This is a genomic window from Herminiimonas sp. GW821-FHT09C12, from assembly GCF_059416385.1.
The window spans coordinates 1,497,178-1,554,848 of sequence record NZ_JBWKPC010000001.1 but is presented as its reverse complement, the minus strand read 5'-3'; the positions used below and the strand labels follow the sequence as shown (position 1 = coordinate 1,554,848).

At 52.0% G+C, this 57,671-nt stretch carries 53 protein-coding genes and 1 other RNA gene (2 of these 54 only partly in view); 19 read left to right on the top strand and 35 right to left on the bottom strand.

Annotated elements, in window-relative coordinates; translation table 11 throughout:
- The 3 genes from AC07N2_RS07435 to rnpB form a co-directional block, all read right to left on the bottom strand.
- On the bottom strand, nt 1-40 hold the 5' end (the start) of the coding sequence (locus AC07N2_RS07435) for a DUF3096 domain-containing protein (protein ID WP_494777668.1). 113 nt of this gene lie to the left of the window's left edge; only the first 40 of its 153 coding nucleotides appear in the window; it begins with the start codon at nt 38-40; its stop codon lies beyond the left edge, outside the window.
- A gap of 202 nt (nt 41-242) precedes the next feature.
- Complete coding sequence (locus AC07N2_RS07430) at nt 243-797, bottom strand: fasciclin domain-containing protein (protein WP_494777667.1); 555 nt, start codon at nt 795-797, stop codon at nt 243-245.
- Between the two features lie 195 nt (nt 798-992).
- Nucleotides 993-1,315: RNase P RNA component class A (gene rnpB / locus AC07N2_RS07425), an RNA gene on the bottom strand.
- Between the two features lie 118 nt (nt 1,316-1,433).
- On the opposite strand from rnpB, the gene AC07N2_RS07420 reads away from it, so the two are divergent.
- The 4 genes from AC07N2_RS07420 (at nt 1,434) to AC07N2_RS07405 (ending at nt 5,576) form a co-directional block, all read left to right on the top strand.
- On the top strand, nt 1,434-2,849 hold the full coding sequence (locus tag AC07N2_RS07420; protein WP_494777666.1) for an aminotransferase-like domain-containing protein: 1,416 nt from the start codon (nt 1,434-1,436) through the stop codon (nt 2,847-2,849).
- Between the two features lie 215 nt (nt 2,850-3,064).
- Complete coding sequence (locus tag AC07N2_RS07415) at nt 3,065-3,799, top strand: c-type cytochrome (RefSeq protein WP_494777665.1); 735 nt, start codon at nt 3,065-3,067, stop codon at nt 3,797-3,799.
- Between the two features lie 24 nt (nt 3,800-3,823).
- Nucleotides 3,824-5,110 carry a c-type cytochrome gene (locus AC07N2_RS07410; RefSeq protein WP_494777664.1) on the top strand — a complete coding sequence of 429 codons (1,287 nt, stop codon included), beginning with the start codon at nt 3,824-3,826 and terminating at the stop codon, nt 5,108-5,110.
- Nucleotides 5,111-5,126: 16 nt separating this feature from the next.
- Complete coding sequence (locus tag AC07N2_RS07405; protein ID WP_494777663.1) at nt 5,127-5,576, top strand: NINE protein; 450 nt, start codon at nt 5,127-5,129, stop codon at nt 5,574-5,576.
- 11 nt (nt 5,577-5,587) lie between these two features.
- On the opposite strand, the gene AC07N2_RS07400 is transcribed toward AC07N2_RS07405, so the two are convergent.
- Together AC07N2_RS07400 and AC07N2_RS07395 are read right to left on the bottom strand one after the other, a co-directional pair.
- Nucleotides 5,588-6,313 (bottom strand): LrgB family protein, encoded by a 726-nt coding sequence (locus tag AC07N2_RS07400; protein WP_494777662.1) that lies wholly within the window; start codon nt 6,311-6,313, stop codon nt 5,588-5,590.
- The gene (locus AC07N2_RS07395) at nt 6,310-6,654 is read right to left on the bottom strand and encodes a CidA/LrgA family protein (RefSeq protein ID WP_494777661.1); all 345 of its coding nucleotides are present in this window, start codon (nt 6,652-6,654) and stop codon (nt 6,310-6,312) included. Before AC07N2_RS07395 ends, AC07N2_RS07400 begins: the two co-directional genes overlap by 4 nt.
- 314 nt (nt 6,655-6,968) lie before the next feature.
- Here AC07N2_RS07395 and atzF point away from each other — a divergent pair, with 314 nt between their 5' ends.
- From atzF to AC07N2_RS07375, 4 genes are all read left to right on the top strand, one after another.
- Nucleotides 6,969-8,765: an allophanate hydrolase gene (gene atzF / locus AC07N2_RS07390; RefSeq protein WP_494777660.1), complete on the top strand. Its 1,797-nt coding sequence runs from the start codon at nt 6,969-6,971 to the stop codon at nt 8,763-8,765.
- Nucleotides 8,766-8,791: 26 nt separating this feature from the next.
- Nucleotides 8,792-9,499 carry a GntR family transcriptional regulator gene (locus tag AC07N2_RS07385; protein ID WP_494777659.1) on the top strand — a complete coding sequence of 236 codons (708 nt, stop codon included), beginning with the start codon at nt 8,792-8,794 and terminating at the stop codon, nt 9,497-9,499.
- A gap of 409 nt (nt 9,500-9,908) precedes the next feature.
- A complete protein-coding gene (gene frc / locus AC07N2_RS07380) occupies nt 9,909-11,159 on the top strand; it encodes a formyl-CoA transferase (RefSeq protein WP_494777658.1) in 1,251 nt (416 codons plus the stop codon).
- Between the two features lie 164 nt (nt 11,160-11,323).
- Nucleotides 11,324-12,307 carry a GlxA family transcriptional regulator gene (locus AC07N2_RS07375; protein ID WP_494777657.1) on the top strand — a complete coding sequence of 328 codons (984 nt, stop codon included), beginning with the start codon at nt 11,324-11,326 and terminating at the stop codon, nt 12,305-12,307.
- Nucleotides 12,308-12,323: 16 nt separating this feature from the next.
- On the opposite strand, the gene AC07N2_RS07370 is transcribed toward AC07N2_RS07375, so the two are convergent.
- The 9 genes from AC07N2_RS07370 to AC07N2_RS07330 form a co-directional block, all read right to left on the bottom strand.
- Entirely contained in the window at nt 12,324-13,145 is an 822-nt protein-coding gene (locus AC07N2_RS07370) for an alpha/beta hydrolase (protein ID WP_494777656.1), read from the bottom strand.
- Nucleotides 13,146-13,239: 94 nt separating this feature from the next.
- Entirely contained in the window at nt 13,240-14,037 is a 798-nt protein-coding gene (locus AC07N2_RS07365) for an ABC transporter ATP-binding protein (RefSeq protein WP_494777655.1), read from the bottom strand.
- On the bottom strand, nt 14,030-14,860 hold the full coding sequence (locus AC07N2_RS07360; RefSeq protein ID WP_231949358.1) for an ABC transporter permease: 831 nt from the start codon (nt 14,858-14,860) through the stop codon (nt 14,030-14,032). Before AC07N2_RS07360 ends, AC07N2_RS07365 begins: the two co-directional genes overlap by 8 nt.
- A gap of 35 nt (nt 14,861-14,895) precedes the next feature.
- Nucleotides 14,896-15,843, bottom strand: coding sequence for an ABC transporter substrate-binding protein (locus AC07N2_RS07355; RefSeq protein WP_494777654.1), 948 nt, complete (start codon nt 15,841-15,843; stop codon nt 14,896-14,898).
- 414 nt (nt 15,844-16,257) lie between these two features.
- Nucleotides 16,258-17,436 carry a porin gene (locus tag AC07N2_RS07350; protein ID WP_494777653.1) on the bottom strand — a complete coding sequence of 393 codons (1,179 nt, stop codon included), beginning with the start codon at nt 17,434-17,436 and terminating at the stop codon, nt 16,258-16,260.
- Between the two features lie 589 nt (nt 17,437-18,025).
- Complete coding sequence (locus tag AC07N2_RS07345) at nt 18,026-19,222, bottom strand: acetyl-CoA C-acyltransferase (RefSeq protein ID WP_494777652.1); 1,197 nt, start codon at nt 19,220-19,222, stop codon at nt 18,026-18,028.
- A gap of 13 nt (nt 19,223-19,235) precedes the next feature.
- Nucleotides 19,236-21,623, bottom strand: a complete 2,388-nt coding sequence (locus tag AC07N2_RS07340; protein WP_494777651.1) for a 3-hydroxyacyl-CoA dehydrogenase/enoyl-CoA hydratase family protein — start codon at nt 21,621-21,623, stop codon at nt 19,236-19,238.
- Between the two features lie 63 nt (nt 21,624-21,686).
- Nucleotides 21,687-23,477, bottom strand: a complete 1,791-nt coding sequence (locus AC07N2_RS07335) for an acyl-CoA dehydrogenase C-terminal domain-containing protein (RefSeq protein ID WP_076593308.1) — start codon at nt 23,475-23,477, stop codon at nt 21,687-21,689.
- Between the two features lie 81 nt (nt 23,478-23,558).
- A complete protein-coding gene (locus tag AC07N2_RS07330; RefSeq protein WP_494777650.1) occupies nt 23,559-23,939 on the bottom strand; it encodes an RNA-binding S4 domain-containing protein in 381 nt (126 codons plus the stop codon).
- Between the two features lie 211 nt (nt 23,940-24,150).
- Here AC07N2_RS07330 and AC07N2_RS07325 point away from each other — a divergent pair, with 211 nt between their 5' ends.
- Both AC07N2_RS07325 and AC07N2_RS07320 read left to right on the top strand, forming a co-directional pair.
- Nucleotides 24,151-24,726, top strand: coding sequence for a sigma-70 family RNA polymerase sigma factor (locus tag AC07N2_RS07325; RefSeq protein ID WP_494777649.1), 576 nt, complete (start codon nt 24,151-24,153; stop codon nt 24,724-24,726).
- Complete coding sequence (locus AC07N2_RS07320; protein WP_494777648.1) at nt 24,723-25,457, top strand: anti-sigma factor; 735 nt, start codon at nt 24,723-24,725, stop codon at nt 25,455-25,457. Before AC07N2_RS07325 ends, AC07N2_RS07320 begins: the two co-directional genes overlap by 4 nt.
- 118 nt (nt 25,458-25,575) lie before the next feature.
- Here the strand turns inward: AC07N2_RS07320 and AC07N2_RS07315 are convergent, their stop codons facing one another.
- From AC07N2_RS07315 to AC07N2_RS07215, 21 genes are all read right to left on the bottom strand, one after another.
- On the bottom strand, nt 25,576-26,970 hold the full coding sequence (locus AC07N2_RS07315; RefSeq protein WP_494777647.1) for an MFS transporter: 1,395 nt from the start codon (nt 26,968-26,970) through the stop codon (nt 25,576-25,578).
- Nucleotides 26,971-27,190: 220 nt separating this feature from the next.
- On the bottom strand, nt 27,191-28,357 hold the full coding sequence (locus AC07N2_RS07310) for a phospholipase D-like domain-containing protein (protein ID WP_494777646.1): 1,167 nt from the start codon (nt 28,355-28,357) through the stop codon (nt 27,191-27,193).
- Between the two features lie 129 nt (nt 28,358-28,486).
- The gene (locus AC07N2_RS07305) at nt 28,487-29,281 is read right to left on the bottom strand and encodes an endonuclease/exonuclease/phosphatase family protein (RefSeq protein WP_494777645.1); all 795 of its coding nucleotides are present in this window, start codon (nt 29,279-29,281) and stop codon (nt 28,487-28,489) included.
- A 67-nt stretch (nt 29,282-29,348) separates the two neighbouring features.
- On the bottom strand, nt 29,349-29,861 hold the full coding sequence (nudB, locus tag AC07N2_RS07300) for a dihydroneopterin triphosphate diphosphatase (protein ID WP_494777644.1): 513 nt from the start codon (nt 29,859-29,861) through the stop codon (nt 29,349-29,351).
- 95 nt (nt 29,862-29,956) lie between these two features.
- Nucleotides 29,957-31,762: an aspartate--tRNA ligase gene (gene aspS, locus AC07N2_RS07295; protein WP_494777643.1), complete on the bottom strand. Its 1,806-nt coding sequence runs from the start codon at nt 31,760-31,762 to the stop codon at nt 29,957-29,959.
- A gap of 57 nt (nt 31,763-31,819) precedes the next feature.
- On the bottom strand, nt 31,820-32,467 hold the full coding sequence (locus tag AC07N2_RS07290) for a DUF502 domain-containing protein (protein ID WP_494777642.1): 648 nt from the start codon (nt 32,465-32,467) through the stop codon (nt 31,820-31,822).
- Nucleotides 32,468-32,517: 50 nt separating this feature from the next.
- Nucleotides 32,518-32,841, bottom strand: a complete 324-nt coding sequence (locus tag AC07N2_RS07285) for an FmdB family zinc ribbon protein (protein ID WP_494777641.1) — start codon at nt 32,839-32,841, stop codon at nt 32,518-32,520.
- Nucleotides 32,842-32,948: 107 nt separating this feature from the next.
- Complete coding sequence (locus AC07N2_RS07280) at nt 32,949-33,233, bottom strand: putative quinol monooxygenase (RefSeq protein ID WP_494777640.1); 285 nt, start codon at nt 33,231-33,233, stop codon at nt 32,949-32,951.
- Nucleotides 33,234-33,278: 45 nt separating this feature from the next.
- Complete coding sequence (locus AC07N2_RS07275) at nt 33,279-34,340, bottom strand: polyamine ABC transporter substrate-binding protein (protein ID WP_494777639.1); 1,062 nt, start codon at nt 34,338-34,340, stop codon at nt 33,279-33,281.
- Between the two features lie 20 nt (nt 34,341-34,360).
- Complete coding sequence (locus AC07N2_RS07270) at nt 34,361-35,137, bottom strand: ABC transporter permease (RefSeq protein WP_494777638.1); 777 nt, start codon at nt 35,135-35,137, stop codon at nt 34,361-34,363.
- Nucleotides 35,130-36,056, bottom strand: coding sequence for an ABC transporter permease (locus AC07N2_RS07265; protein ID WP_494777637.1), 927 nt, complete (start codon nt 36,054-36,056; stop codon nt 35,130-35,132). Before AC07N2_RS07265 ends, AC07N2_RS07270 begins: the two co-directional genes overlap by 8 nt.
- Nucleotides 36,049-37,149: an ABC transporter ATP-binding protein gene (locus AC07N2_RS07260; protein ID WP_494777636.1), complete on the bottom strand. Its 1,101-nt coding sequence runs from the start codon at nt 37,147-37,149 to the stop codon at nt 36,049-36,051. The genes AC07N2_RS07265 and AC07N2_RS07260 overlap by 8 nt, the downstream gene beginning before the upstream one ends.
- Before the next feature lie 272 nt (nt 37,150-37,421).
- Nucleotides 37,422-37,865, bottom strand: coding sequence for a hypothetical protein (locus AC07N2_RS07255; protein WP_494777635.1), 444 nt, complete (start codon nt 37,863-37,865; stop codon nt 37,422-37,424).
- A 177-nt stretch (nt 37,866-38,042) separates the two neighbouring features.
- Nucleotides 38,043-39,605, bottom strand: a complete 1,563-nt coding sequence (ubiB, locus tag AC07N2_RS07250) for a ubiquinone biosynthesis regulatory protein kinase UbiB (RefSeq protein ID WP_494777634.1) — start codon at nt 39,603-39,605, stop codon at nt 38,043-38,045.
- Nucleotides 39,602-40,192, bottom strand: a complete 591-nt coding sequence (locus AC07N2_RS07245; protein ID WP_494777633.1) for a ubiquinone biosynthesis accessory factor UbiJ — start codon at nt 40,190-40,192, stop codon at nt 39,602-39,604. The genes ubiB and AC07N2_RS07245 overlap by 4 nt, the downstream gene beginning before the upstream one ends.
- A gap of 146 nt (nt 40,193-40,338) precedes the next feature.
- Nucleotides 40,339-41,280 (bottom strand): Tim44 domain-containing protein, encoded by a 942-nt coding sequence (locus AC07N2_RS07240; RefSeq protein WP_494777632.1) that lies wholly within the window; start codon nt 41,278-41,280, stop codon nt 40,339-40,341.
- Between the two features lie 12 nt (nt 41,281-41,292).
- On the bottom strand, nt 41,293-42,027 hold the full coding sequence (gene ubiE, locus AC07N2_RS07235) for a bifunctional demethylmenaquinone methyltransferase/2-methoxy-6-polyprenyl-1,4-benzoquinol methylase UbiE (RefSeq protein ID WP_494777631.1): 735 nt from the start codon (nt 42,025-42,027) through the stop codon (nt 41,293-41,295).
- A 110-nt stretch (nt 42,028-42,137) separates the two neighbouring features.
- Complete coding sequence (locus AC07N2_RS07230; protein WP_076593289.1) at nt 42,138-42,575, bottom strand: gamma-butyrobetaine hydroxylase family protein; 438 nt, start codon at nt 42,573-42,575, stop codon at nt 42,138-42,140.
- Nucleotides 42,576-42,658: 83 nt separating this feature from the next.
- Nucleotides 42,659-43,087, bottom strand: coding sequence for an HIT family protein (locus tag AC07N2_RS07225; RefSeq protein ID WP_494777630.1), 429 nt, complete (start codon nt 43,085-43,087; stop codon nt 42,659-42,661).
- Nucleotides 43,088-43,089: 2 nt separating this feature from the next.
- Complete coding sequence (locus AC07N2_RS07220) at nt 43,090-47,088, bottom strand: DUF3683 domain-containing protein (RefSeq protein WP_494777629.1); 3,999 nt, start codon at nt 47,086-47,088, stop codon at nt 43,090-43,092.
- A 144-nt stretch (nt 47,089-47,232) separates the two neighbouring features.
- The gene (locus AC07N2_RS07215; RefSeq protein ID WP_494777628.1) at nt 47,233-47,721 is read right to left on the bottom strand and encodes a YqaA family protein; all 489 of its coding nucleotides are present in this window, start codon (nt 47,719-47,721) and stop codon (nt 47,233-47,235) included.
- 178 nt (nt 47,722-47,899) lie between these two features.
- On the opposite strand from AC07N2_RS07215, the gene ilvA reads away from it, so the two are divergent.
- The 9 genes from ilvA to AC07N2_RS07170 form a co-directional block, all read left to right on the top strand.
- A complete protein-coding gene (gene ilvA / locus AC07N2_RS07210; RefSeq protein ID WP_494777627.1) occupies nt 47,900-49,423 on the top strand; it encodes a threonine ammonia-lyase, biosynthetic in 1,524 nt (507 codons plus the stop codon).
- Between the two features lie 11 nt (nt 49,424-49,434).
- Entirely contained in the window at nt 49,435-50,274 is an 840-nt protein-coding gene (queF, locus tag AC07N2_RS07205; protein ID WP_494777626.1) for an NADPH-dependent 7-cyano-7-deazaguanine reductase QueF, read from the top strand.
- A gap of 319 nt (nt 50,275-50,593) precedes the next feature.
- Nucleotides 50,594-50,857: a phosphopantetheine-binding protein gene (locus tag AC07N2_RS07200; protein ID WP_494777625.1), complete on the top strand. Its 264-nt coding sequence runs from the start codon at nt 50,594-50,596 to the stop codon at nt 50,855-50,857.
- A gap of 25 nt (nt 50,858-50,882) precedes the next feature.
- Entirely contained in the window at nt 50,883-51,410 is a 528-nt protein-coding gene (locus AC07N2_RS07195) for a COG4648 family protein (RefSeq protein ID WP_494777624.1), read from the top strand.
- Nucleotides 51,362-53,059: an ApeI family dehydratase gene (locus tag AC07N2_RS07190; RefSeq protein ID WP_494777623.1), complete on the top strand. Its 1,698-nt coding sequence runs from the start codon at nt 51,362-51,364 to the stop codon at nt 53,057-53,059. The genes AC07N2_RS07195 and AC07N2_RS07190 overlap by 49 nt, the downstream gene beginning before the upstream one ends.
- The gene (locus AC07N2_RS07185; RefSeq protein WP_494777622.1) at nt 53,052-53,936 is read left to right on the top strand and encodes a lysophospholipid acyltransferase family protein; all 885 of its coding nucleotides are present in this window, start codon (nt 53,052-53,054) and stop codon (nt 53,934-53,936) included. The genes AC07N2_RS07190 and AC07N2_RS07185 overlap by 8 nt, the downstream gene beginning before the upstream one ends.
- 6 nt (nt 53,937-53,942) lie before the next feature.
- Nucleotides 53,943-54,518, top strand: a complete 576-nt coding sequence (locus AC07N2_RS07180; protein WP_494777621.1) for a LolA-related protein — start codon at nt 53,943-53,945, stop codon at nt 54,516-54,518.
- A complete protein-coding gene (locus AC07N2_RS07175) occupies nt 54,511-56,841 on the top strand; it encodes an MMPL family transporter (RefSeq protein WP_494777620.1) in 2,331 nt (776 codons plus the stop codon). Before AC07N2_RS07180 ends, AC07N2_RS07175 begins: the two co-directional genes overlap by 8 nt.
- Nucleotides 56,842-56,887: 46 nt before the next feature.
- Nucleotides 56,888-57,671, top strand: partial view of a beta-ketoacyl-[acyl-carrier-protein] synthase family protein gene (locus AC07N2_RS07170; protein ID WP_494777619.1) — the 5' portion only. It continues 398 nt past the right edge of the window; 784 of the gene's 1,182 nt are visible here — the first part of the coding sequence; it begins with the start codon at nt 56,888-56,890; its stop codon lies off the right edge, out of view.

Sequence of the window (57,671 nt, the reverse complement as noted above, 5' to 3'; positions counted from 1 at the left end):
TCAGAGCGAGAAGTGGACCAAGTGTAATGTGCAGATTCATTGCAAACTCCTGTGTGGAATGACGATAAAAGATAGATCGTGCCGTATGCAAGCTAGTTCACGCAAGCAGCATTTCTCCATACAACACAGATAGTCACCCGCACACGTGATGCCAATCATCGCGCCAATAAAAAACGCGCGAGCCCAAAACTCGCGCGTTGCACAACTGTGATGACAGTCGTTCGCCCATCAAACATCGCCTATTACTTAGGAATCAACACCGTATCGATCACGTTGATCACACCATTCGACTGATAAACGTCATAGGTGCTAATGCTGGCGGTGTTACCGCTGTCATCTTTCACATTGATATTGTGTTTGCCATTCATCACAAAGGTCAGTTTTGCGCCATTGGCAGTTGCCAATTGTGCTGTGCCTTTGTGTTTTTTGATTTCTTTTTCCAGTGCGACGAAGTCATATTTGCCTGGCACAACGTGATAGGTCAGGATTTTTGTCAGTGTTGCCTTGTTTTCTGGCTTGACCAAGGTGTCTACTGTGCCTGCAGGCAATTTACCAAAGGCCGCATTCGTTGGTGCGAATACAGTAAACGGACCTTTTCCCTTCAATGTATCCACCAAACCAGCGGCTTTAACTGCAGCAACCAAAGTCGTGTGATCTGCAGAGTTAACAGCATTGTCGACAATATCCTTGCTAGGCAACATGCTTTGACCGCCAACCATCACAGCATCGGCAGCATAAGCAAATGATACGGATGCGAGTGAGGCAGAGAGAAGCAAGGCGTAAGAGAGTTTGCGCATGATCGTTCCTTTCGGTACAGGCTATTTGCAAGATTGCGTAGAGATATACGGCAGGCCTGTTGGAACAGATTCAATTATTTGAATGACGAGCGTGTTTGCAAAAATACCTGTCTGAGCAGCAACATCACAGCGATGCGAATAAGCCGTGCAAAAAGAAAAAGCGGCGCGACAGATAGTCGCACCGCTTTAGAAAGAAGTTGAAGCAAGCCGATAGGCCGGATTCTGTTACGACGAATAAGCAAGCCCATTCGTTATGACAACCATTCCTCTAGGCCGTGAATTACTCCACGGCTCAAGCTTCCTACCCGCACGCTCCGCGAGCAACGTCAACGCGTGCCTATTTGGAATTGCTCCGAGTGGAGGTTACCGCGTTTCACCGTAACTTAATACGCTCGTCTCTGTGGCCCTATTCCTCGCCTCACGGCGGACGGCCGTTAACCGTCACCCTGCTCTATGGAGTCCGGACCTTCCTCCCGCCATCACCGAAATGACAGCCAGCGGTTGTCTTGGCTTACTTCAGGCGTCATTGTAGTCCACCACGCAGTAGGAAGCGCGAATAATGTTTTATCATGCGCGTGCGCGATAGCAATATTTCACAAGTTTTGCCCCACTTCCCCGTACGCAGAGATCCATTACATGAAATTGTATGAAACGCTCGCCGCCGAACTCGCGCAATCCATACAGGATGGCGTCTTGCGTTTAGGCGATCGTCTGCCTTCAGTGCGACAAGCCAGCATCAGCCGCAATGTCAGTCCGTCTACTGTCTTCCAGGCTTATTACCTGCTGGAAGCACGCGGCCTGATACGCGCACGCGAACGCTCCGGTTATTACGTTGCTGGCGGTGCGCAGAAGCTGCCGCCGGAACCGGAACAGGCATCACAACCGAATGAAGCCTCATCGCCGGTCGATATCAGCGAGCGCGTGTTTGAAGTACTGGAGTCAGCCAAGATGCGCGACGTCGTGCCACTAGGCTCGGCCTTTCCCAGTCCTTTGCTGTTCCCTATGGCACGACTCGCACGCGCGATGGCATCCAGCGTGCAGCAACTCGACCCGTGGAGCGCCGTTGACGATCTGACGCCAGGAAATCCAGAATTACGTCGCCAGATCGCCTTGCGTTATTTGACCGAAGGCCTGCATATACATACAGATGAAATCGTCATCACCAACGGTGCGCTGGATGCACTGAATCTGTGCCTGACCGCAGTAACGCGTCCCGGCGATGCGGTGCTGGTCGAGTCGCCAACTTTTTATGCGGCGCTGCAATCGCTGGAACGCAATGGCTTGCATGCAATAGAAGTACCGACGCATCCGCGTGAAGGCATAGACCTCGCCGCACTGGCACGTGCCATCGAGCGTCATCAGCCAAAAGCCTGCTGGCTGATGACGACTTTCCAGAATCCGCTCGGCAGCCTGATGCCGGATGAAAAGAAACGCGATCTGGTCGCACTCCTCGCACAGCATGAGATACCGCTGATAGAAGACGATGTGTACGGTGAGCTGTATTTCGGCGACAAACGCCCTATGCCAGCCAAAGCCTTTGATACCAAAGGTCTGGTCATGCACTGTTCATCTTTCTCTAAATGTCTGGCGCCTGGTTATCGCGTCGGCTGGGCAGCTCCGGGGCGTTATACACGCGCCGTCGCACGCCACAAACTGACGACTACCTTGGCCGCTTCCGCTCCGGCACAAGCCGCACTCGCTGCCTATCTGAAAAAAGGCGGCTACGACCGCCACTTGCGCCAATTACGTCACACGCTGTCGGTGCAGCAAACACTATTCATGGAAGCGATTGCGCGTCACTTCCCGGTCGGCACGCAGGCAACACGACCTAAAGGTGGTTATTTTCTGTGGGTGGAATTGCCGCATAAAGTGAATGCACTGGAATTACATAGGCAAGCGCTGGCACTAGGCATCAGCATCGCGCCGGGACCGATTTTTTCTGCGCATCACGGTTTTACCAATTGCATCCGGTTGAATTACGGCCACATCTGGGATGCACGCATGGACGCCGCGCTGGCAACGCTGGGGCAACTGGCAAAGCAGATGGCTTGAAAAAATTTCATGCCTGCATTGTCTTTTTAACCATCGCAATGCTGCTTTCATCTTCACTTCTGCAAACTGCTCCGGTTTTTTCTCCGCCTTCTGATGCTGGCTAAACCGGCGCTTCGCCCTTACCCTTGCAGTATCATGTAGAACTTCCGACAAGTTACAGAGCTGACATCTCTGTACATTGACGCCAACCGGCGTTTGCCAAGAGACCTATAAAAATGAGTGCATTGCACACTATGCGCAGTAACTGTTTTCGTTTCGTCCGACTTCTCGCCGTCAGTTGCCTGGCACTCACTGCCGGCATCTCCAGTGCTGCCGACGAAGGCAAGGTTCCCGATACCATCGCTCAACGCGTCGCCGCTTGCGTGGTCTGCCACGGCAAGGAAGGCCGCGCCGGCAGCGATGGCTATTACCCGCGCATAGCAGGCAAACCGGCCGGCTATCTATATAACCAGTTAATCAACTTCCGCGACGGCAAGCGCACTTATCCAGTCATGACCGCGATGCTGGAAAACATGTCGGACACCTATCTGCGCGAGATCGCGCAATACTTCTCTGATCAGCATCCGCCATATCCGGAACCACAAGCGACTCAGTCAAATCCAGCCGAACTGGAACGTGGTCGCTTGCTGGTGCATAACGGTGACAAGGAAAAAGGGATTCCCGCCTGCGTCGCCTGCCATAGCGCAAAGATGACCGGCACCGCACCGGCGATTCCCGGCCTGATCGGCTTGCCACGTGATTACCTGCTGGGACAAATCGGCGCCTGGAAAATCGGCACCCGTCACGCTGCCAAACCGGACTGCATGGCCGATATCGTGAAGAAAATGAGCGCAGCAGATATCACCGCCGCCGCATCATGGTTATCCGAACAGCGCGTACCGGCTGATGCGACACCTGCTCCCGCCATCACGACGAAACTTCCTCTGGAGTGCGGCAATCTCGCACCTTAAAAAGAAAAACGAAGACGCATACCCATGAAACGACAATACTTATCGCGCCTATTCGCACTCGTGCTGGCCGTCATCGCTATCTTCGTCGCCTGGCTGTTTCTGGCAAACAGAAATCCTGATATCGATCAGCCATCGATACCGCCAGCCGATCCTGCGCAGCAACTGAAGCAAGGCGAATATCTGGCACGCGTCGGCAATTGCATGAGCTGCCACACCTCGCGCGGCGGCGAGTCATATGCGGGCGGACGCGCCGTGCCTACGCCTTTCGGCAATATCTACACATCCAATCTGACGCCAGATGCAGAAACCGGCCTCGGCAAATGGACGAACGGCGACTTCTGGCAAGCCATGCACAACGGCAAATCGAAAGACGGCAGCCTGTTGTATCCAGCCTTCCCATACACAAATTACACCAAGGTAACACGCGCCGATTCAGACGCAATCTTCGCCTATCTGCAAACGCTACCGGCAGTCAGCCAAAAGAATCGCGCGCCGGACTTGCGCTTCCCTTACGACAACCGCGCATCACTCTATGTATGGCGCGCGCTGTACTTCCGCCCGGGTCTATACGTCAATGACGACAAGCAATCGATGGAATGGAATCGTGGCGCGTATATGACGCAAGGTCTCGGTCATTGCAGTGCCTGTCACTCGCCACGCGATACGCTGGGCGGTACAGATTTGAAAGCGGAATTGGGCGGCGGCATGATCCCGATGTTGAATTGGTACGCACCACCATTGAATAGCGATGCAGAATCCAGTCTCGGCAATTGGGAAACCGAACATCTTGCTGCGCTCTTGCAAACCGGCGTCGCACCACGCCGCTCAGTCAGCGGCCCGATGGCAGAAGTCGTCTTCAACAGCTTGCAATATGCGACGCATGAAGACATCCATGCAATGGCTGTTTATCTGAAGTCCTTGCCGCAACAAATTGCTGCGCCAGTCGCAACGGCAGAAAGCGTCAGTGACAACACCAAGAAAAACATGATCACAGCAGGAGCGAAGCTGTACGAGAATCAATGCGCCAGCTGCCATCAGGCATCCGGCCAAGGTGTGCCATCGATTTACCCTGCTCTGGCCAACAGTCGTGCCATCACAACACCAATCGCAACCAATGCTGTCCGTATGGTCTTGCATGGCGGCTATGCACCGAGTACCAGTGGCAATCCGCGTCCATACGGCATGCCGCCATTTGGTCAGTCGATGACGGATGATGAAATCGCTTCAGTCGTCACTTACATACGTAATGCGTGGGGCAATCAGGGTACGGCTGTCTCGCCTAACGATGTCAACCGCTACCGCTCGCGCTAATGCGCCAGCTTAACTAATGAGCGCCGTTATAAACACTCAACCAGCCAGCAGCAAACACAAGGGCAAGACTGTCGCCACTTTATTGGCGGTCTTGCTCGGTGGTACAGGCGCGCATCGTTTTTATTTGTATGGTGTGAAAGACTTCTGGGCGTGGATTTATCTGTGTGCGTTTGCACTTTTCGTCGGTGCCGTTGTTCTGACACGAGCGCCACACTCGCTGATCGTCAGTTTGCTGGCCTTGTTTCCGCTCTCGATTTTTGCCGGATGGATAGAAGCATTGACGATAGGTTTAACGTCGGATGAAAAGTGGGATGCGAAACACAATCCGCACTCAGCGCACACATCTGCATCACGCTGGCCGATTGTGTTGTTGCTGGTACTGACCTTCGCTTGCGGTTTTACAGCGGTGATTATCAGTATGGCGCGCGCCACCGATCTGTTTCTGACCGGCGGCGCTTACGGCTGAAAATGTAATGCCTAGATTACGCCCAGTAATTTCAGCACGAAGGGCACCAGCAATGCCGTCAAGATTCCAGACAGGCCCATCGCCAAACCGGCAAATGCACCCATTTCCTGATTGACCTGAAATGCGCGCGCCGTTCCAACACCATGCGCCGCCGCGCCCAAGGCAAAACCGCAAGTGATGTCGTCAGTGATTTTCATCGCCTTGAAAATGTAATGCGCGATACCCGAACCGAAAATACCAGTCAGCATCACCATCACCGCGGTCAAGGTCGGCAAGCCACCGATCTTCTCCGTCACACCCATGGCAATCGGCATCGTCACTGACTTCGGCGCCATCGACAAGACCGTCAACGGTGATGCACCCAATAGCCACGCTATCCCCATCCCGCATGTAATGGCTGCCGCGCCACCTATCAAGGCACCGGCCAGCAAGGGAAACCAGTTGCGCTTCAATTTATCGAGTTGCATATACAAGGGAATCGCCAAGGCAACCGTGACCGGACCGAGCAAGAAGTGCACGAACTGCGCGCCGTCGAAATAAGTTTTGTACGGCGTATCGCTGATATAAAGCACCAGCACCAGTATCGCTACCGAAATTGCCACCGGATTAGCTAGTGGACTGCGATTAGTTTTTTCATAAATCGTGGTCGCGATGCGATAAGCCAGCAAAGTTGCCGTCAACCACAACAGTGGTGAGCCGGCCAGATAAACCCAGACCGTATTGAAGTGCGGCATCATGGCTGAGTCCTTTTTTTCAGCTTGTTGATCACAGCCGCCGTCACCACGATGGAGACGACCGTGCTGATAATCAGCGCAATCGAAATCGCCAGCCACTCATCCGCAATCCTGTGCACATGCACGCTAATACCAACACCGGCCGGCACAAACAGCAAAGCCATGTGCGACAGCAATTGCGAAGTATTCGGTGCCAACTTGGTAGCCACGCCCTTCTTCACTATCAAATAGAGCAGCAGCAAGAGCATGCCAATGACAGGGCCGGGAACCGGTAGCGACAAGGCATAAACCAAACCTTCGCCCATCGTTTGAAAGATCAACAGGGTGAGTAGCGTATTGAGCATGAACAGAGAATAGGAAGAGTTCGATTGAAGGAAAGACAAGAAGCTGCAAAAAACAGATGCCGATATGGAATATACCGGCTCCGACATTCTACGTAACGGATCAGCCGGTCGGTGCAAATGCCGGTGCAGATCGATATTTTTCATCTATCGCACGCACCCGCAGAGTGCGCATGCGCACCATCGCGAGCCACAAGCAGGTCTATTCATCCGCTATTTACATGTAAATCGATAAGCTGAGCCTGGGTCATCAGTCCGGGCGCTGGCATGACTCATGCTATGTCAAATACAAACTTGTATACATGGGAGTATTCAAAATGCTTGGATGGACTATCAGCGATTGGCAAACTGCATATAACAACGGCGACACACCGGCCACCTTGTTATCCAACCTGCTCGACAGCTTGCAAAAAGACGATGTCGCGTGGATCAGCTTGATCAATCAACCTTATCTCGACGCACAATTGCAGGCGCTGGAAGCCAGACGCAAATCCTTGCCTGATCTATCGTCGCTGCCGCTGTATGGCGTACCGTTTGCAGCGAAAGACAATATCGATGTGGCTGGCATACGCACTACCGCCGCCTGTCCCGAGTTCGCTTACATCCCGACCCAGCATGCCACCGTCATACAACGTTTACTGGATGCGGGTGCAATTGTCATCGGCAAAACCAATCTCGATCAATTTGCCACCGGTCTGGTCGGCATACGTTCGCCTTACGGCGCAGTGCCAAACAGCTTCGATCCGGAATATGTTTCCGGCGGCTCCAGCTCCGGTTCTGCTTCGGTCGTAGCACGCGGTCTGGTGCCGTTTTCACTCGGCACGGATACCGCTGGCTCCGGCCGCGTACCAGCTGGCTTGAATAATATTGTCGGCTTGAAGCCGACGGTAGGCGCGATCAGCGGCCGCGGTGTAGTTCCAGCTTGCCGCACACTGGATTGCGTATCGATATTTGCCACGACCGTGGCTGATGCAGAATTGGTCTTCCAACAGGCATCCGGCTTCGATGAAGCTGATGGTTATTCGCGTGCTCGTCCTGACCATGTGCCGACTTCCTTGCCGGCCAAACCACGCTTCGGCATTCCTGCACAACCGGAATTTTATGGCGATGTGCAATCGGCAGAAGCATACGCACAAGCACTGGCACGCATCAAGGAAACTGGCGCTGAATGTATTCCACTCGACTTTTCATTATTCGATCAAGTCACGACCTTGTTGTACGACGGCCCATGGGTCGCCGAGCGTTATGCGGCCATCGAAACATTCGCCAAGGAACATGCAGATGCCATCCATCCGGTCGTGCGCGACATCATCTTCCGCGCCAAGGAATTTTCCGCAGCCGATACCTTCAATGCGCAATACAAACTGGCTGATCTAAAACGTCAGGCCGACAAGATACTGGCATCCGTTGATGCGCTGCTGGTACCGACTGCACCTACGCATTACAAGATCAGTGACGTTGCCGCCGATCCTATTCGTCGCAACAGTCACATGGGCAAGTACACCAACTTCGTGAACCTATTGAACTGGTGTGCGCTGGCGGTACCGGCCAACTTTCGCAGCGATGGCTTGCCGTTCGGTCTGACGTTGATCGGCCCTGCGTGGTCGGATCATGCGCTGGCAGCATACGGCAAGCAATGGCAAGCGCTGACCGCCTTGCCGCGCGGTGCGACCAAACAAGCTTTTGTCACCCCTGCTGCGTCGCCTGCGATCTCGGAACCGGCAGCCGGCCATCTGCGTCTGGCCGTCGTTGGTGCGCATCTGACCGGCATGCCTTTGAATCGTGAACTGACCGAACGCCATGCCGTTTTGGTTGAGAGCACCCAGACGGCCGACAGCTATCGCCTGTATGCGCTGGCACAAACCGTCCCACCCAAACCTGGCCTCGCACGTAGCGAGAACGGCGCACCTATCATTGTTGAACTCTGGGATATACCGCTCGCCGCTTTCGGCTCCTTTGTCGCCGGTGTTCCTGCACCACTGGGAATCGGCACACTGGAATTGAGCGACGGTCGTCAGGTCAAGGGCTTTATCTGCGAACCGTATGCACTGGAAAGTGCACAAGACATCACCGCATACGGTGGCTGGCGCGCATATTGCAACAAAGCGGCATAGACGATTTTTCCAGGAAAAACAGTGCCATGATTCCCAAGCTCAAATTCGCAAAAGTCCTGCCCGACAGCCTCGCTACGCAAGCTTATGCAAAGCTAAAGGCGGACATTTTCGACTTTCACTTTCTGCCCGGCGATCGCTTCAGTGAAAACGAAATGAGCGAACGTCTGCAAATGAGCCGAACGCCGGTGCGCGAAGCTCTATTTCGTTTGCAGCGTGAAGGCTATGTGGAAGTCCTGCACAAGAGCGGCTGGCAAATTCGTCCATTTGATTTTCAAATGTTCGAGCAACTGTATGACGTACGCAGCGTGCTGGAATGCGCAGCAGTCGAACAACTCTGCGCAATGCCTGACGCGCCACCGCTCTTGCAGGAATTAAGCGCGATCTGGTTTGTGTCAGAGCAGGACCGCATCACCGATGTACCGACCTTATCAGTACACGATGAACGCTTCCATGAACAATTGGTAGAAGCCAGCGGCAATGCAGAAATGGCGCGCATCCATCACGACATTACCGAACGCATACGTGTGATCCGACGACTGGAGTTCACCAAGGAAATGCGCATCGAAGTGACCTACACCGAACACGCGCACATCCTGCGTGCCATCATCGAAAAGCGCACTACTCAGGCCAAGGATTTGCTGCGAGCACACATCGCACTCAGCCAATCCGAGGTGAAGAAAATCACGATCCAGATGTTGCATCAAGCGAGACTGGCGGCACAGCTATCAGCATGAAAACAGCAGGCATCCGATATGCGATGCCTGCTCTCTCCATCCAAATACCCGCATCAACATGTGTGCAATGCTGCATACGGAAACGTGGCGGCCGCAAGAAACCAGCGCCTTCAGCACTTGGCCTAATTTGATAAAAATAACAAAAACAGCCAAATTTAGACGCAAGTATTCACCTATCCCTTACCCACGCAGCCAACTGAAAAATAGACGTGGAAACGATAAAAAAGCCTAGGCATCATCGTTAACAACCAGTAAGAACCACGCCAAATCAGCCTCAGACAGCGTTGTTACAAACTGGCGTATTCATCCGCAAGAATCGAAATTCAGGCCATGAACAGAAATTAAATTTCGGCCATAGATGGACAAGTCTCTGCGGACAAATTAACGATAGAGAAAAGGAATATGCATCATGAGTAAGGCTCTCGACGGCATCAAGATTATCGATTTCACGCATGTGCAGGCAGGCCCATCCTGCACTCAGCAATTGGCATGGTTCGGCGCAGATGTGACCAAGGTGGAGCGTCCCGGCTCAGGCGACGCCACCCGCACCTCGCTGCAAGACATCCCCGGCGTTGATGCACTGTATTTCACCATGCTGAACTGCAACAAGAAATCATTGACGCTCAATACCAAGACACCGCAAGGCAAGGAAGTGCTGGAAAAACTCATCGCGCAATCCGACATCATGGTGGAGAACTTCGCACCTGGCGTACTGGATCGCATGGGTTTTACCTGGGCGCACATCCAGAAGCTGAATCCACGCCTGATCCTGGCATCGGTCAAAGGCTTCAATGAAGGCCATTTCTACGAAGACTTGAAAGTCTACGACAACGTCGCGCAATGCGCAGGCGGATCAGCCACGACGACCGGCTTCTGGGACGGCCCACCGACTGTCAGCGGTGCCGCGCTGGGCGACAGCAACACCGGCATGCACCTGACCATAGGCATACTCGCAGCACTGCAACAACGTCATCACACCGGACTCGGACAAAAGGTTGCGGTATCGATGCAAGATGCCGTGTTGAATCTGTGCCGCGTCAAACTGCGCGATCAGCAACGTCTGGAAAGAACCGGCGTGCTGGAAGAGTATCCGCAATATCCGCACGGCACTTTTACTGATGTCGTACCGCGCGGTGGCAATGCCGGCGGTGGTGGCAATCCGGGTTGGGTACTCAAGTGTAAAGGTTGGGAGAACGATCCTAATGCCTATATCTACTTCACGATACAAGGCACTGCATGGCCGCAAACCTGCCGCGCCATCAACAAGGAAGAATGGATAGACAATCCTGAATACATGACAGCCTTGGCGCGTCAGGACAAGATTTTCGATATCTTTGCCTACATCGAAGATTGGCTCAAGGACAAAGATAAATTCGAAGCGATTGAAATCTTCCGCAAGTTCGACATTCCATGCGGTCCGGTATTGTCGATGAAAGAAATCGCCTACGATCCATCCTTGCGCAGAAGCGAAACCATCGTCGAAGTCGATCACAAGGTACGCGGCAAATACCTGACCGTTGGCAGCCCGATCAAGATGTCAGCCAACAAGGTAGAAATTACAGAGTCGCCTTTGCTCGGTGAACATACCGATGAAGTATTGACCAGCCTTGGTTATAACGCACAACAGATTGCAGAAATGCATGAAGCGCAAGCTGTGTAATCAAGTCTGACTTGCTCCACAAAAAAGCGCCGCAAGGCGCTTTTTCGCATTCGTATCACCTTGACATACAAGTTCATGGAAAGAATGTACGAACAAGGCATCAGGTATGATTTGCACAGATATTTAATTCCCGCCATTCATACGTATTCTGTTCACCATTCCTCATGCGCAAAATAACCGTCGGCCTCGTCGTTTTCCCACGCTTCCAGATGCTGGATATTGCAGCACCCAGCGATGCCTTTGCCGAAGTAAAAATACTCAGCGGCGGTAACTGTGAATATGAAATTCTGACCATCGCGACCACACGCGGACCGATACAGTCATCCAGCGGATTGACGATCATGCCGGATCGCACCATCTTCGATCCCTGCCCTCACTTCGATACGTTGATCGTACCAGGCGGGCTCGGCGTGTTCGACATACTGGAAGACACCACACTGACCGACTGGCTGGCCGCACAAGACGAAAGCTGCCGCCGCATAGGTGCCATCTGCAACGGCGTATTCGCGCTCGGTGCTGCCGGCATGATCAATGGCAAAACCGTGACTACACACTGGATGGATGCAGCGCGTCTGGCCAGCATGTTCCGCAAGGCCAAGGTGGAACCGGATCGCATTTACGTCAAGGATGATGCGCTCTACACCACGGCAGGCGTGACGGCCGGCATCGATCTGTCGCTGGCATTAATAGAAGAAGATTTCGGCAAGCAGATGGCGCTTGATGTCGCCAAATATTTGATCGTCTATTTGCGACGCGCAGGCGGCCAATCGCAATTCAGCCCGCTGCTGGAAGTACAGGTAGAAAACGATTCACCGGTCGCTGCAGTACAAAGCTATGTACTCGACAATCTGGAAGTCGAACATACCTTGCTAAGCATCGCCGAAGCCATGCAGATGAGCGCACGCAATCTTTCGCGCATCTTCAAGCAAGAGACAGGTTTGACGCTGATGAACTTCGTCAACGATGCGCGCATCGATGCGGCACGTCGTTATCTGGAAGCGACTGATCTCGGCTTGAGTGACATCGCACGTCGTTGTGGTCTCACCAACGCCGCCACATTGCGCCGCATTTTTTCCAAACGATTAGGTATCAGTCCTGCCGATTACCGGCAACGCTTCCATTCAGAAGAGCCGGTACAACGTTCATAAAACGAAATGGCAGTATCTACTTGATACCGGCCAGCGCACAGACTTCGCGCGTAATTGCACCGTCAGGTGCCGCCAACTCATTCAAGATCGTAAAGTGATTGCGCTGTGCCAGCGGCACCAACTTGCCAGGCAAGCCGCTACGCGCTGCGCCGAACTGCTCCGATTGTCTTTGCAACTCGGGTAGCTCGTCGGAGCCGTACATCAAGACCAGCGGATGCAAGCTCAAAGGTAAAGACAAGGGACTGAGCGACTGTACTTCATCATCGCTCAATTGCAGCTTATTGTTCAGGTAGCAAAGACGCACCGGCGCCAGATCATAAATCCCGCTGATCGCTACGCCACCGATGACACCTGGCTCATCCATACACATCGCCGTTAAATGACCACCGGCAGACCAGCCCGACACAATCATCCGATTCGGATCACCGCCAAAATCGGCAGCATGATTTTTCAGCCATGCAATCGATGCGCGTACTTCACTCACGATTTCTGTCAAAGACGCATCCGGTGCCAACGTATAACCAACCAAGGCCACATGCATGCCGTGTGCCAAAGGCCCCGCTGCCAGAAAACTAAAAGTCTCCTTCGCACGCATTTGCCAGTAACCACCGTGAATGAAAACCAGCAAAGGCCCCGGCTGGTCGCCGGCAAAGTAATCGATGCGATTACGCTCTGCCTGACCATAACGTAAATCCAGATGACTGCCGTACTCGGCACGCAAGGCCGCACTACGCTGATCAAAATCCTGCAACAGCGCACTGCTATTCGCCACTGCCAAAGAGTTGTTGTAACCAGCGTCCAGCGCTGCCTGATCCATCCCGCGATAAATCGGTGTCATGCTTTCCTATTCAATCAGGCTGTTATTCCCGCGAAGGTGGGAATCCTGTGCAATGGTAGCGTGAATTCTCACCTGCGGGCATGTCAAACAAAACTCATGCAGCGACCTTGCTCGACACATGGCTGGTCAGGTATTGCGTGATATCGCGACGTATCTCATTGAATTGAACCGCAGTGATATCGCGTGGACGTGCCAGCTCGAGCTTGATGTCTTCTTCAATCCGACCAGGGCCAGCGGTCATCACGACTACGCGATCCGACAACATCACCGCTTCTTCTACTGCATGTGTAACGAAGACGACGGTGACTTTGGTGCGCGCCCAGATTTCCAGCAAATCCTGCTGCAGCTTTTCACGCGTTAAAGCATCGAGTGCGCCAAAAGGTTCATCCATCAACAACACTTCGCAATCATTGGCCAGCACACGCGCAATCGCGACACGCTGCTTCATGCCACCGGACAATTGTCCCGGATAGTAATTGGCGAACTTGGTCAGACCAACCATGTCGGTGTAATACGCAGAAACTTCTTCCAGCTTGGCTTTCGGCAGATTGCGTTGACGTTGACCGAAGCCGATGTTTTCCTTCACCGTCAGCCACGGGAACAGACCGTAATCCTGAAACACCATGCCGCGCTCAGGACTAGGTCCATCGATAGGCATGCCATACATATTGGCGCTGCCTGACGACGTTGTTTCAAAGCCGGCCATGATGCGCAGCAGTGTCGATTTACCGCAACCGGAGGCACCGATCAGACAAACGAATTCACCCTTGTTGATAGTCAGATTCACTTCGCGCAATGCCTGCACGGTTTGTCCACCGATAGAGAAAACCTTGCTGACGCCTTTGATATCTATCGCTGGCAGCGGGCGACGTTCGGAGTAAGTATCAGACATGATGTTGCGGGCTCCATTTGAGTAAGTAGTTATTGATAGCAACCAGTATGCGATCCGTGCTGTAACCGACAATGCCGATCACAACCATGCCGGCGATCACCAGATCAGTACGCGACAACATGCGACCATCCATGATCACTGCGCCCAAACCTTCCGGCACACCGGTCATTTCACCCACCACGATCAAGATCCAGGCGAAGCCGTGACCGAGACGCAAGCCATTCAAGATGGATGGCATCGCAGCCGGCAACACCACCTGACGGAACAAGGACGAACCATTACAACCCAGCATCAGTGCCGCTTCAAACAAACGGTTATCAACTGCCTTCACGCCAAACGTTGTGTTGAACACAATCGGATAAAACGCGCCGAGGAACACCAGGAAGATCGCAGCATTAGGGCCGATGCCGAAGAAAATCATCGACAGCGGCAACCACGCCGTCACCGGCACTGGGCGCAACAACTGCAAGGTTGGATCAAACAAATCGCGGATCACCTTGATGCGACCAATCAGCAAGCCGAGTGGAATACCGACCAGCGCGGCAGCGAAGAAACCACCGTAGACACGCGTGACCGATTTCCACAGATGCAATGGCAGCGTTGCACTGAAAGCATCATCGTAGATACCGCCAAATGCGAAGTCGTACAACATCAGGCCAACTTCCTTCGGCAAAGGAATGAGCCGCGTACCGGACAGCTTCACACCAAAATGCCATCCCACTAACAGCAGCAGCGGCACGATCAATGGAGTCAGCCAACGCTTGATGCGCGGCCACACATCCGGCCTGACAATTTTCATTGGTAACTCGACGGTTTGTTCCACGATAAATCCTTCCAGATAATGCTTACTTAACTTGCTTACTTGATTTGTTGAATGAAGCTGGCATCAATGAAAGTGCCGTAGTCAGGCAATTGGCGGATCTGCTTTTTATCCAGCATTTGCGAACCGTAGTACTTGGCGCGTTTGATCCATTCGTCGTCCAGCTTCCAAGTCAACTCAACGTTAGGCGCTGCCAGTTCCGCTACTTTGGCCGGCAGACCCAGTTTCTGCTCTGTCATGGATACAAAGGCAGCACGATTCGCCATCGCGTATTCGGTTGCCTGACGATGGATCTTCAAGAACACCTTGATCAACTCCTGCTTGTTCTTGATGTTGTCGGCATGCGTAGTCATAACCATGTTGACGGTGCCGGTTGGTGTTGAATACGGATACTCGACGATCTTGCCGATGCCGCGGCTGACGCTGATCGATGGACCAGGTTCTGCACCGACGAAGGCATCGATATCGCCGCGCTCAAGTGCGGATGCCATTTCGCTGAAGGACACGCGTACCGGCGTGATGTCCTTGACCGTCATACCCTCTTGTTTCAAGCGATCGAGAATCACGACTTCCTGTGTAGAACCAGGCAGTATGCCAACACGGTGGCCTTTCAAATCCTTGATAGAAGCAATCTTGCTATCAGCACGTGCCACCACTGCCATGCCGCGATTGCATTGCGCCGCGACAATCACAATAGGTTCACCGGCTGCTGCACCCAGCGTTGCCGCTGCCAAGCCATAAGTACCGAAATCGACAGACTTGGTCGCGACTGCATTCTTGCCATCAGTCGGCGTCTCGAATGGAATCACTTCTATCTTGTAGCCCGGTGGCGTGAACTTGTCGTAGAAGTAAGGCGTGATGCCGTGCATCAGTTTGAGCGTACCAACACGAATCACCTGATCCGCGGCCAATGCTGATGTAGAGCCTGCAGCGTATGCAAACGATGCGGCAATCAGGGTGGCAATAAATTTTCTGCGAGAGTGCATGGCTGATCCTTTTAAAGTTGACGAGTAAGCTCACGTTCGACCTGCCAACACCAGATCGGTAATTAGAATACCTTCTTGTGTACAAGCTTAACTACGTCATAGCAAGGTCTGTGCCACTACGTTTCTTGTACGATTGATTAACAAAATGCTGACCACCGCAAGACTGAAACCTAGCTGTGTGCTGAATGAAAGCGCATCGTGTCGCACTGGTGCGCAATCGCACCACTTGAGTGCATTACATTGATGGCAGTTGAATAAATGAGTAAGACTGGAGTAATCGACTCAATGTCACTTGGAATAATTTGACGCGAGCACCCCATGAAAAACTTTATTGGAGTGCTCGGCCAAATTTTTTATAGATACTTAAGAGAGCAATCATCGGAGCAGCACGACTGCACTGCCCCGAGATATACATTAGAAGCGCTGGCGAATACCTACGCCAAAGCTGATACCACTAGCTTGATCTGTCAGCTTGTCATAACTGGCAACGGTATACACATCAGTGCGCTTGGAGAGGAAGTAGTCATATCCCAGCGAGGCTGTATTGCGCACGATAGACGACCTTACGTCTGAGCTTCCCAGCACCGCAGTGAAATCACCCTCTGCTTTGACATTGGTTCGCGCCCAGGAGGCCAATACAGAACCTTTACCTACAGGCACGCTAACGCCCAATTGAACCGTATTCGATTTCAAATCGTATTTACTGTCGTCGGCAGCACCAATCAATTTAGTCGTCGAATAATTCAACGTCCCAAACAGCTTCATGAATTGCATGTCATAAGCGCCACCAACAAACCAGGTGTCATTCTTGGACGCAGCCAAGGTATATGTCGCTCCGGTCACTTGGTTGTAAGGCGTAAATGTGAAGACCCGTGAATCGCCAGTGATAACGGAATCAACCGGATTGCTTACTTTGACAGACTGAAAATAGCCGCCGAACGAGAGCGGCCCTTTTGCATACATGGTATTCACGCCGTAATTATTCTTGCCCGACTTCCCTGCCTGCTCGCCAAGCTGCAAGAACAAGCTGGTGGTAAATCCACCGAGTTGCGGCGTAACGTACATGATCTCATTACTCCAAGCTGTATCACCAGAAACAGTCGCTGACCAGGCTTGGCCACGATAGCGACTTGAAGAAGTCTGTGTATGCAAGCCTAGCGGTGAAAAAGCGAATGAAGAACCGAATGGATTGAAAGTCAGTGTAGGGACGAAGTTAGGTGCAAGATCACGTCCCAATGACACACGACCAAATGAGCCTGAAAGTCCTACGTTGGCATCTCTCGCGAACATGGTGTCCGTATTGTTACGCCCCATACCGCCAACATCAGGACGAAAAAAACCAGTCAGTGCGAACTGCGCTTGCAAGCCACCGCCAAGTTCTTCAGTACCTTTGAAACCCCACCATGAGGTTTGCATGCCACTGCTATTGACCACTGATGTGCTCGCAGCATCACCGCTGCGCTTGATGGAACCAGCGTAGACATCCACCATACCGCCAACTTGTACATTGCTTTGCGCAAAGGCATTCATTGAAAATGCAGACGCGACAAGGCCTAGCACGCTGCCTATGGCAGCATGTTTTATTAACTTCATTGGAAACTCCCTAAAAGATGAACAGCGTTATTGCTGTATTAAAGGACGGGCATAGAATTACTCTCCACGTTTTGCCCAAGAGGCGAAACGACGCTCGATGAAAAATGGTATTCAGCGACCACCAACAATTTAGGTGGCATACCACATTAATCATTATTAAAAAGAGACATACTGCAAGTCTCTTTTCAAACTGACATAGCAGTTATCGTGCCAAGCGGCGTGTACGGATGAAACTGAAAATCAGTCTCGATTTTGGTGAAAATCACATGAATTTATTAAGAGGTATGCCACATAGTTGTGCGGAGAGTTACAAATAAAGGGCAATGTTGAAGGAATATGAAATCCAAGCTCACACGAACTACATCGTGATCAAGAAGCTAAATGATTGATGGATATTTCACGAAAAACATGATTTCTGACGATCATGTCACGTAAAGAAAAACTGAAGATATTGACTAAAGGTATGTGCTAATCACTGCGTCTGAGAACTTTTGACTTGCGAAATGGCGTGTTTAAAGCATCAATCGATTAAATAAAAAAAAGCCGCAAGACCAACGGTCATGCGGCTTCTTATTAGATAAGGCGCCAACTACATTTTTTCAAAAATCCCTGCCGCGCCCATACCTGTACCCACGCACATCGTCACCATGCCGTACTTCAAATTTTTGCGACGCAAGGCATGCACGACAGTAGCGGAACGGATCGCACCAGTTGCTCCCAGCGGATGACCCAAAGCTATCGCACCGCCCATAGGATTAACCTTGGACGGATCCAAGCCAAGATCCTGAATCACTGCCAATGCTTGCGCTGCGAAGGCTTCATTCAATTCTATCCAGTCCATCTGATCCTGCTTCAGCCCGGCTGCGCATAAAGCAGCAGGAATCGCTTCCTTCGGCCCTATGCCCATGATTTCCGGCGGCACGCCACGAACAGCAAATGAGACAAAGCGCGCCAGCGGTGTCAGGTTGAATTGCTTGAGGATTTTTTCACTGACCAGAATCAGCGCGCCTGCACCATCGGAGGTTTGCGAGCTGTTGCCTGCGGTGACCGAACCTTTCGGTGAAAACACCGGACGCAGTTTGCCTAGCGCTTCGAGATTGGTGTCGGCACGCGCACCTTCATCCATATTCACAAGACGCGTAGTGACATCGATCTGCCCGCTCGAAAGATTAGGGAAACGTTCGACGATCTCGACCGCCGTCATTTCATTATTGAATTCACCGCTTTGCTGCGCCGCTAATGCTTTCAGGTGTGAATTCAGCGCAAACTGATCCTGCGCCTCACGCGTCACCTTCCATTGCGTAGCGACCCGCTCGGCAGTCAGGCCCATGCCGTACGCCATGCCGATGTTCTCTTCCTTGAAGATACCCATATTCATCGCAGGATGGTGACCCATCATAGGCACCATGGACATAGACTCGGCACCAGCGGCGATCATCACATCAGCTTCGCCGACACGAATACGATCCGCTGCCATTGCAATCGCGGTCAGGCCGGAAGCGCAATAACGATTGACGGTCACGCCACCAACTGTCTTCGGCAAGCCTGCCAACAGCACGGCCATGCGCGCCATATTCAAGCCCTGCTCTGCTTCCGGGAAGGAACAGCCGACTATCGCATCCTCGATCAGATTCGGATCAAGGGAAGGCACTTGCGCCAAAGCCGATTGCAATGCATGCACCAGCAAATCATCCGGCCGCGTATTCTTGAACATCCCGCGCGGCGCCTTGCCGATAGGCGTACGTGTCGCTGCAACGATGTAGGCATCTTGAAGTTGTTTGCTCATCTTCTGCTCCTGATCAGTTACGCACTGGTTTACCGGTCTGCATCATGCCCATGATGCGTTCCTGGGTTTTCGGATTGTTCAGCAGTTCCATAAACGCCTTGCGCTCATGATCGAGCAGCCATTGTTCATCGACCAGACTGCCTTGCTCCACTTCACCGCCTGTCACCACTTCTGCGATCATCATGCCGAGCTTGTAGTCATGCGCAGAAATAAAACCACCGTCACGCATATTCAATAGCTGCGCACCTATAGTCGCCAGGCCGTATTTACCGGTCACTGGCACCAAGGCTTTACGCGGAGCACGGTAACCAGCATCGAACATCGCACGCGCCTGTGTCTTCGCGATATGCAGCAATTCATAAGCATTGAAGACGATGATGTCATCGCTCTTCAGGTAGCCCATGGTTTGCGCTTCCAGTGCGGAACGCGAAACGGCTGCGGTGGCCGCATTCATATAATAGTTTTTCAGGAACTGCAGGATGTCATTGCCGCGTGCATCGTTGGCCGCACGTGCTGCCGCTTCCTTCAGACCACCACCGGCCGGGATCAAACCGACGCCAACTTCAACCAGACCGATATACGACTCTATCGATGCAACACGTTTGGCTGCGTGCAGCAATAATTCGCAACCGCCACCGAGTGCAAGACCCGCGACTGCTGCGACTACCGGTACATTCGCATACTTCAATGCCTGATGTGCTTGCTGCAATTTGACGACTTCCGGCTCGATCGCCTTGACGCCACCGGACATGAAGAGTGGCAGCATCGATTGCAAGTCAGCACCAGCCGAGAACGCGCCGCCTTCGGCAGCATCTGCGTGCCAAATCACCAGACCTTTGTAATTCTTTTCTGCTTCGTCTATCGCTTGCTTGATGCCTGCTGTCACGCCAGCACCGATCACATGCATCTTGGTCTTGAAGGACAGAATCAACACTTCATCATCCTGATGCCAGATGCGTACCGATTCATCTTCAAAGACTGTCGTACCAGCCGTGCGACCGTTTGTACCTTGATCACCAAGCAATGCAGCACGGAAGACCTGACGTTGATAGACAGGTAGATTAGAACGCGGGATGTTTTTCTTTTGCTTAGGCGACCATGAACCGTCAGCTGCATGCACGCCATCACGTCCATCGAAGACCCAGGCTGGCAATGGTGCATTGCTGAGCGCCTTGCCTGCATCAATATCTTCTTTGACCCAGGTTGCGATTTGCTGCCAGCCTGCAGCTTGCCAGGTTTCAAACGGACCGTTGTTCCAGCCGAAACCCCAACGCAAAGCGAAATCGACATCACGCGCATTGTCAGCTATCGATTCCAGATGCACTGCGATGTAGTGGAAAGCATCGCGGAAGATCGCCCACAGGAATTGTGCTTGCGGGTTGGTCGAATCATGCAGCGCCTTCATGCGCTTGGCCGGATCTTTTTCTTTCAGAATGCGCGCAACCAGATCGTCTGCCTTGCCACCGCCAGTGACGTAATCAGCCTTGGTCGGATCAATGCGCAAAATATCCTTGCCGACTTTTTTATAGAAACCGGCACCGGCTTTTTGACCGAGTGCACCACCGCCTATCAGCTTGGTGAGGACGTCTGGTGTTTTATACACAGGAAAGAACGGATCGTTCTGCAGTGTGTTCTGCATCGTCGTGATCACATGCGCCATCGTATCCAAACCGACCACATCAGCGGTACGGAAAGTGCCTGATTTGGCACGACCTAATTTACTACCGGTCAGGTCATCCACGACATCGACGGCAAGGCCGAACTTCTCTGCCTCGTGCATGGTTGCCAGCATGCCGAAGATACCGACACGGTTGGCAATGAAGTTAGGTGTATCGAAGGCACGTACTACGCCTTTGCCCAAGGTCGAGGTGAGGAAGCCTTCCAGTTGATCCAGAATTTCAGGCTTGGTTGCAACGGTAGGAATCAATTCCACCAGATGCATATAACGTGGCGGATTGAAGAAATGCACGCCGCAGAAATGCGCTTTCAAATTCGCATCGAAACCATTCGACAATTCCGTAATCGACAAGCCCGATGTATTCGATGCAAAGATCGCATGGGCACCGATATGCGGCGCGACCTTTTTATACAGATCATGCTTCCAGTCCATACGCTCGGCAATGGCTTCGATGATCAGATCGCACTCTTTCAGTTTTTCCAGATCATCTTCGTAATTCGCCACTTCTATCAATGCCGCGTAATCGACATTGGCCAACGGCGCAGGGCTGAGTTTTTTCAGATTCTCGATGGCACGCAATACGATGCCATTCTTGTTGCCGTCTTTGGCTGGCAGGTCGAACAATACGACCGGCACTTTGGCGTTGACGCAATGCGCGGCAATTTGTGCGCCCATCACGCCAGCGCCCAATACAGCGACTTTCTTGACGATGAAATTTGACATACCTAAACCTCTCAATGAGTGATGCGTACGCTTCGTTTTAATCGCAATGTGTTTGTTTCAAGCTCAAAACAATTCGGCATCCAATGCCATCAAGCTAGCCGAACCGGAACGCGCCTGACGGATCAGCATCGCGGTTTCCGGCAACAGTCGCGCGAAATAGAAGCGCGCAGTGCCCAGTTTTGATTTGTAGAATGGATCGCTGTCGTCCTGCTTCGCTAGTGCAATCTTTGCCATCTGCGCGAAGAAGTAGGCATAGACCAGATGTCCGGCCACGCGCAGATATGGCACGGCTGCGGCACCGACTTCATCCGGATTCTGGAAAGCCTTCATGCCAATTTCCATCGTCAACTTGGTGACCTTGTCGGCCAGATCAGCCAGCGGCGTAATGAATTCTGACATCGCTTCATCGGTGCCATTTTCTTCAACGAACGCTTGTATCTTCGCGCCAAATTTACGCAACTTGGCGCCGTTATCCATCAGGATTTTCCGGCCCAGCAAATCCAGCGACTGGATGGTGTTAGTGCCTTCGTAAATCATGTTGATGCGCGAATCGCGTACGTATTGCTCCATACCCCATTCGGAGATGAAGCCGTGGCCGCCGTACACCTGCATCGCTTCTGAAGTGGATATCCAGCCGTTGTCGGTGAGGAAGGCTTTGATGATAGGCGTCAGCAGCGCGACTTCATCGACTGCTTCAGCACGTACTGCAGGATCAGGATGATTCAATTCCTTGTCGATCTGCAGCGCAACGTAAGAGCTGAACGCGCGACCGCCTTCGGCATAGGCTTTGGCCGTCAACAACATGCGACGTACATCTGGATGCACGATGATGGGATCAGCCGGTTTGTTAGTTGCCTTAGGACCAGTCAAGCTGCGCATTTGCAGGCGATCCTTCGCGTAGATCAAGGCATTCTGATACGCGACTTCCGTCAAACCCAGCGATTGCATGCCGACACCAAGGCGCGCTGCATTCATCATGACGAACATCGCGTTCAAGCCCTTGTTCGGCTCACCGATCAACCAACCGGTCGCACCGTCGATATTCATCTGGCAGGTAGCATTGCCGTGGATGCCCATCTTCTCTTCCAGCGCACCACAGAAAATAGGATTGCGCGCACCCAACTTGCCATCGGCATCCGGCAGAAATTTGGGCACGATGAAGAGTGAGATACCTTTGGTACCTTCCGGTGCATCCGGCAAACGTGCCAGCACCAGATGCAAGATGTTGGCGGCCATATCGTGTTCGCCGGCCGAGATGAATATTTTGCTACCAGTGATTTTGTAAGAACCATCCGCCTGCGGTTCAGCCTTGGAGCGCAACAGGCCGAGATCGGTACCGCATTGTGCCTCGGTCAAACACATGGTGCCGGTCCATTCGCCAGAAACCAGCTTAGGCAGGTACAGCGCTTTTTGCTGTTCGGTGCCGTGTGCATACAGGCACTCATACGCGCCGTGCGACAAACCCGGATACATGGTCCAGGCCTGGTTCGACGAGTTCAGCATTTCATAGAACGAATTCTGCAAGACCATAGGCAAGCCCTGGCCGCCGTATTCGGGGTCGCAGGTCAGCGATGGCCAGCCGGCAGCTACATATTGCTCGTAGGCGGCTTTGAATCCTTTGGGCGGGGTAACTTCGTGCGTGGCGGTATCGAGCTTGCAACCTTCGCGGTCGCCGGTATGGTTCAGCGGGAACAAGACTTCTGAAGTGAACTTGCCACCTTCTTCCAGCACCTGGTTGATGATGTCGGCATCGATGTCCGCATGCTTGGGTAAAACCTTCAACTCATCTTCGACATGTAGTAATTCGTGCAGCACAAATTGCATATCACGTAACGGTGCAATGTATTGACCCATCTATGTCTCCTCGCGGCTGATTATTGACTTGCTAGTTGAATACTAGCGCATGACAGCGGCTTTGGCTCCGCCCTTCTCAAACTATTGATTCGTCTTGTCCAGCAGGCGTCGATCGCGTTTGGTCGGTCGCCCCTTGATTGTCAAACCCGGCTCCTTGAAGAATTTTCGTTTCTCCGCTTCCTGCTGCCGTTTGGCCAGACTTTGCTCCGTTTCCACATACAGCTTCTGGGCCATCTCGGCCGAGCCGCGTACATCCGACAAAGCCTGTACAAGCACTTCCCACTCGGTTGCGCCATTATCGATCTGCAAAACATCGCCACATTTAACGTTGCGCGCCGGCTTGATGCGATCCCGGTCCAGTTTTACCTTGCCGTTATCGACCGCATCGGTCGCCAGAGTGCGCGTTTTAAAGAATCGCGCTGCCCATAACCACTTATCGATACGAACATTTTCTATAGCCATGAAGACCGATTATTAACTCAATGGGAAAACACCATTCTATGCAAAAAGTCACGGCGCCGGGCGCTGGCAATAAAATCAACTATGGCTGAAAAATACGTACAGCCAGCTGTCATGGAGTAATCTGCGTTTTACGCATGATTAAAATGCAAGCCAGAAACGTTATCAATGCGCCATCACCTTCCAGATTCAAAGTCTTGAAAGGAAGCAAAAATTGACAACCGACACGCGCCAACTCAAAACATGGCTGGCAGCAACTGCCCGCAAGGATGGCGACGCCTTCCGTTCACTCTACGATGCAACATCCTCGAAACTGTTTGGCTTCGCGCTGCGTATATTAGTTAAGCGCGAACTAGCAGAAGACGTCATACAGGAAAGCTTCATCAGCATCTGGAACAATGCCGCCAGCTATCAAGCTGGTCTGGCAGCACCAATGACCTGGATGACAACAATCGTGCGCAACAAGGCTTTCGATGCCTTGCGCCGTCTGGATGGCGCAGTCGAAATTGATGCGGACAATTTTGACAAGGAAGTGATGGACGCATTGGAAAGCATCGATCCAACTCCGATCGAAGCATTGCAGATATCAGATGAGTCGAAAGCCTTGGCACGCTGTTTCGCCAAACTGGAAAGCATGCACAGGCAAGCAATTGCATTGGCGTTTTATCACGACTTGTCGCATAGCGAAGTCGCCACACAATTGGCATTGCCCATCGGCACCGTCAAAACCTGGGTACGGCGCGGACTGGAACGTCTGCGCCTGTGCCTGACCAAACTGGAGGGCGTATGAGTATTCGGCAGAACGTCCGACACAATGCAAGGCTGCGCGAAATGCTCGCAGCCGAATATGCACTCGGCACATTAAAGGGTGGCGCACGTCGTCGGCTCGAATCATGGCTGGATGAAGATGCCGCGCTCAGATTCGCCATTACAGAATGGCAGGATAGACTGAATCCAATGTCCGAATTTGCCGTGCAAGCACATCCATCGCCGGAAGTATGGCGTGCCATTTCGAAAAAAATCGGATTGCAAAAAACAGAGCACCAGAGCAAAAAATCCTTCTGGCTGAATTTACGCGAGGATTTAAGTTTCTGGCGCGGCCTCGGCATGGCATCGACTGCACTTGCCACCATCTTGATCGCCGTCTTGCTCACTAAACAGCCAGAAATTACACCACCGGCAGCACCGACCTATGTCGCCATGCTGGCTGATGATAAAGCACAAGCAATTGCGCTGGTAACCGGCGATGCTGCTCACAAGAAAATGGTGATCAAGCTCGTGAAACAGCAAACGATAGCCGCCAACAAGAGTCTGGAACTATGGGCCGTACCTAAAGAAGGTCCGCCACGCTCGCTCGGCTTGATCGCAAGCGATGGCAGCATCACATTGCCACTGCCTGAAGGCACAACGCCGGAAACCATACCTTTGCTGGCCGTCACACTGGAACCCAAAGGCGGCTCACCTAATCCGAACGGTCCAACCGGACCTATCGTCTTCAAAGGTGCTTGGCTGAACATCTAGATAGATGAAAAAAAAAGCGTATGTATCGCGATAACAGGCGATGCATACGCTCTTTTATTTTGCACTCGTCTCAGCGGAAATCTTGATCACGCTTGCAAGATCATGACGACACGTTGGGTTATGGAACCGGCTTCACAAACAAACGCGAGAAACTCGCAATACTCGCAATGGCAGCGAAACCAGCGCCCAAACCCAAGGCCAGAGTTTCACCATGCGCTTGGGAAATGGTAAAGCAAAATGCCGCCAATGCGGCACCTGAAGCCTGACCTATCAAACGTGAAGTAGCCACCACACCGCTCGCACTGCCACCACGCGCAGGCGGCGCGCTACTCATGATCGCGCGCAGATTCGGCGCTTGGAAGAAACCAAAACCGATACCGCACACGGCCATACGCCAGCAAATATCGAAGGTCGTTGCATCGGGCGAGATCAGAACCAGCGAGATCATGCCGGCCGACAATGCCGACAAGCCAATTCCACCCAACATGCCCGGCGGATAATGATCACTCAGGCGTCCCGCAATCGGCGCCATGATGCCAACCAGTACCGCCCATGGCGTAATCAGGAATCCTGTCTCCACCGCAGAACGACCCAGCACTGCTTCAAAATAAAATGGCAAAGAAACGAAGGCCAGACTTTGCGTCGCAAAAGTACACACCGCCGTAAATGAAGAAAGTGCAAACAGCGGACGACGGAACAAATCGACCGGTAACATCGGTGCACTATGACCTCTTTGTCTATGCAATAGCAGAGCAAAGAAAATCAAGGCGCCCACGACTTCCAGCGCAACTGTTCTGGCATCACTCAAATGTGCGCCCTCGCCGATCGCAAGTATCAACAAACCGAAGGCACCCACGTTGTAGAGTGCCGTCAAGAAATCGAATTTATGTGTCGCGCGCTGCGTATGCGGCAAGACTCTACGCGCCAGGAAGAATGCAAGCAGACCCAGCGGCACATTAATCGCAAACAGCCATGGCCAAGGTGCCACTGACAGGATCAAGGATGCAGCAGTCGGCCCGATTGCGAACGCTACCGCCACCACCAATGCATTCGTACCCAAGCCGCGGCCCAGCATCTTGGCCGGATAAATCGAGCGCAACAAGGCTGTATTAACACCCATGATGGCGCTGGCACCCACACCTTGGCAAAAGCGTGCAATGACCAAAGTCGGCAATGACCATGCGTAAGCGCAAGCCAAGGACGCCAGGGTGAAGAGCAGCAAACCGAAAATACACACGCGGCGATAACCCAGAATTTCACCCAGCGCGGCAAAAGGCAACAAGGTCGCCACCATCGCGAGTTGATAAATATTCACGATCCAGACAGAGTCAGCAGGCGTAGTCCCCAACTGACTGGCCATCGCCGGCAAAGCCGTATTGGCAATCGCCGTATCCAGCGATGCCATGGCGACACCAATAGCGACCGAGACTATCGCCCATCGTCGCTCGGCAATTGGCAAGCCGTCACTCTCTATTGCATCCCGATTCACAACATCGCCATTCTGCTTGACCATTTTTATCCAACCCGCTTATCGGACGTCGAAATAATTGTGGCGCCGACAACATTGATTTACTTCTTCAATGCCTATCAGCGCCACTTAAGACTTAGTAGTTTAAATCTATTTTCAATCGCACGTCGGCGATGGTCTTTGCCGCAATCCACGGCCTGAAAAACCAGACAGCACGAAAAGAAATGGAAAGAAATTTAAACGAAGTGAGAAACCATCATTCGAACTATTCGTTCGATTTCCCCCAGGTCATTACACGCATGAGGTTTTTGTAAATGAAATAGGAGAAGCGATAAAAGATGCGCTTGTACAGAGGAATGTTGGCGTACTCGTCCCAGTTCATCGCCACGCCATCGACTATGCCCTGTTCTATATGCGCGCGCAGGTTTTGTGCGAACTCGGTATCGAGCACCACTACATTGGCTTCCTGATTCAGGAACAGGCTGAAGCCATCGCAATTGCTCGAACCAACGGTAGCCCAGGTGTCGTCAATCACTGCCACCTTGCCATGCAGATGCGTCTTGCGATATTCAACTATCTTGACGCCTGCCTTCAATAATCCGCGATAAAAGGAACGCGCCACCACATCCTGAAAACGGTAGTGCCCTATCCCCAACAAGAGCGTGACATCAACGCCGCGCCTAGCAGCAGACGCCAGACCGTTACGCAATTTACGCCCAGGCGCAAAGTAAGGATTGGCCAGTAACGCAGAATGACGCGCACTACCCAAAGCTTTCAGATATGCAGCTTGTATCGTGCGGCGATTACGCAAGTTGTCGCGCATCACCAGACCCGCCACCATAGGTTCGCGCGTATCGTCAGGATGACGCTGACGCTGCTCTTTGAACGTCGCCCAACGCGTACGCCAACTCAGACTACCGAGGCGCGCCCAATGTACCGCCACATCCCAATGTATGTTGGCAACCAAAGGACCAGTAATACGTACGGCAAAATCCCAGCGCGGTGCCGGCAGTGCAATATTCACATCGCCATCATCGTGCATATCGTCAACGATATTCAATCCGCCAAGAAAAGCTTCCAGCCTATCCACTACGCAGACTTTTCTATGCATGCGGGCGATGCCACGGATAAACAAGGGATTAAAGCTGCGATGCTCTATACCCAGCTTTTGAAATTCGCGCTGCAATAATGCAGATTCTTTATTGCCAGTCCCCAGCCAATCAGTCAGCACATTCACGATCACGCCACGTTGTGCCGCGCGTGCCAGTGCTGCCTTGATCTCATTGGCCGTATCGTCAGCCGCGAAAATATACGTCTCGAGATAAATTTCCTGCACGGCTGCATCAAAGGCTTTGATCAGCGCAGGAAAATACTCTCCGCCACAGTGCAGGAGCTGGATATCGTTATTACCGACAAAACTGACTGGACGCATAAATGGGAATGCCTTGCTATGAATGGTGCGTCGGATACGCAGGCGTTACCTGTGCCAACTGTTTTCTAAAGCACGCCTACATCTTCAAGACGCGCTTGCCGTTCTATCGACGGCCTATTCAACCATATCCTACTTCAGCTCCAAGGTCGCAACGATGGGCGCATGGTCAGACAACTTGGCCCACATCGCACCATGCAAGACTTCCGCTGATTCTACTTTGAAACCGCGCACATAAATCCGATCCAGTTGCAGAAATGGCATAGCCGCTGGAAAGGTACGTGCAGGTTGTATCTTGGGACCGCGCCCGCTCAATTGACGCAAATAAGTGCCAAAGCCGCGTCGTGAAAGATTCTCATCAAACACTTCCGTCACACCCAGGCGTGCACGCAACTCTGCACTCAAGTGATTGCCCCAATCGTTGAAATCGCCAGCGATGATCAGCGGCGCATCAGGAGGAGTCGAACTGGACACGGCATCGATCAAGGCATCGGTCTGACGTTTTCTGCTACCGGCAAACAAGCCCAGATGAATCACAAAACAATGCACGTCCGCTTCCGGCGCGCGCACCACGCAATGCAAGATGCCGCGCGACTCGTACTTGTGATCAGAAATATTCTGATTATGCGATGACAGAATCGGGAAGCAACTGAGCAAGGCATTGCCGTGATGACCGTGGTCATACACCGCATTCATGCCATACGCGCATTCGTGCGAATCGCCAGCCAGAAAATCCTGCTGCGACAGCTCAGGCCAATCGGTCGCGTGCTTCAAGGCATACAAATCGTGTCGCCCCTGCACTTCTTGCAGAAACAAGACATCCGATTGCATTGCACTGATCGCCTGCTTCAAGGCATGGACGCGCGAGCGACGGCCAAAGGAAGACACTCCCTTGTGAATGTTGTAAGTCGTAATGCGAAGTTTCATGCTGTTGTATGGCCTAACTACTAAATAAAATCAGAATCGGCATCCATCAGATGAAAAACAATCTGGGTCAAAGCTTGCGGTACCTCGGTAACTGCAAAATCGCTTCGGCATTCGATGATGAAAAACACTTATCTGCCGCCTCTCTGTGCGGCAGCCATACAAAGTTCAAATGCTCACGCGGCGCCAATACTATCGGTATATCGCGCGGCACCTGCAAGCCGAATACATGCTCGGTATTTTGCGTCACGCCGGGCGCATAACGATGCCGCCACACCGGATAGATGTCATAAACATTGGAAAGTTGCCAATCCTGCAGATTTTCCAATGGAACTGACGATGACAACGCACCTTGTTGGGGCGACGATGTTGCTGGTGTAGATAGATTCTGTACAACAATCCCAGTTTCTTCGCCCACTTCCCGTATCGCCGTTTCCAGCAAAAGCTCGTCTGCCACATCCTTGGAACCCGTCACAGACTGCCAGAATCCGGGCTTATCCGCGCGTTCTATCAACAATACATCCAGATTGGCGGTATGGATGACAACCAATACGGATTCAGGAATTTTGTAAGACACAGTCATTGCAAATCGTTTCTTTCAAACGGCAAACGATACAGGAATGGAAATGAAAAAAGGCGCGGAATTCCGCGCCTTTTGATTATGCCGTAAAAACGACTTTATGCTTTCACAGCAGGTTCGACATTGCGCAAACGAATGTGCAATTCGCGCAATTGCTTTTCGTCCACTTCCGACGGCGCTTGCGTCAACAAACATTGCGCACGTTGTGTTTTCGGGAAGGCAATCACGTCGCGGATCGATTCTGCACCGGTCATCATGGTGACGATACGATCCAGGCCGAATGCCAGACCACCATGTGGTGGCGCGCCGTATTGCAATGCGTCGAGCAGGAAGCCGAACTTGAGTTGCGCTTCTTCTGCACCGATCTTCAATGCACGGAATACTTTGCTTTGCACATCAGCACGGTGAATACGAACCGAACCGCCGCCCAATTCCCAACCGTTCAAGACCATATCGTAGGCTTTGGAAATACATTTGCCTGGATTGGTTTCCATCAAGTCTTCATGGCCGTCTTTAGGCGCAGTGAATGGGTGATGGGTTGCCGACCAGCGTTGGTTGTCTTCGTCGTATTCGAACATAGGGAAGTCGACTACCCACAATGGACGCCATTCGTCGTCGAACAAACCATTCTTCTTGCCGAAATCGCTGTGGCCAACTTTGACGCGTAAAGCACCGATAGCATCATTGACGATTTTTGCTTTGTCGGCACCGAAGAAAATCAGATCGCCGTCTTGCGCGCCGGTTGCTTCAATGATTTTTGCCAATGCTTCGTCATGAATATTTTTGACGATAGGCGATTGCAAGCCGTCACGGCCTTTGGCCTTCTCGTTGACCTTGATGTAAGCCAGACCTTTGGCGCCGTAGATCGCGACGAACTGGGTGTAAGCATCGATCTCGGAACGTGGCATTGCGCCGCCGCCTGGTACGCGCAAACCAACCACGCGACCGTTTTCCATATTGGCTGCGCCGGAGAATACTTTGAACTCAACATCTTTCATGATGCTGGTCAGGTCGGTGAACTCGAGCTTGACGCGCATATCTGGTTTGTCTGAACCGTACATACCCATCGCGGTTGCGTAATCCATCACAGGGAATGGGTTAGGCAATTCAACGTCGAGGCAGTTCTTGAAGACCAGGCGAATCATGCCTTCGAACAGATCACGGATTTCCTGTTCATTCATGAACGATGTTTCGCAATCGATCTGGGTAAATTCAGGCTGACGATCAGCGCGCAGATCTTCGTCGCGGAAGCATTTGGTAATTTGATAGTAACGATCGAAGTTGGCAACCATCAGCAATTGCTTGAACAATTGCGGCGATTGCGGCAACGCGAAGAAGTGACCAGCGTTCACACGCGATGGCACCAGATAATCGCGCGCGCCTTCTGGCGTCGATTTGGTCAACATCGGTGTTTCGATATCGATGAAGCCTTGCGCATCGAGGAACTTGCGCACTTCCATCGTGACCTTGTAACGCAGACGCAGATTGTTTTGCATTTGCGGACGACGCAGATCCAGCACGCGATGTGTCAGGCGTGTAGTTTCCGACAGATTGTCGTCATCCAACTGGAATGGCGGCGTGACAGATGCGTTCAGCACTTCGACTTCATGCGCCAATACTTCGATCTTGCCTGAAGTCAGGTTGCTGTTGCTGGTGCCATCAGGGCGGTTACGTACGACACCGGTGATGCGCAAGCAGAATTCATTACGCACGGCTTCTGCAACTTTGAATACATCAACGCGATCAGGATCGCAAACAACTTGGACCAGGCCTTCGCGGTCACGCAAATCGATAAAGATCACGCCGCCGTGATCGCGACGACGATGTACCCAGCCGCACAGGCTAACGGTTTGATCAAGAAGTGCTTCGGAGGTAAGGCCGCAGTAATGAGTTCGCATTGACATAGTGAATTTCCAGTTTCAGGTTCTTTTGATGCAATCGCTGTAGTACGCGATCGTTAATTATTGTTGGGTATCGTTCGCTTGCACTTGATTCGGATCAACGATGACTTTCTTTTCAAAGTGTTCCGGAGTAACGACGCCCATAGAGACGATGTATTTCAATGCTTCATCGACATTCATATCGAGTTCTACTGTTTCTGCGCGTGGCACCATCAGGAAGAAACCCGAAGTCGGATTCGGCGTAGTCGGCACATACACGCTGACATAGTCGCCTACTAAATGGTTACGCACGTCGCCGCCCGGCACGCCGGTCATGAAGGCAATAGTCCACGCGCCCTTGCGCGGATACTCAATCAGCAAGGCTTTACGGAAGGCATTGCCGGACGAGGAAAACAGGGTGTCCGAAACTTGTTTGACGCTGGAGTAAATCGTATTGAACACCGGGATACGGCGCAAGATCGATTCCCACAACGCCACTACACGATTACCAATGAAGTTACGTGTCGCCAAACCCGTCAGGAAAATGATCAGCAGCGTCAAAATCGTGCCAAGACCAGGAATGGCAAAACCGAACAATGCTTCCGGCCGCCAGCGTGCCGGCAACAGCAGCAGAGACTGATCCATCGTACCGACGATCAGGTTCAACACCCACAAGGTAATCGCAAGTGGGACAAGTATCAGTAAGCCGGTAACAAAATATTTACGCATGATTTTCTACCGTAAGAATCACGCCGGATAGTTCCGGCGCGAAGAATTCATCAAGAGTCAGACTTGCTTGCTGAACTAGCAGCAGGCGCTGCAACAGGTGGCGCACTTGGTGCGGCAGCACTTTCGGACTTGGCCGCAGGCGCATCGCTGGCAGCAGTAGTGGAAACGGCTGGCGCAGTCGTACCGCCCTGTCCACCACGGAAATCAGTCACATACCAACCCGTGCCCTTGAGCTGAAAGCCAGCTGCTGTCAGCTGCTTTTTGAAAGTCGCCTTGCCGCAAGTCGGGCAATCGGTCAGCACCGGATCAGACATCTTTTGCAATACATCTTTGGCAAAACCACACGCTTCACAGCGGTACGCATAAATCGGCATGAAAAAATTCCCGCAAAAATCATCCAAAACCCTGAATTATAAAGGTTTTCTGCCCCGATTTACCGAGGACTTGTAACTGCAACGCCCCGCCTGATACCGCTTGCGCCTTAAAAGGCGTCCATCAAGAGGAAAGTGCCGGCCTGGCGCTGGTAACTATCAATCAGCGGAACCAGGCGCCGGAAGTGTTCGGTCTGGCAATGCGCATCCAAAGCTTGTCGATCTGGCCACTCTTCGATAAAGACAAAATGACCGGGATCTTTTTGATCGATGAAAAGATTGTACGAAATACAATCCTTCTCTTGCCGCGTCTTTTCAATCAACTCTCGGTACAAGGGGCGTACCGTCTCTATAAATTCGTGCCGGATAAAATCCTGCGCTATCACTTTCAGCATACGACTTTCAACCCTGCAAAAATCGCATGCCGACCAAGCGTGACATCACTTGGCACGGATTTCTGTCCAGATGCGATTCAGCGCACGGCGCTGCTTGCTATTCAAATCCTTCAGCATTTCCAGTTTGACCGCTTCCGCCTTGTCCGGGAAAATTTCCTTGTTCTTGGCGATTTCCGGTTTGATGTAAGGCAAGGCTGCACTATTCGGATTACCGGTACCTATCATGTTCGTTAACTCGGCCGAGTTCTTGCCATCCAGAATCAGGTTGATGAATTGATGTGCCAGATCCGGCCGCGGCGCATCTTTAGGAATCACCAGGCTATCCAGCGACATTGCAGCACCTTCTTTCGGCAAGGCGTGGCGAATGCGGAATTTACGACCAGCTTTCTGTGCATCCTGATCCGCCTGGAAAATATCGCTGGAATAACCATGCACCAACCAGATATCGCCCACCGTTAAACCTTTGATGTAGCTAGTGCCGTTGAATGCAGCCCAGTAAGGCTTGGCTTTCAGAATCACGTTCTTGGCTTCCTGCCAGTGTTTTTCATCGGTATCGTTGACTGAGTAACCTAGATACTTCAAAGCAGCAGCCATCAATTCATTGGCAGAATCCAGCACTGTTACCTTGCCTTTGATCTTAGCCAGAATCGCCGGATCGAAAATCGCCGCCCAGCTGTCGACTGGAATTCCCAGTTCCTTCATCTTTTGCTCGTTGTAACCAAGCAGCGTGATCGTGTACGCATACGGCACCGAATATTGATTACCCTTATCGAAATCGGTATTCAGATATTGCGGATTCAGATTCTTGAAATTCGGCAGTTTGCTCTTGTCGATAGGCTGCAAAGCACCCTGCTTGATCAGCGATTGCAAGGCATTGCCGGTTGGCACGATCAAATCGTAACCTTTGGCGCCAGCCGCCAGCTTCGCCAGCATCTCTTCATTGTCACCGTAGTAGCTTTGCACCAACTGGCATTTGCACGCTGCTTCAAAGCGCTGCACCGTTTCTGCCGCGATGTAGTTATTCCAGTTATACAGATGCAACTTTCCCTGTGCTTGCGCAGAAACAGCGATCAGCGATAGTGCAAGAATGGCGAGTAATTTTTTCATGGCAGACCTAAAGAAAAAAATCAGGAACGGAAGGCGTTCGGCGACAATTTGGATGCGACAACAATCAGAAGCAAGGTCAATGCCATCAACAGTGTCGATACGGCATTCACTTCCGGCGTCACCGCAATCTTGATCATCGAATAGATTTGCAGCGGCAAGGTCGACGTATTTGCACCAGCAGTAAAGAAGGTAATCACAAAATCGTCAATCGACAATGTGAACGCCATCAACGCACCCGCCACCACGCCCGGCATGATCAAAGGCAAAGTCACGCGGCGGAATGCCTGCCACGGCGTTGCACCGCAATCACGCGCCGCTTCGGTCAGGCTCTCATCCATGCCACTCAAGCGTGAACGTACCACAATAGCGACGAAGCCTAGACTGAACGCAATATGCGCCAAGGTAATCGACAGCATGCCCAAAGTCAGATTCAGCATCACGAAGAAAATCAGCAGCGACACGCCAACCAGAATTTCCGGAATCGCAATCGGTGTCAGTACGAGCACTTGCAGCAAGCGTATTTTGTAACGATGCAAGGCAAAGCCCGCCATTGTTCCCAGCAAGGTCGATACCGCACTGGAAACCAGCGCAATGATCAGGGAGTTGCCAGCCGCGCGCAGCATCTCTTCATTGGCAAACAGCTTGCGATACCAATCGAGCGTAAAACCTACCCATTCCGCATTCAAACGCGAATCGTTGAAGGAGTAGACGACAACTATCGCCAGTGGCACATACAAAAATGCGTAGACCAGCACCGCTGTAAAAGTCAGCCAGATCGAATGACCGCGCTTATGCATGTTGCCTCCTGCGCGGACGCGCCAGCAAAGCGGCAAGACCGGCCGCTGCCAATGCTGCAACCGTCAACATGATGGACAAGACGCTACCGAAAGGCCAATCGCGTGAATCAAGAAATTGCTGCTTGATGACATTACCGATCATGATGCCGCCGGTGCCACCGAGAATATCGGACACGGCAAAAATACCCAGTGCCGGAATGAAGACCAACGCTGCTCCTGCATAAATACCCGGCAGCGAGAGCGGAAACGTCACGCGCCAAAAAGTCTGCCATTTACCTGCACCCAAATCCTGCGCCGCATCCAGCAAGGCAGGATCGTGTTTTTCCAGATTCGCGTACAGCGGCAAAACCATGAACGGCAAATGTACATACACCAGACCGACAATCACGGCGAACGCGCTATAGAGCAAGGTTACCGGCTCAATCCCAAACACGCCTAGCACAGCGTTCAAGCCACGCGTCAAAGCCGATTGCGGGCCCAGCAAAATCATCCACGCATAAATACGAATCAGGAAGTTGCTCCAGAACGGCAAGATCACCAACAGCACCAGCAAGTTGCGCCACTTCTGTGGGCTGCGTGCGATCAACAAAGCCAATGGATATGCCATCGTCAGACACACCAGCGTCGTGATGATGGCGAACATAAACGATTTAAGGAAAATCGCGGTGTAAACAAAGTCGGTGAAAAATGGCGTGAAGCTTTCCAGCGTCAGATCAAGCGCACCGCTCTCATCAAACAACGGAGCCAGTCCACCGTAATCACCGGGGAAGCGAAATGCCGCAAACGCCATGATCAGCGTCGGCACTGCAAAGAAGAACAGGAGATACAGCAGCGGCGGCCCGCTGATCAACCAACGCGCCAGTCCTGACTTGCTGCCAACCGCATTACTGCGCGCTGCTTTTGCCACTTCCTCAGACATGAGTCACTTCAGGCAAAAAGTGGCCGGCATCGACGCGCCATGCGACATCGACTGCATCGCCGACTTCAAAGAAACGCGGACGACCGATGGCCGAGTTGGCCAACATGGTTTCGATACGTACGCCGCCTTCGGTCTCGACGATATACACCGTCACGCCACCCATATAGAGCAACTCTTTGACGTAACCGTCAAAGTGATTCTCATCCGGCACGCCACGCACGATCTCGGCGCTGACCTGGGTTTTCTCTGGGCGTAAGGCGATCGTGCCCTTGCTACCGACTGCCACGCCCGGCGCTGTAAATGCTTTTACCGCGCCCATGCCCGGCACATCCAGCCACATCATATTGCCGTCTATCTGTGTGACGACGCCATCGAACAGATTGCAGGTACCGATAAAGTCCGCCACAAAACGGCTGCGTGGATAACTGTAAATACGCGTAGGCTCATCAAGCTGCTCGACCTGTCCTTTGTTCATCACCGCAATCCGGTGCGACAAGGCCAGTGCTTCCGCCTGATCGTGCGTGACGTAGATAAAGGTAATGCCGACTTCTTTTTGCAGATTGATCAACTCGATCTGCATCTGTTCGCGCAATTGCGCGTCGAGAGCGGACAAGGGCTCATCCAGCAACAGCAATTTCGGACGTGTCACCAGCGCACGTGCGATGGAAACGCGCTGGCGCTGACCGCCGGACAACTCATGCGGATAACGTTCAGCAAAACCTTGCAAGCGCACATCTTCCAGCGCTTCATCAACTTTTTTCTGAATGTCGGCTTTCGGCGTCTTCGCCATTTCCAATGGAAAGGCGATATTGCCCGCCACCGTCATGTGTGGGAACAAAGCGTAATTCTGGAATACGGTGCGCACCGGGCGCTGCTCAGGCGGCACGCCAGTCAAATCGACGCCATCGAGCAGAATCTGCCCGGCATCCGGCTCATCAAAGCCGGCGATCATGCGCAGGAGCGTAGTCTTGCCGCAACCGGAAGGGCCAAGCAGAGTGAAGAACTCGCCAGCCTCAATCGAAAGACTGATGTTGTCGACTACAGTGTTATCGCCGAAACGGCGAGTAAGATTACGAATTTCGAGGAGCGCCATCTTGTCCTGGGGCGGGCTGCAAGGGATTACAGGGATTTAAAAACCGGGGCAATTGTAGCAAATAGCAGGCCTGAGTCCTAAAAATGGCAGCAAAAAATAGAGCGTTGAATTTGTATTAGAACGGAGCAAATACAAATATTTAAAGAACCACCCAAAAATTATCTCTTATCGAAAAATTAAGAGGTCTGACATGCCACTCCCCAGATGCCTCTTAACCCGTCATAACATTGGACAAATAGCGCCCCGAAAAGACGCCCATACTCGGTGAAAAATTAGGGCGCTTTGTAGTCGCAGGTAACTTTTTTCGCTGTAAAAGTCTGCTTCGTACCAGGATGGTAATAGCTCATCTCGCCACCCTTTTTCGATTTGATTTCGTACACATCTGTGTACTGAGGATTGGATGTATCCACCTTGTCACCGGCAACTGTGGCCGTGATAGTGGTGTACGTATTACCTGTGACCGACCAGTACCCCTCTTCGGTCTGAATCGGCAAATGCCGCTCGCCCAGTGAACGGAACTCGACCGTGAACGTTCCATCTTGTTTCCGTTCTATCAGCCAGCCCACACGGCGCTCAAGGTTGACTTGAAGATCTTCTCCATACCAGCAGCCAAGCAAGGCCTCTCGCGCTTTTGATTGCCCAGAAAATGAAGAGCAACCAAACAGAAATATAGAGCCGACAACAAATGGCCATAAAAGAAAAGACTTGAGATGCATAGTTAGCTCACGTGTGAATGATCTAAAACAGGTACATCACTTATCAGTCCAATCCGATAGAAACCTGATGGAACTTGGCACGAAACAAAGTGTGCTCAACAAAAACAGCCATATCACTATAGTGACAAAACCAGCTTACCGCTAACAATAACTAACTGATGATCGTGTGCCCTATCATCACCCAGAAAAAGAGAAAAACACCAGAGTCAATATGCCACCGGCAATCAAACCGCCGCCAAAGTAGACAGCAACGCCTAGTAACAAATTGGTACGTTTCTGCTCTTCCAGTAAGCGCCTCATCAATTCAGTATTGTCTTGCTGCGGCTGTGAAATTTGCGTCAAGGCTTGGTGTGCAAGTCTAGGAAGTTGCGGCAACAACTTGCTGTAGCGTGGCGCTTCCGCCTTCAGGTTTTCCCACAGACCGCGCCAGCCGACTTGCTCATTCATCCAGTTTTCCAGATACGGCTTGGCGGTCTTCCACAAATCCAGTTCTGGATCGAGCTGACGCCCCAGCCCCTCCACGTTCAGCAATGTTTTTTGCAGTAGAACCAATTGCGGTTGCACTTCGACATTGAAGCGACGCGAAGTCTGGAACAGACGCAGCAAGACTTGGCCAAATGAAATCTCACTCAACGGTCTGTCGAAGATAGGTTCGCAGCATGCACGCACTGCAGATTCCAACTCATCGACGCGCGTTTCTTTCGGTGCCCAACCAGATTCGATATGCGCTTCCGCAACGCGCTTGTAATCACGACGGAAAAAAGCGAGGAAATTTTGCGACAGGTAATCCTTGTCGAAATCATTCAGCGTACCAACAATGCCGAAATCCAGTGCGATATAGCTACCAAAGGTTTCCGGCGCTATCGATACCTGAATATTCCCCGGATGCATATCAGCATGGAAGAAACCATCGCGGAATACCTGTGTGAAGAAAATCTCCACGCCATCACGCGACAATTTTTTCAGATCGACACCGGCTGCGACCAAACGATCCGTTTGCGAAATCGGGATGCCTATCATGCGCTCCATCACGATGACGGAGGTCGAGCAATAGTCCCAGAACATTTCCGGCACCACGAGTAGCTTAGATTCGGCAAAATTGCGGCGTAACTGACTACCGTTTGCGGCTTCACGCATCAGGTCCAGTTCGTCATGCAGATATTTATCGAACTCGGCGACCACTTCTTTCGGCTTCAGACGCTTGCCATCTGCCCACATCCGCTCAACCAATCCTGCCACGATGTGCATCAAGGCGACATCATCATCGATAGACTTCTTGATACCAGGACGCAGCACCTTGATCGCGACATCTCTGCCATTTTTCAAACGACCAAAATGGACTTGCGCAATTGACGCTGATGCCACCGGCTCAGGATCGAATTGAGCAAACAGTACATCGGGATGCGCGCCCAGCGATTTGATGATTTGCGCAATCGCCAGTTCGGACGAGAACGGTGGCACGCGATCTTGCAGGCGCGCCAGTTCGTCAGCGATATCAATAGGCATCAGATCGCGGCGTGTCGATAACACTTGACCGAACTTGACGAAAATCGGGCCGAGGTCTTCCAGCGCCATGCGCAAACGGACGCCACGCGGCGCAGACAGATCGCGCCAGAACATGATTTGATTCAACAACTTGGCGGTACGCGGAATCGCCAAACCGGACATCGCAATTTCATCCAGCCCGTAGCGAATCGCGACACGCAGGATTTTAATAACGCGGAGGAATTTCAAGATCATTGCGTACGACCCTTCAGCTTTTCTATCCGCTTGGCCAAGCGCGCTACATCGTCACGTAGTTTGGTTACCTCGCCGGTAAAGTCGGACACGGCTTGCGGGCGGATCAACATGGGATTTTCTTCCAGAAAATATTCGGCTACGTTTTCGCTAACGGACTGGTGCAGCGATTTGGCCGTGTTCAATGCAGAATGCGCTCCAGCCACAATTCTGGTCGCTGCGATATCGCCGACTACCTTGCTCAAATCGTCTTCTGCTTCCCAACGCAGCGATTGGCTCAATTGCGAAATCGTATTGGCAAAGTCGGCATCGCCTTCCACTTTCACATACGAGAACGCGCGTTCACGATTCTGCATGATGAGCGGCAGATCGGATAATTGCATGCGTATCGTCACGGTAGGCACTTCATCCGCCGTCGCCGCTTCCAGCATGCCATCGCTCGTCACTTTCAAACGCATGGCCAGCACGCCACCATCCAGCACGGCGATCTTGCCTGCATGCGGCATCAGTTTGGCGCGCGCCCACGCTTCCTGCGCAAGCAGATGGTTGATAGCCGTAGGGAAAATATTGGCAGGAGAAAAAGAAGTCATCGTAAAAAAACAAAGCCGCCGGTGACCATTCACAGGCGGCTTCAAGTTTAGCAGTTTGCTGCCCGGCGGCGCTAACTATCTATATTGCTCCAACTCAGATAATCAGCACGCGCTGGGCGTGAGTACGACTGAATTACAGTTATTGCTTACAGTTGCTGAATACCAGCCAGAACCCAACCGCCGTTGCCATTGACTGGCTTGGACAAGTTCCAGGCTTCGGTGAATGGCTCTGTAGGCGAGCTTTCCGATTCCTTGATCAGACCGGTGAACTTGATGCTGGCGATGTAATCGTTGCCTACGGTTTCTACACCGTAGAATTCGCCTTCGAGCGAAACAACGTCAGTAACGTTTGGTGTTGCGCCACGTTCTTGCAATTGCAATTTCATTTCTGCAAACATTTCTGGTGTGGTGAATTCGCGGATATCGTTGATATCAGCTTTGTCCCACGCCGCTTGCAGGCGGATGAAATAGGTTTTTGCATTGCGGACAAACGCTTGCACGTCAAAGTCAGGAGGCAATTCATTGCCAGCATCATTTGCCGAACCGAACGACGAACCGGATGCCAAAGGCGCTGCCGATTGCAGAGCCGAAGGTTGACCGTAGGACTGATCGATACGTGAACCGATTTCAGGCGTATTGCTCTTTGCCGAGAAATTGTTCGGGAACGAAGGTTGCAGGCCACCAGCTTGATTGCCAGCGTTCTTGTTCTTGATCATGCGATAGATGAACATCGCAGCGAAAGCGAACAGAGCAACCATCAAAATGGTGCTGATCATGCCAGCCAATGCGCCGCCGATACCCAGATGCGACAACAGTGCGCCCAGGCCCAAGCCGAGCAATGCACCGCCGAGGATGTTACGCATCATGCTAGGTTTGGCTGCAGCAGCCGCACCTGCACCAGCCGCAGCAGGTGCTGCCGCTGGCTTGGAAGCCGCAGCTGACGACGATTGCGCCGGAGCCGGACGTTGGAAGCTTTGCGATTGCTTACCGAAGGAACCGCCGCCGCCCATACGCTTGGCTTCTGCTTCCACAGCGATGAAGGTCATCGAACTGACCATCACTGCGACTGCCAAAAGTAATTTTTTCATAATGCTCGTCTCCTAGAGTTTAATACCGGTGTGCAATGCGGCCACGCCGGCTGTCAAATTAAAATACTCGACTCTTTCAAGCCCAGCATCCTGCATCATTTTTTTCAGCGTTTCCTGGTCCGGATGCATACGGATGGATTCAGCCAGATACCGATAACTCTCGGCATCACCTGCAATACGCTTGCCCAACCACGGCAACACTGAAAACGAATACACGTCATACGGCTTCTTCAACGGTTCCCATACCTTCGAGAACTCCAGCACCAGCAACTTGCCGCCAGGCTTCAAGACACGCCGCATTTCTGCCAGCGCCACATCCTTATGCGTCATATTGCGCAAACCAAAAGCGACACTGACGCGATCAAAATAGTTGTCGGGGAAAGGCAATTTCTCCGCATCACACAAGGATGTTGGGGTAATCAAGCCTTTATTCAACAGCCGATCGCGCCCGACGCGCAACATCGACTCATTAATATCAGTCAACCAAACTTCACCGGTCGTACCAGCCTGGCGCGCAAACGCCTTGGCCAAGTCACCCGTGCCACCGGCAATATCAAGCACTTTGAAACCGGGGCGCACACCAGCCTGTGCGATCGTGAATGTTTTCCAGACACGATGCAGACCCGCCGACATGAAGTCGTTCATCACGTCATATTTGGCCGCGACGGAGTGAAACACTTCCGCGACCTTGTGGACTTTCTCTTCTTCAGCGACGGTTTGATAACCGAAATGTGTGGAATTTGTCATAGCGAGCCAATTACATTATACAAAGATGTGAAGAAAACGTTAAAAAATTATTTTACTTGCCAATAGCACAAGCAAATTCGATCACGGATTTGCTCGTGTAACAAATGAAATCAATGACTTCCGCAACCTGAGCCACTAACAACTTCTTTGCTCATGGGTGCATCGCGTCCGCTTTCGCGCGTGAAGCCTGCTGCTTCCAGACGACGCAGATAGTCTTCCCACAGTGCATCTTTATCGGTGCCGAGGTGGTGCAAATACTCCCACGAAAAGATGCCAGTATCGTGACCGTCCGAGAAAGACGGCTTGATCGCGTAATTGCCAACCGGTTCGACTGCCGTAATTTCGACATTGCGCTGGCCGGTTTGCAGTGTTTCCTGCCCTGGGCCGTGACCGCGCACTTCGGCCGATGGCGACCATACGCGCAGCAATTCAAACGGCAGTGAGAATGCTGCACCGTCGTCGAACTCGATTTCCAGTACGCGCGATTGCTTGCGCACTGTCAAACCGGTAGGTTGTGGTGCAGGAGGTGTTTGTTTGGAACCAGCCATGATCGTCTCTCGTTCAGGGATAAGGCACAGGCGACTGCCTGCGTAATGGAATTATTGCTTGCGCGTATTTTTATCAGGCACTATCAGGCGGTGCACGAAACGTATCGTACTACTGCCTCTCGCAATGCTGGTAGCAAGGCGCGACGTTCTGCCAATATATCGTCCGCAGTCTGGCGCTGCGCTGCTGCCCAAACAGGATTGGGATAATGCGCATCGTCGGTAAAACGTGGAATCAGGTGCCAGTGCAGATGCGGCACCATATTGCCAAGTGCTGCCAAGTTGATTTTCTCTGGCTGCATCACTTCCCGCAATGCTGACTCGACCTGACATACCGTCTTCATCAAAACGGAGCGTTCTTCCGGTTTGAGGTCGGTCATTTCCTTGACGTGCGCATTCCAGATCACGCGACAAAAGCCGGGGTAATTCGCATCTGCAATCAAGACGATACGCAGTTGCTCATTGCGGAAGAGAATTTCCCCACCACTTTCATCACATAATTCGCAAGTCGCCATCGTTACACCAGCACGCGTTCGATGCCACCGTTATTGGCACGCGCGACATAGTCAGGCAACCAGTTCGGTCCGAGCAAATGCTTGGCCATCTCAACCACGATGTAATCGGCAGTCGTTTCGGAGTCATCGTTGTAGCGTGACAAACCTTGCAGGCAAGATGGGCAGGAAGTCAGTATCTTGACGTCGCCAGTAAAGCCGTCAGCGCGCAATTTATCCGCACCTTTGGTCATCTCCTCTTCCTTGCGGAAGCGCACCTGTGTCGAGATATCAGGACGCGTCACTGCTAAAGTGCCGGACTCGCCGCAGCATCTATCGTTCTTTTCGATTTTTTGCGCATCGACGGTCGTGATCAAGCTGTTCACCGTTTTTAACGGATCCTGCAACTTCATCGGGCTGTGGCAAGGATCGTGATACATGTAGCGCACGCCGTTCACGCCTTCCAGCTTCACGCCTTTTTCCATCAAATATTCGTGAATATCGATAATGCGGCAACCCGGGAATATCTTCTCGAATTCGTAGCCTTGCAACTGATCGTAGCAAGTGCCGCAGGAGACGATGACGGTTTTGATATCCAGATAATTCAGCGTGTTCGCCATGCGATGGAACAGCACGCGATTATCGGTGATGATCTTTTCAGCCTTCTCGTAATTACCGGAACCACGTTGCGGATAACCACAGCACAGATAACCCGGCGGCAAGACGGTTTGTACGCCGACATTCCACAACATCGCTTGCGTTGCCAAGCCAACTTGCGAGAACAGACGTTCGGAACCGCAACCCGGGAAATAAAACACGGCTTCGGTATCCATCGTCGTAGTCTTGGGATCGCGGATGATAGGTACGACTTTATCGTCTTCAATATCCAGCAAGGCACGCGCGGTTTTCTTCGGCAGATTACCCGGCATTTTCTTGTTGATGAAGTGGATGACCTGTTCCTTGATCGGTGGTTTACCGACTGTGGCACGCGGCGCAGAGGTCTGCTTCTTCGCCCACTTCTTCAAGATATCATGACCGAAACGCTGTGCCTTGTAGCCCCAACCTATCATGACCTGACGCGTCGCATTGATGGTCGCAGGATCGGTTGCGTTCAGGAAGAACATCGATGCAGCCGTGCCGGGATTGAAGGACTTCTTGTTCATCTTGCGCAGCAGATTGCGCATATTCATCGACACATCGCCGAAGTCGATATCGACTGGACAAGGCGTCAAACACTTATGACAAACCGTGCAGTGATCAGCAACGTCTTCGAATTCTTCCCAATGCTTGATCGAGATGCCGCGACGCGTCTGCTCTTCGTACAGGAACGCTTCTACCAGCAAAGAAGTAGCAAGAATCTTGTTACGTGGCGAGTACAGCAAGTTCGCGCGCGGCACATGTGTTGCACATACTGGTTTGCATTTGCCGCAACGCAAGCAATCCTTGACGCTATTGGCAATCGCACCGATATCGCTTTGTTGCATGATCAGCGATTCATGTCCCATCAAGCCGAACGATGGCGTGTAGGCATTGCGCAAATCTGCGCTCAGCTCCGACATGTCCATCAACTTGCCTTTATTGAAGTGGCCGTCCGGATCGATACGTTTTTTGTACGAGCGGAAATCAGCCAACTCTTCAGTCGTCAGGAATTCAAGCTTGGTAATGCCAATACCGTGTTCGCCGGAAATGACACCATTCAGCGAACGCGCCAATTTCATGATGCGTGCCACAGCGGCATGCGCATCCTGCAGCATTTGATAGTGATCGGAATTGACCGGAATATTGGTGTGCACATTACCATCGCCCGCATGCATGTGCAGCGCGACAAATACGCGACCACGCAATACACGTTTGTGGATAGCTGTTGCTTCTTCCAGAATCAGACGGAACGCCGCACCGCTGAAAATCTGGCGCAAAGGCAAACGCACTTCTGTTTTCCAGGACACGCGTACGGTGCGATCCTGAATCACATCGAACAGTGTGGCATTCGGTTGTGCAATCAAACGCTCTTCAAATGCAGGTGCCAGTTTTTCCAAGCCAAGCACGACCACTTCATCCTTTGCATCACGCAAAGACTTGTCGAGATTAGCCAACATGTATGACCAACGCGCCTGTGTAGCCGCGATCAATTCATCAGCCTGATGTACGCGGTCTTCCAGCAATTCTGCTGCCGGGATATCGTCGCCATCTGCATCGTCGCCCTTGCCCAGCGGCAGATTACCTTTGGTAAAGAAAGCGTGCAATTCGTCCAGCAATTGCAACTTGTTCCGGATCGACAGTTCGACGTTGATGCGTTCAATACCGTCCGAATACTCGCCCATACGGTCGAGTGGAATCACCACGTCTTCATTGATTTTGAAAGCGTTGGTATGTTTGGAGATGGCGGCTGTGCGTGCGCGATCCAACCAGAATTTCTTGCGCGCTTCCGGGCTGACGGCAACAAAGCCTTCGCCTACGCGTGTATTGGCAAGGCGTACGACTTCGGATGCTGCTTGCGCTACTGCGTTTTCATCATCGCCGACGATATCGCCGAACAAAGCCATCTTCGGCAAGATGCCGCGTTTGGATTTGGTGGCGTAACCGACTGCGCGCAAATAGCGCTCATCCAGATGCTCAAGACCAGCCAGAATCGCGCCGCCCTTTTTGGTTTCAGCATCGAGGTAATCCTTGATCTCGACGATGGATGGAATCGCATCGCGCGAATGACCGAAGAACTCCAGACAAACTGTGCGCGTGTGCTTAGGCATCTTGTGCAAAATCCAGCGCGCCGATGTGATCAAACCATCGCAGCCTTCTTTTTGCACGCCCGGCAAACCGGACAGGAATTTATCGGTAACGTCCTTGCCCAAACCTTCCTTGCGGAAGGTGCGGCCGACGATTTCCAGCGTTTCTGTTTTGAAGGGTTGGTTGACTTTGCCCTTCTCGCTCGGATGTGTCCATTCCAGCTTGAACTTTGCTAATGGCGCATCGTGAATCTTGCCGAGGTTGTGCTCCAGGCGCGTGACTTCCAGCCAGTCGCCGTTCGGATCAACCATCCTCCAGCTCGCCAGATTGTCGAGCGCGGTGCCCCACAACACGGCTTTCTTGCCGCCTGCATTCATGGCGATATTGCCGCCTATACAGGACGCTTCAGCCGAAGTTGGATCAACTGCAAATACGAAACCGGCTTTTTCTGCAGCGTCTGAAACACGCTTGGTTACCACGCCTGCGCCTGAATAAATCGTCGCGTATTCGCGGTCGACGCCAGGCAGCATGGTCATTTCGACCGCGCCCAAGGCTTCGAGTTTTTCTGTATTAATGACGGCCGACATAGGCGTCAGTGGCACTGCGCCACCGGTGTAACCGGTACCGCCGCCGCGTGGAATGATGGTCAGACCGAGTTCGATACAACCTTTGACCAAGCCGGCCATTTCATCTTCGCTATCCGGCGTCAGTACAACGAACGGATATTCGACGCGCCAGTCAGTGGCATCGGTCACGTGCGAGACGCGCGATAAGCCATCAAACTTGATATTGTCTTTTTCGGTATAGCGCCCCAAGACCTTGTTTGTGCGTTTGCGCAAATCATAGGTACGACGGAATTCTTCGCCAAAGGCAGTCACTGCCTTGCGTGCGGATTGCAACAGCGCTTCGACGGCTGCACCGCGACGGGATGCATTTTCATCGCTGGCTACGGTCAAATCGGTAATGCGACGTTTTTCAACTTCGACCAAGCGATGATGCAAAGCATCAATCAATGCCTGACGGCGCTTGGGATTATCCAGCAGATCATCTTGCAGGTATGGATTGCGCTGTACGACCCAGATATCGCCCAGAACTTCATACAACATCCGTGCGGAACGGCCGGTTTGTCTGGCACCGCGCAGCTCATCGAGCAAGGCCCAAGCCTCTTCGCCTAGCAGGCGAATGACAATTTCGCGATCGGAAAACGAGGTGTAGTTATAGGGAATTTCACGCAAGCGGGTAGGAACAGCACCGCCGGGGCCATCGGCCAAAAGAGTCTGGATATGTACTGGGGCGTTCATCAGTGGGTCAATTTTGAATTAACGCTAAATAAGCATTTTAGCTGATTGCGGTGCAACATGCCTGCTCACCGTAGATGCCACAAAAGCGAAAAAGATACTTTTTAGACAGGATTTTCAGAGCGAAGGAAGACGATAGGCCGGGTCTTAAAACAAATTCCCCAGATATCGCCAAAACCCATCAGGGATATAAAGAAGTATCCAGGTCATCGTCAGGTAGCGCAGGAATTTACCTATAGCCATGTACAAGACGCATGGCCAGAACGGGAGTTTCAGCCAGCCGCCCAATAAACACAGCGGATCACCTATACCCGGCAACCAGGCCAACAGCATGGTTTTTGCGCCAAAACGCTCTAACCAGCCAAACCAGCGCGTTTGCCTTTCCTTGGCAAAAACTTGTTTGGCGCCTAAACCCATCCAGTAATTGACGACACCGCCCAAGGTATTACCCGCAGTCGCCACCAGCAGTGCCGGCCAGAACAGATCGGCATTGGCCTTGACGACCGCAAAAACGGCCGGCTCGGAACCCAGCGGCAACAAGGTCGCGGAGACGAAACTGATTACAAATACGGAAAACAGCCCAACCTGCGGCGCAGCCAGCGTCACCAGCAACCACTGTACGGCGGCGTCAATCATGTTTGTGTCGGGTAAATTTCTTCAAAGCTAGGGCTCATCTGCAGAAGAGAATCGGATTAAGCACGCCAACCGGCGAGCCAAAGGTAATACTGCGCAACAAAGGGCGTCCATTATAATGATGTGCTGCGCTGCATGAACACAAACCCTGTTTTCACGCGCGCCCCTGATATTGACACTTATGACTACCGACTATCTGAAGAAAATTTTAACCGCGCGCGTCTATGATGTCGCCGTGGAATCGCCACTCGAGCTGGCACCAACGCTGTCGCAGCGCGTGGGCAATCAGATTTATTTCAAGCGCGAAGATATTCAAAGCGTGTTTAGCTTCAAGCTGCGCGGCGCATACAACAAGATGGCAAACCTGCCGCCAGCGCAAATGAAGCGCGGCGTGATTTGCGCATCTGCCGGCAATCATGCACAAGGCGTGGCGCTCTCCGCCACCAAACTCGGCTGCCGTGCAGTGATCGTCATGCCGACCACCACGCCATCGGTCAAGGTTGAAGCGGTCAAAGCGCGCGGCGGCGAAGTCGTGCTGTTCGGCGACTCTTATTCAGATGCTTACCAGCATGCGTTGACGCTGGAGAAAAAACTCAAGCTGACCTTCGTCCATCCATTCGACGATCCGGATGTCATCGCAGGGCAAGGCACCATAGGCATGGAAATCCTGCGTCAACACGCCGGTCCTATCCACGCGATTTTCGTTCCTATCGGTGGTGGCGGCCTGATCGCCGGTGTCGCCGCTTACGTCAAGGCAGTGCGTCCGGAAATCAAAATCATCGGTGTACAAACCTCGGACTCGGATGCAATGGCACGCAGCCTGCACGCTGGTCGCCGCGTGACTATGCAGGATGTCGGTTTGTTCGCAGACGGCACCGCCGTCAAATTGGTAGGCGAAGAAACTTTCCGTCTGGCGAAACAGTATGTGGACGAAATCATCGTGGTGAACACCGATGAAGTCTGCACCGCTATCAAGGATGTGTTCCAGGATACGCGCAGCATTCTGGAGCCTTCCGGCGCATTGGCGGTAGCAGGTGCAAAAGCCTATATAGAACGCGCACGCACCAATAAAAAACCGCTGAAAAATGAAACACTAATCACCATCGCCAGCGGCGCGAATATGAACTTCGATCGCCTGCGCTTCGTGGCTGAAATGGCCGATATAGGCGCAGCGCGCGAAGGCGTGTTTGCCGTCACCATCCCGGAAGAGCGTGGCAGCTTCAAGCGTTTTTGCGAGTTGGTCGGTCCGCGCAATGTGACTGAATTCAATTACCGCATCAGCGACGCCAATCAGGCGCATATCTTTGTCGGCATGCAAATCGCCGATCGCGACGAAGCTGGCAAGATCGCAAAACATTTCGAGAAAAATGGCTTCAAGACTCTCGATCTAACTCATGACGAACTGGCTAAAGGCCACATCCGTCATCTAGTCGGTGGCAAGAGCGATCTGACGCAAGATGAATTGCTATATCGCTTTGAATTCCCGGAACGTCCGGGCGCCTTGATGCGCTTCCTCGATAGTGTCGCGCCAAACTGGAATATCAGTCTGTTCCACTACCGCAATCAAGGTAGCGACGTGGGTCGTATTCTAGTCGGCTTGCAAGTGCCTAAGAAGGAAATGAAAGCCTTCCGCGCCTCGCTCGCGGGATTGGGTTATCGCCATTGGGATGAAAGCGACAACCCTGCATATAAATTGTTTTTGTAAAAGCTGCTGCCATGACCAAGTCACATCAACCAGAAGCATCGCCGCTCGGCAAACCGTCTGTTTATCAGACGCAATACGACCCGTCGCTGCTGTTTCCGATTCCACGCCAGGGCAAGCGCGACGAACTCGGCCTCACCGGCGACCTGCCTTTCTTCGGCGTCGACATCTGGAACGCCTACGAAATATCGTGGCTGAACATGCGCGGCAAACCGCAAATAGCGATCGCCAAGATCATGGCCCCTGCCGACTCGCCCAACATCATCGAATCGAAGTCGTTCAAGCTCTATCTGAATTCCTTCAATCAAACCAAGCTGGGCGGCACCGATGCCTTGCTGGAATTGCTGCGCGCCGATTTGTCGGCAGGTTTTGGCGCGCCGGTACAAATTACGCTGACGCTACCGGAAGATTTTTCCAAAGTAGCTGTGGGTGAACTCGATGGCATGTTGCTGGATAGGCTGGATATTGAGGTATCAGATTATTCGCCGGACGCATCTCTGTTACAGGCGACATTCGATGAGCCAGTAGTGGAAGAAACACTGGTTTCAAATTTGCTGAAATCGAATTGTCTGGTGACCGGCCAACCGGATTGGGGCAGCGTACAGATACATTATGTGGGCCCACAAATCAATCAGGCTGGCTTGCTGCATTACCTGATTGGTTTCCGCGAACACAATGAATTTCATGAACAATGTGTCGAGCGCATCTTCATGGACATCCTGCGTCAATGCAAACCACACAAACTTGCCGTCTATGCACGCTATACGCGACGCGGTGGTTTGGACATCAATCCTTGGCGCAGTAATTTCAGTACTGGCAAGCAACCTTCAAATGCTCGTAACGCACGACAATAATGTCTTTAAGCAACATAAACGATGCTATTCTGCGGCAAGCTTGTCACGTCTGACAGCTACCGTTAAAATGCCCGGCCAGCGCTGTTCTGCGCCATATTCATAATAAAAATGTGGGTTACTGCTTGCCTCATATCACCAAGAGATAAGGTGCCAGCATGAACCATTCCGGATCGAACGACTCCTTATAAGCATAGATACGCTGCATGCATATTTTGGGCGCAGGATTTGATCCGCGCAGTCTTGTCGCACCAAAACTTTAACCAGGAAACAGATTGGATAGCCACCTGATGTCAGACGGCAGCCACCATCTTAAGAAATCATGAATCAAAAAACTGCGTTCGAAAGCGAACTGGCTGTGCTTATCGTCGATACGCTCAATCTCGAAATCAAACCTGAAGATATCGATCCTGCGCAATCGCTGTTCACCGATCTTGGCCTAGACTCGCTGGATGTACTCGAGATTGCGCTGACCGTATCGAAAAAATATGGCGTCAAGCTGCGTTCTGACGATGAAAAAAATGCGCACATTTTTTCTTCATTACATGCCTTGGCCAGTCATATCGATCAACATCGCGCCAAATAACAAGCACCTGCCATTGCGCGCGCCCATGTCCATTCAGGCTTTACGTAAATTGGCCGTAACCGGGCTCGTTCTCTGCTATCCCTTGCTGGCACATTGGGCCTTATTGCTGCGCCCGGATCTTCCTCATGCAGTGCTGCTGTTTTTACCTACCTTGCTTAATCTCTGGCTCGCGTGGCTGTTCGGCAGCACTTTGCGCAAAGGACGTATGCCTTTGATCAGCGTATTCGCACAAATTGAACGGCAACAATTCTTGAAACTAAATGAACCCGATTTACCTGCACCGATTGCTAATTACACGCGCAAACTGACCATCATCTGGACTATCCTTTTCATCGCGATGGCGGCGGTTGCAACGTTGCTGGCCTTATCAGGTAAAACTGCGTGGTGGGCAATATTCACCAGCCTAATCAGCTATGTATTGGTAACAATTCTGTTCATCGGTGAATATTTTTTTCGATTGCAGCGTTTCCCCGATCAGCCACATGCAAATCCCTTGAATCTTGCATGGTTATTGATCAAATCCGGCCCCTTCTGGATGCGTCGACAGCGATGAATAACTATTCCAGCTCACTCGCCTTACTACGTCATTTCGATGCAGACACGCCTTTGGCCTATGTGCACGACCGTATCGTGACAGCGCAGGAATTTATTCATCACGCAACAGCACTCGCTGCACAATTGCCGGAAGCAAAATACGCCATCAACTTGTGCGAAGACCGTTATTATTTTTTACTCGGTTTTGCAGCTGCACTGTTACGCCAACAAATAACGCTCCTGCCGTCGAGCCGCGCTACCAACGTACTAACCCAAATCGCCACGGATTATGAGGACAGTTATTACTTGTCCGATCAAGCATTTCCCACAGGTCTTGCTGGCTTCGACATACGCTCGACACCAGTAACTGACAATACGCAGGCGTATGCAATTCCTACGATACCAGCCGATCAAATTGCAGCGATATTGTTCACATCAGGCAGTACTGGACCAGCGACTGCGCATGCCAAGACTTGGGGTATGTGGGTCCAGGGTGCAAATCAATTGCAATATACGTTTGCACCAGCTATTGGTTCCTGCATCGTGGGAACCATCGCGCCGCAACATATGTTCGGCATGGAAAGCACCATCATTTATCCGCTGCAGTGGGGCTGCATGATTCATCATGCGCGCCCGCACCTACCTGCTGATATTGAACAAGCTGTGAGCGAAGTCAATCAAACTGTGTGGTTGATGACAACACCTTTGCACTTGCGTGCATGTGTCACGGAAGATAAATATATTCCCGGTATTACTGGCGTCATCTCGGCCACGATGCCTTTGGATAAAACAAACGCTTTGGCGGTCGAAAATTTACTGCACTTACCGCTGCATGAAATTTATGGCTGCACCGAAGCCGGAATGATTGCTGCACGTCGTCCGGCACAAGATGAACAATGGACATTGTGCGATGATTTTCAGCTACGCCATGACGAAAAAAATGCATGGATTGAAGGTCCGCGTGCGCTGCCCTCTTTTGCATTATCTGACAGCATTGTTCAATATGATGCACGACACTTCAGTCTGCAAGGCAGGCTGACAGATATGATCAAGATCGCCGGAAAGCGTACCTCACTGGTCAAGCTGAACGTAGTCTTGCTTGCCATTGATGGCATTACGGATGGTGTATTTTTTCAAACTGAATCCGACAGCAGCAACACTCACGTTGAGCAACGCTTAAGCGCTTTCTTTGTATCGGATAGTCTGACAAACGCACAAGTCATTGCTGCATTACGCCTGCACATCGATCCTGTTTTTATTCCGCGTCCGATTTTCAAGGTTGAGCGCTTACCACGCGATGCCAATGGAAAACTATCGCGTGCAGCACTCGCTGAACTAGCCAAAACATGTGCAAGGACAAAAGATATCAATACTCTGCGTCACATCGGCACAGTGCCGTCCGACCATGCTGCGTTGGCCGGGCACTTCCCTGGCAATCCTATCGTTCCGGGTTTATTGCTGTTATCTGAAGTTGTGAACGTTGCAAGCGCTCATGCCCATATCAGTGGCGTCAAGCAGGTGAAATTTCATATTCCACTGAAACCAGGACAGGAATATGTCATCAGCTTCAGCACAACTGCCACACAAACACTCAAGTTCGCGATTCATTACGAGCAAACGCTGATCGCCAACGGCCTGCTGCAATTGCAAGGTGCGGAACATGGCTAAAGGTTGGCTAGATCAGTCTGAACGCGGCAGCCTGTTTGCCATGCAAGCTCTCGCGTGGGTAACGCTCAAATTGGGTCGTCGCTTCGGTCGTATTTTTCTGCTGCCGATTTGCGCATACTTCATTATTTTTTCTGGTAGCGCACGTCGTAGTTCCTTCAATTACTTGCGTCGAGTGTTGCCGCACAAACCACGCTGGATAGATGTAGTGCGGCACTACCATACGTTTGCCAGCACTATTCACGATCGTATTTACCTGCTGTCAGGGCAACACCACTATTTCGATATTCGCATTCAAGGCTATGACGCCGTTGCACCTCTATTACGTCAACAGGGTTGCATCATGCTCGGCTCACATCTGGGTAGTTTTGAAGTACTGCGAGCACTCGGCATGTTCGATCAAGACTTACCCGTCAACGTACTCATGCACGACGAACATGCGGACAAATTGAACAGTATCTTGCGTAATTTGAACCCGGCGATTCAACCCGGTGTCATAACATTAGGTCAAGCCGATACCCTGCTGAAAGTGCAGGAATGCATAGAGCGCGGCGAAATCGTCGGCATCCTTGGCGACCGTACATTTAAAAGCACAAAAAATGTCGAATGTAATTTTCTCGACGGTCAGATCACCTTGCCGCAAGGACCATTTGCATTAGCAGCCATTTTAAAAACACCGGTCATACTGTTTTTTGGCTTGTACCAGGGAGGCAAACGCTATGATCTGCACTTTGAAATTTTCGAAGCCGACCCGACAGTTGATCGCAGTCAACGTAATCAACGCATAAATGAGTGGGCGCAACGCTATGCGGACAGACTGGCTCATTACTGCCGTCTCGCACCATTCAACTGGTTTAATTTTTTCGATTACTGGAAATAAATCGCCATGCTTAATCCCGCACGCCTTCTTTTGACATGCCTGTTTTTCTTTTCTCCGCTTTGTGCTTCGGCGCAATCCTGGGGCTTGCCGCAATTGATGGAAACAATGGCAAAGGTAGAAGCTAGTCAAAGTCGTTTTACTGAAAAGAAAACACTCGCCTTGTTGAAAGCACCACTGGAATCAAGCGGCACGCTCACCTATCGTCGTCCTGGCTTTGTCGAAAAACATGCGTTGTCGCCGCAAGATGAAGTCATCACAGTAGAAGGCGATCAGCTCACTTGGCAAAACAATGCCACTAATAAAAAGCGCAGCATCCGCCTGCAAAGCAATCCACCCATCTGGGCATTTGTTGAAAGCATACGTGCGACGCTGGCTGGCGACTTGAAAACACTGCAGCGTTTCTACGATGTGCGTCTCGAAGGAAGCGCTGCACGCTGGACGCTCACTCTGTCGCCATCAGACGATGCCATGCGCGAAAACGTCAAGATATTGCGTATAGAAGGAATGGGTAATCGCATGACATTGGTCGATATATTAGAAGCTGGTGGCGACCGCTCCATCATGACGATTCAACATGATTAAGTTGCGCAATAAGGCTATCGTCGCATGCTGGTTATTGCTGCTCGTTTTCAGCGCATGGATAGCTGTCGCACATACCAAGATCTACACTGATCTAACCGGTTTTTTACCCACCGCACCTGATCGCACTCAGCAACTCCTGTTGGATCAATTACGCGAAGGCCCTGCCTCGCGCCTGATCCTGATCGGCATTGAAGGCGATACGCAGGAACAATTGGCAAACCTGAGCCGCAATCTGGCGCATGCCATGCGTCAAGATCAGCGCATTACCTTTGTCCATAACGGAGAATTCAATGCGCTGACAAATGAACGCGATATCTTGCTGCGCTACCGATATCTGCTTAGTCCTGCAATTACAGAAAAACATTTCGATGTCGCTGCCTTAAAAGCCTCATTACAAGCCAGCGCGCAAATGCTGTCATCGCAAGGCGGCTCCTTTGCCAAACAGTTGATCCCCATGGACCCGACCGGCGAAGTGGCACGTATTTTTTCGCTATGGACACCAGCTGCGCAAATTAGCATGCACGATGGCGTATGGTTTGCGACAAATAACAGCCGTGCTCTATTGATCGCACAAACGGCAGCGTCCGGCATGGACGTCAACGCGCAACAAGACATCCTCACAAGCATACGTCAACAATTCACCAACGCAGCAAAAGAAGAAAAAAGTCAGGCGCAGCTCTTACTGTCCGGCACCGGCGTCTTTGCTGCAGAATCCCGCAAACTGATAGAAAGTGATTCGTGGCGTTTATCCGTCATTGCATCGACGTTAGTATTGCTGGTGCTATGGCTAACCTACCGCTCCATCGGTTTGACCATGCTGGCATATGTGCCAGCGATATCAGGCCTGCTGATCGGCACTGCTGCGGTATCTCTTGTATTTGGTGGCGTGCATGGGATTACGCTGGCATTCGCTGCCACCCTGATCGGGGAAGCTGTCGACTATCCTAATTACGCCTTCCTCCACACTGCTCGCGGTGAGCCTGTTCGCAATGCATTGCTACGCGTCGGATCGACGTTGCGGCTGGCAATTCTGACCACGACCTTTAGTTCGATTGCGATGTTGCTATCGAGCTTCTCTGGATTGGCGCAATTGGGCTTGCTATCGCTGGTCAGTGTTGCTGTCGCTGGCTTGACTACCTATTTCGTGTTGCCCGTCATTGCAGGCTCTACGCTCACTTCACGCAAGTTGGAACACCTGCCTATCAAATTATCACCAGGCAATCGTTGGCGTGTACTGGTGTTGCCCTTGGTATTAATCGCTCTCGCCGCACTGTTTGTGCAACGCCACCAATTGTGGGACGACGATCTGGCGAGCTTGAGTCCCGTTTCTGCCTCGGCAAAGAAACTGGATCAGGAATTGCGCAATCAATTAGGCGCACCGGATGTACGTTACTTACTCGTTGCTGCCGGCAAGGATCGCGAACAAGCACTGCAGCAAAGCGAACAAGTGCGTTCCGATTTATCGAAATTAGTAGACGAAGGCGTGATCGGCGGCTTCGATATGGCCTCCAACTATTTGCCCAGCGCATCCCTGCAAATGCAACGTCAAGCAGCCTTGCCAAACGACAAGGATCTTACAAATAACGTGCAGCAGGCGCTGGTGGATTTACCATTCCGTAACGATGCTTTCGCACCCTTCATCAAGGATATTGCAGCCGCGAAGCAGCAAGCCTTGCTGAAAGCAGAAGATCTCGACCACAGTTCACTCGGCTTGAAGGTACGTTCATTGTTACTGGATGACAAACAAGGCGCAGTCGCATTGATCACCTTGAGCGGCGTACGCGATCCAGCTCGCCTGCAAGCAGCGTTACCAGCCTTACAAGAAAAAGGATTGCGCGCCATAGACCTGAAAGACGATACAGGCCACCTGATCAGCACCTATCGTGACGAAGCGCTGCATTTATCTGCATTCGGCATGGTGTTGATTACGTTGCTGCTATTAGTCAGCCTGCGTTCATGGCGACTCACACTGCGTGTGCTATATCCGGTCATCTCGGCAGTGATACTCAGTATCGCCGTGACTGTCATCGTCTTGGGTGAGAAATTGACGCTATTCCATCTAGTCTCCATGCTGCTGGTTATAGGGATAGGCTTGAATTATTCCATCTTCTTCAACCGTGAAGAAACCAGCGCCGACGACACTCAGCGCAATCATCTGTCGCTGATTACTTGTGGTCTGACGACTTTCCTGTCATTTGGCACGCTGACCTTATCCAGCTTGCCCGTCTTGCATGCCATCGGACAAACCGTCACTATCGGTGCAGTATTGAGTATGATCTGCGCCTATTTACTGGCGCGCCCAACTCGTACCGGATCAGCATGATGCGCTTTGCTATAATCGCCAGCACTTTCAGCCCACGGACTTGATCTTGCAACCTATCTATTTGTCCGCCTTTACCGTATCCAGCGCGTTGGGACATGGCTTGAAGACAACGCTGCACGCGTTGCAATCAGAACACTCGGGCCTGCGCGAAAATGACTTTCAGGAAAACCCAATTCCTACTTGGATAGGTCGTGTCGAAGGCGTAGAACAAGAAAGAATTCCTGCTGCCTTATCCGCTTACGATTGCCGCAACAACCGCCTGGCACAAATCGGTTTACAACAAGACGGATTCATTTCTGCAGTTGAGCGTGCCAAAGCAGCGTATGGTGCGGATCGTGTTGGTGTCATTCTCGGCACATCAACCTCCGGCAATCTGGAAACGGAAATCGCATTTCGTTTCCAAAAAATGAATGGCGCATGGCCTGCATCCATGCATTTTCGCGAACAACATAATTTATTCGGACTGGCAGACTTTGTACGGCTATCGCTCGCTGTCAGCGGCCCATCTTATGTAATCTCCACGGCCTGTTCTTCCAGCGCAAAAGTATTCGCCAGTGCCGCACGTTTCATGCGGCAAGGCTTATGCGATGCCGTCGTGGTCGGTGGCGTTGATTCACTATCGTGGTCAACACTCTACGGCTTTACTGCGCTTGAGCTGACTTCATCACAACCGTGTCGCCCTTGGGATAAGGATCGCAACGGCATTTCTATCGGCGAAGCAGCCGGTTTTGCCTTGCTGGAAAAAGAACAACAGGGCGAACTGGCGCTATTGGGCTACGGTGAATCAAGCGATGCTTATCACATGTCAACACCGCATCCGCAAGGCCTGG

Bases quoted from the DNA above. Each gene is read 5' to 3' on its own strand.
- AC07N2_RS07430 (WP_494777667.1), bottom strand. From the start codon at position 797: ATGCGCAAACTCTCTTACGCCTTGCTTCTCTCTGCCTCACTCGCATCC.
- AC07N2_RS07420 (WP_494777666.1), top strand. From the start codon at position 1,434: ATGAAATTGTATGAAACGCTCGCCGCCGAACTCGCGCAATCCATACAG.
- AC07N2_RS07415 (WP_494777665.1), top strand. From the start codon at position 3,065: ATGAGTGCATTGCACACTATGCGCAGTAACTGTTTTCGTTTCGTCCGA.
- AC07N2_RS07410 (WP_494777664.1), top strand. From the start codon at position 3,824: ATGAAACGACAATACTTATCGCGCCTATTCGCACTCGTGCTGGCCGTC.
- AC07N2_RS07405 (WP_494777663.1), top strand. From the start codon at position 5,127: ATGAGCGCCGTTATAAACACTCAACCAGCCAGCAGCAAACACAAGGGC.
- AC07N2_RS07400 (WP_494777662.1), bottom strand. From the start codon at position 6,313: ATGATGCCGCACTTCAATACGGTCTGGGTTTATCTGGCCGGCTCACCA.
- AC07N2_RS07395 (WP_494777661.1), bottom strand. From the start codon at position 6,654: ATGCTCAATACGCTACTCACCCTGTTGATCTTTCAAACGATGGGCGAA.
- atzF (WP_494777660.1), top strand. From the start codon at position 6,969: ATGCTTGGATGGACTATCAGCGATTGGCAAACTGCATATAACAACGGC.
- AC07N2_RS07385 (WP_494777659.1), top strand. From the start codon at position 8,792: ATGATTCCCAAGCTCAAATTCGCAAAAGTCCTGCCCGACAGCCTCGCT.
- frc (WP_494777658.1), top strand. From the start codon at position 9,909: ATGAGTAAGGCTCTCGACGGCATCAAGATTATCGATTTCACGCATGTG.
- AC07N2_RS07375 (WP_494777657.1), top strand. From the start codon at position 11,324: ATGCGCAAAATAACCGTCGGCCTCGTCGTTTTCCCACGCTTCCAGATG.
- AC07N2_RS07370 (WP_494777656.1), bottom strand. From the start codon at position 13,145: ATGACACCGATTTATCGCGGGATGGATCAGGCAGCGCTGGACGCTGGT.
- AC07N2_RS07365 (WP_494777655.1), bottom strand. From the start codon at position 14,037: ATGTCTGATACTTACTCCGAACGTCGCCCGCTGCCAGCGATAGATATC.
- AC07N2_RS07355 (WP_494777654.1), bottom strand. From the start codon at position 15,843: ATGCACTCTCGCAGAAAATTTATTGCCACCCTGATTGCCGCATCGTTT.
- AC07N2_RS07350 (WP_494777653.1), bottom strand. From the start codon at position 17,436: ATGAAGTTAATAAAACATGCTGCCATAGGCAGCGTGCTAGGCCTTGTC.
- AC07N2_RS07345 (WP_494777652.1), bottom strand. From the start codon at position 19,222: ATGAGCAAACAACTTCAAGATGCCTACATCGTTGCAGCGACACGTACG.
- AC07N2_RS07340 (WP_494777651.1), bottom strand. From the start codon at position 21,623: ATGTCAAATTTCATCGTCAAGAAAGTCGCTGTATTGGGCGCTGGCGTG.
- AC07N2_RS07335 (WP_076593308.1), bottom strand. From the start codon at position 23,477: ATGGGTCAATACATTGCACCGTTACGTGATATGCAATTTGTGCTGCAC.
- AC07N2_RS07330 (WP_494777650.1), bottom strand. From the start codon at position 23,939: ATGGCTATAGAAAATGTTCGTATCGATAAGTGGTTATGGGCAGCGCGA.
- AC07N2_RS07320 (WP_494777648.1), top strand. From the start codon at position 24,723: ATGAGTATTCGGCAGAACGTCCGACACAATGCAAGGCTGCGCGAAATG.
- AC07N2_RS07315 (WP_494777647.1), bottom strand. From the start codon at position 26,970: ATGGTCAAGCAGAATGGCGATGTTGTGAATCGGGATGCAATAGAGAGT.
- AC07N2_RS07310 (WP_494777646.1), bottom strand. From the start codon at position 28,357: ATGCGTCCAGTCAGTTTTGTCGGTAATAACGATATCCAGCTCCTGCAC.
- AC07N2_RS07305 (WP_494777645.1), bottom strand. From the start codon at position 29,281: ATGAAACTTCGCATTACGACTTACAACATTCACAAGGGAGTGTCTTCC.
- nudB (WP_494777644.1), bottom strand. From the start codon at position 29,861: ATGACTGTGTCTTACAAAATTCCTGAATCCGTATTGGTTGTCATCCAT.
- aspS (WP_494777643.1), bottom strand. From the start codon at position 31,762: ATGTCAATGCGAACTCATTACTGCGGCCTTACCTCCGAAGCACTTCTT.
- AC07N2_RS07290 (WP_494777642.1), bottom strand. From the start codon at position 32,467: ATGCGTAAATATTTTGTTACCGGCTTACTGATACTTGTCCCACTTGCG.
- AC07N2_RS07285 (WP_494777641.1), bottom strand. From the start codon at position 32,841: ATGCCGATTTATGCGTACCGCTGTGAAGCGTGTGGTTTTGCCAAAGAT.
- AC07N2_RS07280 (WP_494777640.1), bottom strand. From the start codon at position 33,233: ATGCTGAAAGTGATAGCGCAGGATTTTATCCGGCACGAATTTATAGAG.
- AC07N2_RS07275 (WP_494777639.1), bottom strand. From the start codon at position 34,340: ATGAAAAAATTACTCGCCATTCTTGCACTATCGCTGATCGCTGTTTCT.
- AC07N2_RS07270 (WP_494777638.1), bottom strand. From the start codon at position 35,137: ATGCATAAGCGCGGTCATTCGATCTGGCTGACTTTTACAGCGGTGCTG.
- AC07N2_RS07265 (WP_494777637.1), bottom strand. From the start codon at position 36,056: ATGTCTGAGGAAGTGGCAAAAGCAGCGCGCAGTAATGCGGTTGGCAGC.
- AC07N2_RS07260 (WP_494777636.1), bottom strand. From the start codon at position 37,149: ATGGCGCTCCTCGAAATTCGTAATCTTACTCGCCGTTTCGGCGATAAC.
- AC07N2_RS07255 (WP_494777635.1), bottom strand. From the start codon at position 37,865: ATGCATCTCAAGTCTTTTCTTTTATGGCCATTTGTTGTCGGCTCTATA.
- ubiB (WP_494777634.1), bottom strand. From the start codon at position 39,605: ATGATCTTGAAATTCCTCCGCGTTATTAAAATCCTGCGTGTCGCGATT.
- AC07N2_RS07245 (WP_494777633.1), bottom strand. From the start codon at position 40,192: ATGACTTCTTTTTCTCCTGCCAATATTTTCCCTACGGCTATCAACCAT.
- AC07N2_RS07240 (WP_494777632.1), bottom strand. From the start codon at position 41,280: ATGAAAAAATTACTTTTGGCAGTCGCAGTGATGGTCAGTTCGATGACC.
- ubiE (WP_494777631.1), bottom strand. From the start codon at position 42,027: ATGACAAATTCCACACATTTCGGTTATCAAACCGTCGCTGAAGAAGAG.
- AC07N2_RS07230 (WP_076593289.1), bottom strand. From the start codon at position 42,575: ATGGCTGGTTCCAAACAAACACCTCCTGCACCACAACCTACCGGTTTG.
- AC07N2_RS07225 (WP_494777630.1), bottom strand. From the start codon at position 43,087: ATGGCGACTTGCGAATTATGTGATGAAAGTGGTGGGGAAATTCTCTTC.
- AC07N2_RS07220 (WP_494777629.1), bottom strand. From the start codon at position 47,088: ATGAACGCCCCAGTACATATCCAGACTCTTTTGGCCGATGGCCCCGGC.
- AC07N2_RS07215 (WP_494777628.1), bottom strand. From the start codon at position 47,721: ATGATTGACGCCGCCGTACAGTGGTTGCTGGTGACGCTGGCTGCGCCG.
- ilvA (WP_494777627.1), top strand. From the start codon at position 47,900: ATGACTACCGACTATCTGAAGAAAATTTTAACCGCGCGCGTCTATGAT.
- queF (WP_494777626.1), top strand. From the start codon at position 49,435: ATGACCAAGTCACATCAACCAGAAGCATCGCCGCTCGGCAAACCGTCT.
- AC07N2_RS07200 (WP_494777625.1), top strand. From the start codon at position 50,594: ATGAATCAAAAAACTGCGTTCGAAAGCGAACTGGCTGTGCTTATCGTC.
- AC07N2_RS07195 (WP_494777624.1), top strand. From the start codon at position 50,883: ATGTCCATTCAGGCTTTACGTAAATTGGCCGTAACCGGGCTCGTTCTC.
- AC07N2_RS07190 (WP_494777623.1), top strand. From the start codon at position 51,362: ATGGTTATTGATCAAATCCGGCCCCTTCTGGATGCGTCGACAGCGATG.
- AC07N2_RS07185 (WP_494777622.1), top strand. From the start codon at position 53,052: ATGGCTAAAGGTTGGCTAGATCAGTCTGAACGCGGCAGCCTGTTTGCC.
- AC07N2_RS07180 (WP_494777621.1), top strand. From the start codon at position 53,943: ATGCTTAATCCCGCACGCCTTCTTTTGACATGCCTGTTTTTCTTTTCT.
- AC07N2_RS07175 (WP_494777620.1), top strand. From the start codon at position 54,511: ATGATTAAGTTGCGCAATAAGGCTATCGTCGCATGCTGGTTATTGCTG.